Annotated in this window: 49 protein-coding genes (1 of these 49 running past the window's edge); 27 read left to right on the forward strand and 22 right to left on the reverse strand. The window is 71.3% G+C overall.

The features are described 5' to 3' along the window. On the forward strand, positions 1-481 hold the 3' portion of the coding sequence (locus ACFV6E_RS13770) for a TerD family protein (protein WP_385461591.1). The gene continues 1,556 nt to the left of window position 1, outside the view; only the last 481 of its 2,037 coding nucleotides appear in the window; its start codon lies beyond the left edge, outside the window; its stop codon occupies positions 479-481. Positions 482-537: 56 nt separating this feature from the next. On the opposite strand, the gene ACFV6E_RS13775 is transcribed toward ACFV6E_RS13770, so the two are convergent. After that, the gene (locus ACFV6E_RS13775) at positions 538-2,595 is read right to left on the reverse strand and encodes a M13 family metallopeptidase (protein WP_385461471.1); all 2,058 of its coding nucleotides are present in this window, start codon (positions 2,593-2,595) and stop codon (positions 538-540) included. 37 nt (positions 2,596-2,632) lie between these two features. Next, on the reverse strand, positions 2,633-4,759 hold the full coding sequence (locus ACFV6E_RS13780) for a GTP-binding protein (protein WP_385461474.1): 2,127 nt from the start codon (positions 4,757-4,759) through the stop codon (positions 2,633-2,635). A gap of 293 nt (positions 4,760-5,052) precedes the next feature. Here ACFV6E_RS13780 and ACFV6E_RS13785 point away from each other — a divergent pair, with 293 nt between their 5' ends. The 3 genes from ACFV6E_RS13785 to ACFV6E_RS13795 all read left to right on the forward strand — a co-directional run bounded on the left by ACFV6E_RS13785 (position 5,053) and on the right by ACFV6E_RS13795 (position 6,801). After that, positions 5,053-5,589 (forward strand): amidohydrolase family protein, encoded by a 537-nt coding sequence (locus ACFV6E_RS13785; protein ID WP_385461476.1) that lies wholly within the window; start codon positions 5,053-5,055, stop codon positions 5,587-5,589. 80 nt (positions 5,590-5,669) lie between these two features. Further along, positions 5,670-6,296 (forward strand): dihydrofolate reductase family protein, encoded by a 627-nt coding sequence (locus ACFV6E_RS13790; RefSeq protein WP_385461478.1) that lies wholly within the window; start codon positions 5,670-5,672, stop codon positions 6,294-6,296. A 331-nt stretch (positions 6,297-6,627) separates the two neighbouring features. Next, positions 6,628-6,801, forward strand: a complete 174-nt coding sequence (locus tag ACFV6E_RS13795) for a hypothetical protein (protein WP_385170173.1) — start codon at positions 6,628-6,630, stop codon at positions 6,799-6,801. A gap of 75 nt (positions 6,802-6,876) precedes the next feature. On the opposite strand, the gene ACFV6E_RS13800 is transcribed toward ACFV6E_RS13795, so the two are convergent. Further along, positions 6,877-7,230: a hypothetical protein gene (locus tag ACFV6E_RS13800; RefSeq protein ID WP_385461480.1), complete on the reverse strand. Its 354-nt coding sequence runs from the start codon at positions 7,228-7,230 to the stop codon at positions 6,877-6,879. Between the two features lie 116 nt (positions 7,231-7,346). Continuing rightward, entirely contained in the window at positions 7,347-7,664 is a 318-nt protein-coding gene (locus tag ACFV6E_RS13805; protein ID WP_385170167.1) for a hypothetical protein, read from the reverse strand. 96 nt (positions 7,665-7,760) lie between these two features. On the opposite strand from ACFV6E_RS13805, the gene ACFV6E_RS13810 reads away from it, so the two are divergent. Genes ACFV6E_RS13810 through ACFV6E_RS13820 form a run of 3 tightly spaced genes read left to right on the forward strand, consistent with a single transcriptional unit; the run spans position 7,761 to position 10,095 of the window. Continuing rightward, a complete protein-coding gene (locus tag ACFV6E_RS13810) occupies positions 7,761-8,618 on the forward strand; it encodes a LysR family transcriptional regulator (RefSeq protein WP_385461483.1) in 858 nt (285 codons plus the stop codon). A gap of 41 nt (positions 8,619-8,659) precedes the next feature. Continuing rightward, entirely contained in the window at positions 8,660-9,067 is a 408-nt protein-coding gene (locus ACFV6E_RS13815) for a hypothetical protein (RefSeq protein WP_385461486.1), read from the forward strand. A gap of 2 nt (positions 9,068-9,069) precedes the next feature. Next, positions 9,070-10,095 carry a WD40 repeat domain-containing protein gene (locus tag ACFV6E_RS13820; protein WP_385461489.1) on the forward strand — a complete coding sequence of 342 codons (1,026 nt, stop codon included), beginning with the start codon at positions 9,070-9,072 and terminating at the stop codon, positions 10,093-10,095. On the opposite strand, the gene ACFV6E_RS13825 is transcribed toward ACFV6E_RS13820, so the two are convergent. Together ACFV6E_RS13825 and ACFV6E_RS13830 are read right to left on the reverse strand one after the other, a co-directional pair. Beyond that, positions 10,089-11,855: a SpoIIE family protein phosphatase gene (locus ACFV6E_RS13825; RefSeq protein WP_385461491.1), complete on the reverse strand. Its 1,767-nt coding sequence runs from the start codon at positions 11,853-11,855 to the stop codon at positions 10,089-10,091. The genes ACFV6E_RS13820 and ACFV6E_RS13825 overlap by 7 nt on opposite strands. Positions 11,856-12,172: 317 nt before the next feature. After that, on the reverse strand, positions 12,173-13,186 hold the full coding sequence (locus ACFV6E_RS13830; protein WP_385461494.1) for a DUF6215 domain-containing protein: 1,014 nt from the start codon (positions 13,184-13,186) through the stop codon (positions 12,173-12,175). Positions 13,187-13,260: 74 nt separating this feature from the next. Between ACFV6E_RS13830 and ACFV6E_RS13835 the strand changes: the two genes are divergently transcribed. Then, the gene (locus tag ACFV6E_RS13835; protein ID WP_385169652.1) at positions 13,261-13,392 is read left to right on the forward strand and encodes a hypothetical protein; all 132 of its coding nucleotides are present in this window, start codon (positions 13,261-13,263) and stop codon (positions 13,390-13,392) included. A 45-nt stretch (positions 13,393-13,437) separates the two neighbouring features. Here the strand turns inward: ACFV6E_RS13835 and ACFV6E_RS13840 are convergent, their stop codons facing one another. Further along, positions 13,438-14,241, reverse strand: a complete 804-nt coding sequence (locus ACFV6E_RS13840) for an OBAP family protein (RefSeq protein ID WP_385169655.1) — start codon at positions 14,239-14,241, stop codon at positions 13,438-13,440. Positions 14,242-14,731: 490 nt separating this feature from the next. Between ACFV6E_RS13840 and ACFV6E_RS13845 the strand changes: the two genes are divergently transcribed. Further along, positions 14,732-15,250: a DinB family protein gene (locus ACFV6E_RS13845; RefSeq protein WP_385169658.1), complete on the forward strand. Its 519-nt coding sequence runs from the start codon at positions 14,732-14,734 to the stop codon at positions 15,248-15,250. A gap of 32 nt (positions 15,251-15,282) precedes the next feature. Here the strand turns inward: ACFV6E_RS13845 and ACFV6E_RS13850 are convergent, their stop codons facing one another. After that, entirely contained in the window at positions 15,283-16,320 is a 1,038-nt protein-coding gene (locus ACFV6E_RS13850; protein ID WP_385461497.1) for a LysR family transcriptional regulator, read from the reverse strand. A gap of 192 nt (positions 16,321-16,512) precedes the next feature. Between ACFV6E_RS13850 and ACFV6E_RS13855 the strand changes: the two genes are divergently transcribed. Both ACFV6E_RS13855 and ACFV6E_RS13860 read left to right on the forward strand, forming a co-directional pair. Further along, entirely contained in the window at positions 16,513-17,901 is a 1,389-nt protein-coding gene (locus tag ACFV6E_RS13855) for an MFS transporter (protein ID WP_385461500.1), read from the forward strand. A gap of 41 nt (positions 17,902-17,942) precedes the next feature. Continuing rightward, positions 17,943-19,589 (forward strand): amidohydrolase, encoded by a 1,647-nt coding sequence (locus ACFV6E_RS13860; protein ID WP_385169667.1) that lies wholly within the window; start codon positions 17,943-17,945, stop codon positions 19,587-19,589. Positions 19,590-19,601: 12 nt separating this feature from the next. Here ACFV6E_RS13860 and ACFV6E_RS13865 read toward each other — a convergent pair whose 3' ends face one another. After that, positions 19,602-20,084, reverse strand: a complete 483-nt coding sequence (locus ACFV6E_RS13865; protein ID WP_385461503.1) for a hypothetical protein — start codon at positions 20,082-20,084, stop codon at positions 19,602-19,604. A gap of 326 nt (positions 20,085-20,410) precedes the next feature. Between ACFV6E_RS13865 and ACFV6E_RS13870 the strand changes: the two genes are divergently transcribed. The 3 genes from ACFV6E_RS13870 to ACFV6E_RS13880 all read left to right on the forward strand — a co-directional run bounded on the left by ACFV6E_RS13870 (position 20,411) and on the right by ACFV6E_RS13880 (position 24,116). Next, the gene (locus ACFV6E_RS13870; RefSeq protein WP_385461506.1) at positions 20,411-22,393 is read left to right on the forward strand and encodes a DUF4157 domain-containing protein; all 1,983 of its coding nucleotides are present in this window, start codon (positions 20,411-20,413) and stop codon (positions 22,391-22,393) included. Positions 22,394-22,432: 39 nt separating this feature from the next. Continuing rightward, positions 22,433-23,188 (forward strand): alpha/beta hydrolase, encoded by a 756-nt coding sequence (locus tag ACFV6E_RS13875; protein WP_385461509.1) that lies wholly within the window; start codon positions 22,433-22,435, stop codon positions 23,186-23,188. A gap of 118 nt (positions 23,189-23,306) precedes the next feature. Beyond that, positions 23,307-24,116 carry an SAM-dependent methyltransferase gene (locus ACFV6E_RS13880; RefSeq protein WP_385169677.1) on the forward strand — a complete coding sequence of 270 codons (810 nt, stop codon included), beginning with the start codon at positions 23,307-23,309 and terminating at the stop codon, positions 24,114-24,116. 64 nt (positions 24,117-24,180) lie between these two features. Here ACFV6E_RS13880 and ACFV6E_RS13885 read toward each other — a convergent pair whose 3' ends face one another. Further along, positions 24,181-24,618 (reverse strand): hypothetical protein, encoded by a 438-nt coding sequence (locus tag ACFV6E_RS13885; protein WP_385169680.1) that lies wholly within the window; start codon positions 24,616-24,618, stop codon positions 24,181-24,183. 355 nt (positions 24,619-24,973) lie between these two features. Here ACFV6E_RS13885 and ACFV6E_RS13890 point away from each other — a divergent pair, with 355 nt between their 5' ends. Further along, complete coding sequence (locus ACFV6E_RS13890) at positions 24,974-25,624, forward strand: TetR/AcrR family transcriptional regulator (protein WP_385169683.1); 651 nt, start codon at positions 24,974-24,976, stop codon at positions 25,622-25,624. Between the two features lie 222 nt (positions 25,625-25,846). Beyond that, positions 25,847-26,656 (forward strand): hypothetical protein, encoded by an 810-nt coding sequence (locus tag ACFV6E_RS13895; RefSeq protein WP_385461512.1) that lies wholly within the window; start codon positions 25,847-25,849, stop codon positions 26,654-26,656. Between the two features lie 90 nt (positions 26,657-26,746). On the opposite strand, the gene ACFV6E_RS13900 is transcribed toward ACFV6E_RS13895, so the two are convergent. Continuing rightward, positions 26,747-27,634 carry a GNAT family N-acetyltransferase gene (locus ACFV6E_RS13900; RefSeq protein ID WP_385461515.1) on the reverse strand — a complete coding sequence of 296 codons (888 nt, stop codon included), beginning with the start codon at positions 27,632-27,634 and terminating at the stop codon, positions 26,747-26,749. A 177-nt stretch (positions 27,635-27,811) separates the two neighbouring features. Then, positions 27,812-28,591 carry an NAD(P)H-dependent oxidoreductase gene (locus ACFV6E_RS13905; RefSeq protein WP_385461518.1) on the reverse strand — a complete coding sequence of 260 codons (780 nt, stop codon included), beginning with the start codon at positions 28,589-28,591 and terminating at the stop codon, positions 27,812-27,814. Positions 28,592-28,751: 160 nt separating this feature from the next. On the opposite strand from ACFV6E_RS13905, the gene ACFV6E_RS13910 reads away from it, so the two are divergent. Further along, on the forward strand, positions 28,752-29,732 hold the full coding sequence (locus ACFV6E_RS13910) for a helix-turn-helix transcriptional regulator (protein ID WP_385461521.1): 981 nt from the start codon (positions 28,752-28,754) through the stop codon (positions 29,730-29,732). 134 nt (positions 29,733-29,866) lie between these two features. Here ACFV6E_RS13910 and ACFV6E_RS13915 read toward each other — a convergent pair whose 3' ends face one another. The 6 genes from ACFV6E_RS13915 to ACFV6E_RS13940 form a co-directional block, all read right to left on the reverse strand. Continuing rightward, positions 29,867-30,139, reverse strand: a complete 273-nt coding sequence (locus ACFV6E_RS13915; RefSeq protein ID WP_385461523.1) for a hypothetical protein — start codon at positions 30,137-30,139, stop codon at positions 29,867-29,869. A gap of 68 nt (positions 30,140-30,207) precedes the next feature. Beyond that, positions 30,208-31,206: a hypothetical protein gene (locus ACFV6E_RS13920; protein WP_385461526.1), complete on the reverse strand. Its 999-nt coding sequence runs from the start codon at positions 31,204-31,206 to the stop codon at positions 30,208-30,210. Further along, positions 31,203-32,462 (reverse strand): CHAT domain-containing protein, encoded by a 1,260-nt coding sequence (locus tag ACFV6E_RS13925; RefSeq protein ID WP_385169702.1) that lies wholly within the window; start codon positions 32,460-32,462, stop codon positions 31,203-31,205. The genes ACFV6E_RS13920 and ACFV6E_RS13925 overlap by 4 nt, the downstream gene beginning before the upstream one ends. A 5-nt stretch (positions 32,463-32,467) precedes the next feature. Then, the gene (fxsT, locus tag ACFV6E_RS13930) at positions 32,468-37,894 is read right to left on the reverse strand and encodes an FxSxx-COOH system tetratricopeptide repeat protein (protein WP_385461529.1); all 5,427 of its coding nucleotides are present in this window, start codon (positions 37,892-37,894) and stop codon (positions 32,468-32,470) included. 140 nt (positions 37,895-38,034) lie between these two features. Further along, positions 38,035-39,024, reverse strand: coding sequence for a hypothetical protein (locus tag ACFV6E_RS13935; protein WP_385461531.1), 990 nt, complete (start codon positions 39,022-39,024; stop codon positions 38,035-38,037). A gap of 29 nt (positions 39,025-39,053) precedes the next feature. After that, the gene (locus ACFV6E_RS13940; RefSeq protein ID WP_385461534.1) at positions 39,054-39,848 is read right to left on the reverse strand and encodes a hypothetical protein; all 795 of its coding nucleotides are present in this window, start codon (positions 39,846-39,848) and stop codon (positions 39,054-39,056) included. A gap of 220 nt (positions 39,849-40,068) precedes the next feature. Between ACFV6E_RS13940 and ACFV6E_RS13945 the strand changes: the two genes are divergently transcribed. Further along, the gene (locus ACFV6E_RS13945; RefSeq protein WP_385461537.1) at positions 40,069-41,133 is read left to right on the forward strand and encodes a helix-turn-helix domain-containing protein; all 1,065 of its coding nucleotides are present in this window, start codon (positions 40,069-40,071) and stop codon (positions 41,131-41,133) included. A gap of 39 nt (positions 41,134-41,172) precedes the next feature. Here ACFV6E_RS13945 and ACFV6E_RS13950 read toward each other — a convergent pair whose 3' ends face one another. Then, positions 41,173-41,865: a TetR/AcrR family transcriptional regulator gene (locus ACFV6E_RS13950; protein WP_385169714.1), complete on the reverse strand. Its 693-nt coding sequence runs from the start codon at positions 41,863-41,865 to the stop codon at positions 41,173-41,175. 58 nt (positions 41,866-41,923) lie between these two features. On the opposite strand from ACFV6E_RS13950, the gene ACFV6E_RS13955 reads away from it, so the two are divergent. The 4 genes from ACFV6E_RS13955 to ACFV6E_RS13970 all read left to right on the forward strand — a co-directional run bounded on the left by ACFV6E_RS13955 (position 41,924) and on the right by ACFV6E_RS13970 (position 45,432). Next, on the forward strand, positions 41,924-43,378 hold the full coding sequence (locus ACFV6E_RS13955) for an MFS transporter (protein ID WP_385461541.1): 1,455 nt from the start codon (positions 41,924-41,926) through the stop codon (positions 43,376-43,378). Beyond that, the gene (locus tag ACFV6E_RS13960) at positions 43,375-43,770 is read left to right on the forward strand and encodes a cupin (protein WP_385169719.1); all 396 of its coding nucleotides are present in this window, start codon (positions 43,375-43,377) and stop codon (positions 43,768-43,770) included. Before ACFV6E_RS13955 ends, ACFV6E_RS13960 begins: the two co-directional genes overlap by 4 nt. Continuing rightward, positions 43,767-44,111: a hypothetical protein gene (locus ACFV6E_RS13965; RefSeq protein ID WP_385461544.1), complete on the forward strand. Its 345-nt coding sequence runs from the start codon at positions 43,767-43,769 to the stop codon at positions 44,109-44,111. Before ACFV6E_RS13960 ends, ACFV6E_RS13965 begins: the two co-directional genes overlap by 4 nt. A 94-nt stretch (positions 44,112-44,205) precedes the next feature. Further along, complete coding sequence (locus tag ACFV6E_RS13970) at positions 44,206-45,432, forward strand: TetR/AcrR family transcriptional regulator (RefSeq protein WP_385461546.1); 1,227 nt, start codon at positions 44,206-44,208, stop codon at positions 45,430-45,432. Between the two features lie 77 nt (positions 45,433-45,509). Here ACFV6E_RS13970 and ACFV6E_RS13975 read toward each other — a convergent pair whose 3' ends face one another. Then, on the reverse strand, positions 45,510-46,718 hold the full coding sequence (locus tag ACFV6E_RS13975) for an oxygenase MpaB family protein (RefSeq protein ID WP_385461549.1): 1,209 nt from the start codon (positions 46,716-46,718) through the stop codon (positions 45,510-45,512). A 270-nt stretch (positions 46,719-46,988) separates the two neighbouring features. Between ACFV6E_RS13975 and ACFV6E_RS13980 the strand changes: the two genes are divergently transcribed. The 4 genes from ACFV6E_RS13980 to ACFV6E_RS13995 all read left to right on the forward strand — a co-directional run bounded on the left by ACFV6E_RS13980 (position 46,989) and on the right by ACFV6E_RS13995 (position 52,673). Continuing rightward, positions 46,989-48,617, forward strand: a complete 1,629-nt coding sequence (locus ACFV6E_RS13980) for a succinic semialdehyde dehydrogenase (RefSeq protein ID WP_385461552.1) — start codon at positions 46,989-46,991, stop codon at positions 48,615-48,617. An 82-nt stretch (positions 48,618-48,699) separates the two neighbouring features. After that, positions 48,700-49,752 carry an alcohol dehydrogenase catalytic domain-containing protein gene (locus ACFV6E_RS13985; protein ID WP_385461555.1) on the forward strand — a complete coding sequence of 351 codons (1,053 nt, stop codon included), beginning with the start codon at positions 48,700-48,702 and terminating at the stop codon, positions 49,750-49,752. Positions 49,753-49,802: 50 nt separating this feature from the next. Continuing rightward, entirely contained in the window at positions 49,803-50,966 is a 1,164-nt protein-coding gene (locus ACFV6E_RS13990; protein WP_385177552.1) for an acyl-CoA dehydrogenase family protein, read from the forward strand. A 123-nt stretch (positions 50,967-51,089) separates the two neighbouring features. Continuing rightward, positions 51,090-52,673 (forward strand): discoidin domain-containing protein, encoded by a 1,584-nt coding sequence (locus tag ACFV6E_RS13995; protein ID WP_385461558.1) that lies wholly within the window; start codon positions 51,090-51,092, stop codon positions 52,671-52,673. Between the two features lie 330 nt (positions 52,674-53,003). Here the strand turns inward: ACFV6E_RS13995 and murJ are convergent, their stop codons facing one another. Together murJ and ACFV6E_RS14005 are read right to left on the reverse strand one after the other, a co-directional pair. Further along, the gene (murJ, locus tag ACFV6E_RS14000; RefSeq protein WP_385461561.1) at positions 53,004-54,686 is read right to left on the reverse strand and encodes a murein biosynthesis integral membrane protein MurJ; all 1,683 of its coding nucleotides are present in this window, start codon (positions 54,684-54,686) and stop codon (positions 53,004-53,006) included. Between the two features lie 189 nt (positions 54,687-54,875). Continuing rightward, positions 54,876-55,337, reverse strand: coding sequence for a GNAT family N-acetyltransferase (locus ACFV6E_RS14005; RefSeq protein ID WP_385175367.1), 462 nt, complete (start codon positions 55,335-55,337; stop codon positions 54,876-54,878). Positions 55,338-55,476: 139 nt separating this feature from the next. On the opposite strand from ACFV6E_RS14005, the gene ACFV6E_RS14010 reads away from it, so the two are divergent. Further along, positions 55,477-56,484 carry a winged helix-turn-helix domain-containing protein gene (locus tag ACFV6E_RS14010; RefSeq protein WP_385461564.1) on the forward strand — a complete coding sequence of 336 codons (1,008 nt, stop codon included), beginning with the start codon at positions 55,477-55,479 and terminating at the stop codon, positions 56,482-56,484. Positions 56,485-56,555 lie beyond the last annotated feature (71 nt).

The raw sequence follows: 56,555 nt of genomic DNA on the forward strand, positions 1-56,555 counted from the left end.
CGACCAGCTCTGCCTGTACGGGAAGCTCCAAGCCGAGCTACGCATCGACGGCACCCCTGGTGTCCTCGCACTCAGTGCCGACCTGCGCACCGGCAAGCTGCGCACCGCCATCGACATCCCGGCGCCCGATCAGGGCTATCCCCTGAGCTGGGCCAAGCGACTCGTCCGACGCCTGGCCGAAGCACCGGCGGACCTCCACGTCGAAACGCTGGTCGACAGCGAGACGGGAGGCCCCCGCGCAACGCTGGAGCGGCTGCGCCCCGAGCCGGCGGACATGCTTCCGAAGGACAACGGCACCCACATCACCGGGTTCCGTCTGTCCCTGCGCAAGAGCATGGGAAGCGGTCGCGGCAACGCCGAGTCCGGCTTCATCCGCAGCGTCGACGACGCCGTACAACGCTTCTACACCACCGTCGTCGTCCACCTGGACAGCCCTGCGCCCCGCCGCGGACCGGGCAAGGATCCAGTGACCGCGGGATGACGGGCGGACACAGGCGGCGCCGCTGCCGCCTGTGTCCGGCTCGGCTCAACCGGTGGTCACCAGATGCGTACCCGGTCCGCGGGGTCCAGCCACAGGGCGTCCGTCTCGGTCGTGGCGAACGCTTCGTGGAACTCGTCCAGGTTGCGGACGATGTTCGCGCGGAACTCCGCCGGAGCGTGCGGGTCGATGGCGAGGCGGCGCTGCTGGTCCTCGAGGCGGCTCTTGAAGCGCCAGCAGTGCGCCCAGTTCATGAAGAGCGTGCGCGAACCGCCCGTCCCGGCCGCGGTCCGCGCCGCGTCCTCGCCCCCGCCGAGCGCGATGAGGTAGGCCTTGTGCGCGATGGTCAGTCCGCCGAGGTCGCCGATGTTCTCCCCGACCGTCAGCGCCCCGTTGACGAACTGTCCGGGCAGGTCACGCGGCGAGAACGCGTCGTACTGTGCGACCAGCGCCTTGACCTTGACCTGGAAGGCGTCCTTGTCGGACGGGGCCCACCAGTCGTTGAGGTTGCCCGCGCCGTCGTACTGCGCGCCCTGGTCGTCGAAGCCGTGCCCGACCTCGTGGCCGATCACCGCGCCGATGCCGCCGTAGTTCTCCGCGAGGTCGCCGTCAGGGGAGAAGAAGGGCTCCTGCAATATGGCGGCGGGGAAGCAGATCTCGTTCGTGCCCGGGTTGTAGTACGCGTTCACCGTCTGCGGCAGCATGAACCACTCGTCGCGGTCCACGGGCGAGCCGATCTTGCCGAGCTCCCGGTCCGTTTCGAAGGCGGCCGCCGCCTGCGCCTTGCCGAGCAGGTCGCCGTCGGTCACCCGCAGCGCGGAGTAGTCACGGAAGCGGTCCGGATAGCCGATCTTCGTACGGAACGTGGCCAGCTTCTCGTAGGCCCGCTCCTTGGTGGCCTCCGTCATCCAGTCCAGCCGCGAGATCGACTCCCGGTACGCCTTGAGCAGGTTGCCGACCAGTTCGTCCATCATCGCCTTGGAGGCCGGCGGGAAGTGGCGTGCGACGTAATCCTTGCCGACCGCCTCACCCATCGCGCCCTGGACGAACTCCACGGCCCGCTTCCACCGGGCCCGCAGCTCCGGGGTGCCGTTGAGGGTGCGGTCGTAGAACTCGAAGCCGGTCTGGACCATGTCGTCCGACAGGTACGGCGTGGCGGCGCGCAGGACCCGGGCCGTCGTCCAGTCGCGCCACTGCTCGATCGGCACCTCCTCGAGCAGCGCCGACAGATGCCTGAGATAGGACGGCTGCCGGACCAGGGTCTCGGCGATGGTCGCGTCCGAGCCGCCCAGCGCCGCGATGTACCCGTCCCAGTCGAAGGCCGGGGCGAGCGCGACCAGGTCGTCCCGCGAGGTGAGGTTGTAGGTCTTCTGCACGTCACGGGTCTCGGCCCGCTCCCAGTGGCCGGCGGCCAGCCGGGTCTCGATCCCGAGCACCGTCCCGGCGGCGGCCGCCGGGTCCTCGTGCCCCGCGAGCCCGAACATCTTGGTCAGGTACGCGACGTACTTCTGCCTCACCTCCGCGAACTTCTCCTCCCGGTAGTACGACTCGTCCGGGAGCCCGAGCCCGCCCTGCGTGACGTTGACGATGTACCGGTCCGAGTCACGGTCGTCGGCGTTCACATAGAGACCGAAGAGGCCCGAGCCGCCGGTGCGCTCGAAGGCGCCGAGGAACGCGGCCAGCTCCCGGGCATCCCGCAGCTCCGCGACCGCCCGCAACTGCGGCCGTACGGGATCGAGACCGGCGGCGGCCACGGCCGACTCGTCCATGAAGGCGGTGTACAGCGCGGCGATCTTGCGCGCCTCGTCGGCGGTGACGGCGTGGCCGCCGGCGTCACCGGCCTCCGTCTCCGGGGCTGTGCCGGCGTCCGTGGCCGCACCTGCGTCGGTAGCCGCACCCTCGTCCGAGGCCGTCGCGGCCTCCTCCGCGATGTTCTGGATGATCGCCTTGACCTGGACTTCGGCGGTCTCCACGAGCTGGACGAAGGATCCCCAGCTCGACCGGTCGGCCGGCGGCTCGGCCGTACGCAGCCACTGGTCGTTGACATGGCCGAACAGATCGTCCTGCGGTCGGATCTCGGAATTCATGCCCGCGCGGGCACCGTCAAGAATGCTCATCGGAACAGCCTAAGAGGTCGTTCCCCGTCAGCGGCTCTCACGCGTAGTGGTCCAGGGCCGACTCCAGGACGCCCTGACCGTGCGTGGTGCCGTGCAGAGCTGCCCGCAGGGTGCTGACCGCGGCCGTCCGTACCGTTCCGGTCACCACGGTGAGCCGGTCGCCGGTGCGCGGGGCGTCCGGCACCGCGCCGTGCCGGGCCAGCAGGCCCAGGACGGCGGAGAGGGTGTCCGCCGGGATCTCGACGGTGAAGCGGTCGACCGGCTCGCAGACCGTGGTGCCCGCTCGCCGGACGGCCTCCCGCACCACCTGCTCGGTCGTGTGCCGTACGTCGACGGCGCGCGGCCCGGCCGGGGGATAGCCGCTGTCGGTCACCGTGATCCGGAGATCCGTCACCGGCCAGCCGTGCGGGCCGGAGCTGAGCGGTTCGGCGATGTGGTCCGACAGCGCCGCCCGGAATCCGTCCATGGTGGCGTAGACGTGCAGCGGCAGCCCGGACCGCTCCGCCGCGATGACCAGCTCGACTCCGCTGCCGGGCGCGGCGGGCTCGACACGGACTCCGAGCGTGAAGCGGTGCAAGTGCCCGGGATCGCCCATGCGCAGCACCGCGCTCCCGGTGCTCGACGGCCGCTCGACGCACATGACGGTGGTGTCGCGGAAGTCGGTGTCGATGCCGAACTCGGTGGCCAGCGTCTGGGCCAGGACCTGCTGCTGCACCTCGCCGTAGATGCTGATGCGTACCGCGCCGCGGTCGGGCCGGATGGCGATCAGCGGATCGATGTCGGCCAGCTCGGTCAGCGCCCGGTGCAGATCGCCCTGCCGGGCGGGGTCGCGGGCGACCACTCGCGTCTCGAATCCCGGCGCGGGCAGCGCGGATTGCTCGGGTGGAGCGGACTGCGCGGACTGTGCGGACTCTGCGGTGCAGTCCGGCACGGGTGGCACCGTCTGCGCGGCGTGGTCCGGCACGGGCAGCGCTGTCCGCGCGGCCAGGTCCGGCACGCGTGGCGTCGACTGCGTGGCGGCCTCCGGCCAGGCGCCGCTACGGTTCCCGGTCCAGTCCCCGATGCAGTCCCCGATCCGGGCGCCGTCCAGGCCGCGGACCCGGGCGATCTGCCCCGCCACCGCCCGATCGCGCCGCACCGGCCCGCCGGGCTCGTAGACCTGGAGGTCCGTCACGGTCGCCGAGCGCCCGCCACCGAGTGGTACGCGGTCGCGTACCCGCAGCACCCCGGCGCGCATCCGCACCGTGCACTGGCGTCCGCCGCCGGAGGACCGCTCGACCTTGAAGATCTGCGCCGACAGCGGGGCGGCGGGGTCGCCGGCGGGTGGCGGGAGCAGCCGGACCACCGTCTCGATCAGCTGGCCGACTCCGACACCCGTACGCGCCGATCCGAACACGACCGGGTGGACGGTGCCGGAGCGCGTCAGCCGGCCCAGCGCCGTGTGCAGGTGCCGCCGGCCGACCGGCCGACGCTCAGTGATCCACTCCTCCAACAGCTCGTCGTCATGGGCCGCGAGCTGAGCGGTCATGTCCTCCGCCACCGCCGGATCGTCCCGGTCGAGCGGTAGGGCCTCGGCCTTCGCGGTGCCGGGCTCCCGCACCCGGCCGAGCGGGACGACCGCGGGACTCAGCCGGTACCGGATCTCGTCGAGGACCCTTGCGGGCGCGGCACCACGCCTGTCGATCTTGTTGATGAACATGGCCACCGGTACGCCCAATCGTCGCAGTGCCCGGTACAGCACGACGGTCTGGGCCTGCACACCCTCGACGGCGGACAGCACCAGGACCGCGCCGTCCAGAACCACCAGCGACCGGTCGACCTCGGCGATGAAGTCCGGGTGGCCGGGCGTGTCCACGAGGTTGACGGCGACGTCGCCGACACGGAAGGCCGCCACGGCGGAACGGATGGTGATGCCGCGCTGCCGCTCCAGGGCCAGGGTGTCGGTCTGGGTCGTACCCGCGTCCACCCGGCCGATCCGGTCGATGGCGCCACCGGCGTGCAGGAGCGCCTCGGTCAGGCTGGTCTTTCCGGCGTCCACATGGGCCAGGACGCCCAGGTTGAGCCGGCGTGGGGCGTCGGCTCCGGCTGCGGACGCGTCACGCCGTGCGGCGTCGCGTTGTGCGGCATCACGATGTGCTGCTGTCGCTGAGTTCGGATGTTCCATGGCTCCTCGTGTGCAGGTCGGCGGTTGCGGGGCACACGAGTTCGCGCATGGCGGTTTCCGTTCTCTTGGCAGTCAGCAGCTTGGCTGACGGCAGTCGGGACCTGTCGGTCGATCAGATCCGGGTTGGACATCCGGACACCGGGATACTTCAGCGGCCGCCGCCACGCTGTCAACGCGTTTTCGTTCGTGCTGGGTCCGTGAACGCGTCCTCGCACTCAGTCGCTCAGCCGGTCGGCCGCTCAGCCGGTCGACCTCGCCGTCACCCTGACCGGCCGGCTCCTGGAGGTGTCGACTTGAAACGCTCGCCCGTACCGTTACGCGTCGCAGCCGCGGCCCCTGCCGCTCTCGCCGTGCTCACCGCCTGCGGCGGCGGGGGTTCCGCCGCTTCGTCCGGCGGCACCGCACGTGACGAGGCCACGGCTGCGCTCGACCTCGCCGTACCTTCGGCCGTGTTCGCCCCCGAGGAAGAGGTGGCCACGTACGCGGTGGGGAAGGCGGGGCTGATCACCGAGGGAACGAAGCGCGGCCTGCCGCTGGGCCGGATCGCCGCGCTGACCGCCTGGAACCCGGCCCGGCGCTACGGGCTGCACACCAAGGGCCGCCTCGCACCGGGCTTCGACGCGGACCTCGCCCTGGTCGACCCCGGCCGTACCTGGACCGTACGCGCCGCGGAGTCGGAGTCGGCGCAGGAGTACACCCCGTTCGAGGGCTTCGAGTTGACCGCCCGAGTGACCGACACCTTCCTGCGGGGCCATCACGTCCTGCGCGCGGGCAAGGTCACCGGCGAACCGGCGGGCGACCATCTGCACCGCTCGGCCGCACCGGCCTGATCGGCTCCGCTGCGGGTCGCGATGAGTTTCGCGGCGTCCGGCAGTCGTACTGTCGAAGCCATTGCCGAGGAGGTCTTCCGATGCGCAGCGTGACCTATTCGATGAGCGTCTCACTCGACGGCTACATCGTCGGACCGGACGGCGGGTTCGACTGGTCGGAGCCCGACGAGGAGGTCTTCCGCTTCGCCACCGACGAGGTGCGAGGGCTCGGCGCCCACCTGATGGGACGACGGCTGTACGAGACGATGCTGTACTGGGAGACCGCCGAACAGGACCCGGAGCTCGGCGACTTGGAGCGCGAGTTCGCCGCGATCTGGAACCCGCTGCCGAAGGTCGTGTTCTCCAGCACGCTGTCGGCGGTACAGGGCAACGCGCGCCTCGCCTCCGGCGGCCTGGCTGAGGAGATCGAGCGGTTGCGGGCCGAGCCGGGGGAGGGGGACATCGCGATCGGCGGCGCGACCCTCGCCGCCGAGGCGGCCACGTTGGATCTGATCGACGAGTACCGCGTCAGGGTTTACCCGGTGCTCGTCGGCGGAGGCATCCCCTTCTTCCCCCGACACGAACGCCGAGTGGACCTCGAACTCGTGGAAACCCGCACCTTCAGCTCGAAGATCGTCCACCTCTGCTATCGGATGGCGCGTCAGGGCCGGTCGCGACAGTTTCTCGGCCGGGGCCGGGGCCGGGGTGGCGAAGAGGGGAATCCGTAAAGGGAGCCGCTGGACGGCGAAATGCGGACATGGACGGGGGCAGTCGAGGCCAGGTGCGTCCATCCCGCCATCGCCGCCCTGTGCGGACGAGCGGCACGGCAGGATCTGCCTCTGCTCGGATGCGTCGACCCCTGCGACGACACGGTGTTCAACCGGTCGCAGCTCAAAGTCCTCGTGCCGGAGCTCCGGGCCTTGGCGTCTCAGAGCCCTGCTCGTCACCGCGACCCTGACGGCCGCGGTGGGTGCCGTGCCCGCCTCCGCGAACGCCACCGCCGCCCGGTCCTGCGCACCCATCAGCGTCCTGTACGTGAGCTTCTAGGACGGTACTCCCGTGCATTCGACGCCCGCCGGCAGTTCCCCGGTCATCGCCACCATCCTCGACCACTACCGTGCGGTCGACGCGTCCTGCATCAGCAATGCCGGCCTCCAGTGGTGGCGTATCGGGGTGGGCTCCGGGAACGGCTATGTGTACGGCTATATGTACGGCGGCTACCGGATCGGCTGACGGGCGGCCACGGGCGGTGTGTCCGTCGGCACACCGCCCGGTCGCCGTCAAGTCCTGGCGCCCTGGTGCACCGCCTCAGCGGAACTCGTGGATCACCTCGATCTCGCCGACGATGTGGGCGTTGAAGTCGTCGAGCTCCTCGGCCGGGACCCAGAGCTCGAGGATCGTCCGCCCGCCCGCCTGCTGGACGGGGTAGCGGCGTACGAAGTCCGACTCGACCTCGAAACGGGTGACGAAACCGGCGCCGTCGTGCTTCACGTTCCAGTCCCGCGCGATCCTGATCGCGTAGTCCTCGTCTAGAACCGGGTAGAAGATCGGCTGCTCGGGGAGCCGGGGCGGCCACGCACGCCGGCCCAGCTCCCGGACCAGTTCCAATTCTTTGGGACCGGTGGGGCGCCACAGGGTCGTCGTCGCCGGCCGGCTGGTCATGTGCATCGCGCTCTGATCGCTCTCCGAACGTGGGCCGCCGACTGGTACGGCGGGCCAGGAAAGCGGACGGTACCGGCACGGCGGACCCGGCGGCCACGCGGTTTCGTGAGGGGTGCTCAGGCCAGCGGCTCGTGGTTGACCCAGATCGCCTTGTACGGGTGGCGGCTCTGCCAGCGCTTGATGAGGTCGGCCGTGCCGGGCATGGTGAAGGTGGCGTTCAGGGCGTCGAGGTCGGCGAGGCGGAGCTGGACGACGGCGCTGGCGACGGCCACCGGGGCGTGGTCGTCCCCCGGGACGCGGATGTGGTGGCGGGCCGCGAACGACTCGACCGGTCCGAAGCCCATGACGAGCTCCTCGAGTTCCTTGAGGTACTGGTCCAGCTCATGTGCGGGAATCGGAGTGTCGAACGCGACGATCATCGTGTGGTCAATCATGACCTCAGTGAACAGGCACTTCGCCGCACGCGTCCAAGATCCATCGGTTCTCGATCAATGCCTGCCAGGAATGGATCGGACGGTAGCCTTCACGGTATGGCCGAGCTGGAGACCCGCGAGCTGGAGTACTTCGTCGCCGTCGCCGAGGAACTGCACTTCGGTCGCGCCGCGGCCCGTCTGACGATCGCGCAGCCCGCCCTGTCCAAGGCGATCCGGCGCCTGGAATCCCGGATCGGAGTGCGGCTGCTCGAGCGCTCCAGCAGGAGCGTCGCGCTCACCCCCGCCGGAGAGGCACTTCTGCACCACGGCAGGTACGCGCTCGACGCCGTCGGCGCGGCTGCCGAGCAGGCCCGCCGCGCCTGCGACCAGCAGGGCCGTCTACGTCTGGTGATCAAGCCCGGCGGTGACGCGAACCTCCTGTCCGGCATCCTGGCCGCCTACGCCGGCCGGCCCGACGCCCGCCAGGTGGACATCCTCTTCGGCGGAGCCACCGACCGCGCCGACCACGTCCGCGACGGCCGCGCCGATGTCGCCCTGCTGTACCGGCCGTTCGACGACATGACCGGCCTCGACCACGAGACCCTGACGGTCGAGGGACGTGTCGCGATCCTGCCGCCGGACCACCGGCTCGCCGCCCGCTCGGAGGTCACCCTCGCCGACCTCGCGCAGGAGACGCTGCCACGCTGGAAAGGCGTCCGCTGGACCGGAGCGCCCGAGGCCAGGCAGGGTCCCGAGGTCACGGACGCGGCCGAAGTCCTGCACATGATCAGGCTCGGCCGTACCATCGCGATCCTGCCCCGCTCGCTCGCCCGGCCCGTCCACCCCGACCTGGTCTACCTGCCCGTGACCGACGCCCCCAACAGCGAACTCGTCCTCGCCTGGGCGCACGACGACCGCCGCCGCCTGATCGCCTCCTTCGTCGCCGCCGCCACGGACGCGGCGGCAGCCGCATAGAGCGACATGGAACCGCCCGCAATCCGAATCGGGGGAGATCCGTGGACCGTCGTCCGGTGAAGCTCGTCCTGGACGTCCTGCTCATGCTGCTCGGAGCGCTGCTGGGGATGGCGGCCAACTACGCCACCAGTGAGACGGATCATGTCCCGTGGCCACTGCGCCTGTTGCGCGAATGGTCGGTGCCCCTGGTCGTCATCGTGCTCCTGCTGCTCGTCGCGGGACAGGTCTGGCTGCACTTCCTGGAGCGACCCGCCGCGATCAGGCGGACGTGGACGTCCTCGCAGCCGCCGTACCCCGGCCTCGAGGCGTTCACCGAGGACGACGCCGGCGTGTTCTTCGGCCGCGACCGGGAGATCAGGGACCTCGTCGGCAGACTCAACCCGTCCGCCCCGGCCCGTGCGCACCGGTTCGTAGCGCTGATCGGTCCCTCCGGACGTGTGCCGAGCTGACCGTGCTGACCGGACACGAGCTGCCGGTGTGGGGTCTGGTCTGGTCACCCGGTCCCCGGCAGCGGCTCGCCGGCGCATCGGACGACGGCACGGTCCACGTCTGGTCCCTGACCGCCGACGGGCGGTTCCTGACGCCCGGCGGGCGCAGTATCGAACTGACCGGCCACCGGGCCGGTGTCTCTGCAGTCGCCTGGTCGCCCGACGGCCGCCGTCTCGTGTCGGTGTCGGAAGACCGCACGGCCCTGATCCGGGACATCGCCGAAGCGGAGGAAACGGTACGGGCGGGGGAGGCGCCGCAGGCCCGGAAGCTCACCGCGCCCGCACCGCTGAACTGCGTGGCATGGTCCCCGGACGGCCGCCGCATCGCCGCCGGGGACGACGACCGCGCCGCTCGTCTCTGGGACGTGGACACAGGTGAGGAAACATCGCTGACCGGCCACACCGACGTCGTCAACGGCATCGCCTGGCACGGCCACCGCATCGCCACCTTCTCCCGCGACCGGAGGGTGGCCCTGTGGGACGCCGTCCCGACCGGCAGCCAAGTCGGCACCCTGCTCGGCCATGGCGACTCGGTCCAGAACGTCTCCTGGTCACCCGACGGCACTCGCCTCGCCACCGCATCCCAGGACGGTACGGCCGTCGTCTGGGACGTCGATCGGAACTCCGCGGTGGCCACGCTGGAGCACGAAGGCCCTCTGTCCGACCTGGCCTGGTCACCCGACGGGCGCCACCTGGCCACCGTGTCGTGGGACCGTACCGTACGCCTCTGGGACCCGGACGACGGCCGCGAGCTGGCCGTCGTCGGGGTCCATGACGACCAGGTCAACGGGCTGGCATGGCATCCGGACGGCTCACGCCTGGCCACCGTCTCCCGCGACCGCGGCGTAAGGATCTGGGAGCCCACCACCGACATGGAAGCTCTGCTCAGGCGCGCTCGTGCCCGGGTCTTCCGCCGCCTCACCGACACGGAACGCCGCAGCTTCCTGCTGCCGACGGCAACCCGGGCGGGAGCCGGTACCGGTCACTGATATTCCGCTCGGCCGGCCGCGGGGAAGGGTGCGTCCCCGGCGTCGGGGATCCTGAGCGCCAGCAGGGCGACATCGTCGTCGTTGTCGTGGGGGCGGACCTGCTTCAGCAGCGTGTCGCAGAAGGAGTCCAGCGGGCGGTGGGCGAGGGCTGCGGCGTGGCGGCGTAGCTGGTTGAGGCCGTGGTCGATGGGATGCTGGGGCGTTTCGACGAGGCCGTCGGTGTAGAACAGGACGGTGGCCCGGGGCGGCACGACGGTGTGGGCGTCGGGCCGGGGCCTGGTGGCGCCGGTGCCGAGGAGGATGCCGTGGGCGTCGGCGAGGTAGCGGGCCTGCCCGTCGTGGGTGATCAGCAGCGGGGGAGGGTGACCGGCGTTCGTCCAGTGCAGACGCCACCGTCCCTCGGCGTCGAGGTCGAGTTTGGCCATGATCATGGTGGCCATGGGGACCTCGGCGATGTGCTTGACGGCCTCGTCGAGCTGGGTGACGACCTCGCTGGGCGTGGCGTCGGGCCGGGACCAGGCGAAGGCTCTGAGCATGTTGCGGAGCTGCGCCATACCGGCCGCGGCGTCGAGATCGTGTCCGACGACGTCACCGATGGCCAGGGCGTGGACGTGGTCGGTCAGCGCGAAGGCGTCGTACCAGTCACCGCCCACGGAGGAGGCGTCCGGCGAGGGCACGTAGCGTGCCGTCATCTCGGTCCCGGGCACGGTGGGGAGCTGGGGCAGCAGATGACGCTGCATGGTTTCGGCGACCTTGCGCTGGCGCTGGTAGAGGCGGGCGTTGTCCAGGGCCAGGCCCGCCCGGCGGGTGATGTCCTCCAGGAGCGGCAGGTCGGCGCCGGTGAACGCGTCGGGGCGCAGGGAGCGGCCCAGGGTCAGCGCTCCGAGCACATCGCGCAGGCCCCGGATGGGCGCGATGGCGGCGGAGTGCATGCCGGTCGTCACGAACAGCCGCCGCTGTTCGACCGCGATACCCGAATCGGGCGGGCCCTGATAGGTGGCGGGCCCGGCCAGGGAGGAAGCGGCGCCCCGCAACGCTCTCGACAGAGGCATCGGGGACTCCGCGGGCACCGGCGGCATGGGGCCCTGCAACCCCTCGCGCTGGGCCAGCACGCCGTCTGTGTGCTCCACCACCAGGGCACGCCGTACCTCGTCCCGCTCGGTGATCAGGTCGATCACCGCCCAGTCCGCGAGCCGGGGCACGGCCAGGGCCGCCAGCCGGTGCAGCGCCTCCTCCACGTCCAGGGTGGAGGTGAGCTGGGTGGTCGTCTCCGCCAGCAGGGCCAGGCGGTCCAGCTCCGTCAGGGGTGACAGGTGTCCGCCGTCGCCGTGCGACGGGGCCTGGCGGGCGTCGTAGAGCAGCACGAGGGCGCCCGCCTCCGCCTCCGACGCGATCGCGTACGGGGAGACCAGCCAGGACAGCCGGCGGACGGTGCCGTCGTCCCGTGCGAACCAGTCGTCCTCGCCGTGCCCGGTGCTGCCCGTGAGCAGCACTTTCCTCAGCTCGCAGCGCGTACGGGGCAGTGCCTGCCCGTGACTGTCACGGTGCAACAGGTCATGCGCGTCCTCTCCCACGAGGTCCTTGAGATGCCTGCCGAGCAGGACCTGTGCCGCCGTGTTCGCCGTGAGGACGAGCCCGTCGTTGTCGACCAGCACGGCGGCGGCCCGAAGGTTCTCCAGCGGTTCGTGCCGCAGGGCTTCGTACGACGCGTGCCGTACGTGCTCGGGGGTGCCTTCTGGGCCGGTGTCGGTGGCGTTCATGTCAGTCCTCGAAGAGGTGGCCTGTTACGTGTCGATGAGACGGAGACCAAGACACTAGGTGATCAGCCGTCGCCCTCGTGCCACGGCGCACGCGCCCCGGGCTGCCGACAGCAACGCCTGTGTGACCGTGTGCGGTGAAATCAACGCCGAACCTCATGACCGGGGCCGAGCCCTGTGACCGGGACTGTATCCAACACCGTCACAGTGCCACGCTGCGCAGGCGGAAAACGGCGAGAGCTCGTTTTTCTCGCGGCCGAGGACTTCTCGGCGTGTCGCCGAGGACTACTCGGCGTGTCAGCGAGCGGCGGACGGCCGGCTCACAGACTGTCGATCGTCGGGAAGACCTTCTCGGCGATGTCGAGGAGGACCTGGTCGTCCGGGAGGGTTCCGGACGTGCTCCAGACGGTTATCTCGCAGTAGCCGCCCCGGTCGTCGTGGTCGAGGGCCACGGACAGTGTCCTCGCCAGGGGGCCTTCTTCGACCGGTCCGCCGGACGCGCCGCCGCCGAGATCGATCTCCAGCTTCATGGTGTGGTCCGAGGAGAGGACCGCGGGCCGACCGAGCACCGTGAGCGTCCTGACGTCCCGCTCGTCCCCGTACTTCATCAGCTTCACGTACTGGGCGGTCGACAGCTCGTTGTACGTGGCCGAAGCGTGCACGGTGTACGTGTCGAACGTGACCTCGGCCTCCGGCTGCGCGATCTTCCCATCGGTCAGGGGAGCGGTGTTGCTGGTGGCGGAAGCGCCGGTCGCGGTCTCTTCGGGCGTTCCGAGAAGCTCGGCCAGGTCCGGCCGGTTGAGCGCCTCGCACAGCTCCGCACCGGTCACGGGCCGGGGCTTCTTCCGGTAGACCGACGGCAGCTCGTCCTGTTCTCCGCTCGGACACGAGACGGTGTGCGCGGTGCTGTCGTCGGACGGCATCAGGCGCGGGGCCAGCCAGAACACGGCCGCGAGCCCTCCGACCAGGGCCACGGCGGCGAGGGCCTGACCCCACGCGTTGGGCTCTTTTTCGGAGGTGCGTGCCGGGTCCGGGCTCGGCTGCGGCTCGGTGGCGGCGGGCTCGGTGGCGGCGGGCGCGGCTTCGGCGGGTTCGGCTGTCGGTCCATCCGCGGAGGCCGTGGAAGTCCGGTTCCGGCGGGCACGCAGGGCCTTGACCACCGTGTGGACGCGTACGGCGGTGCCCACGAGGAACACCAAGCCGATGACGGCCGCGACTCCCTCGTGATCGCGGATGGCGAGATACATGATGCGTACGCCGAAAACGGACCCGACCGCAATGAGCAGGGGCTCGCGCACCCAGAACGGCAGGAGACGCATGACGAAACCGAGCATGCGGTGATCACATCAGGACCAGACCAAGTTCGCCGTGGTGGAAGCCACAATTCCGGGCACATGTGCGCGCGTGCGTGCCCGTGCGTGCCCACGCGGGGCTTGCCGAGCCCGTCGTCGGCATCGGCGTGGCGGACTTCGGCCCCACCGCCGCGGACTACGAGCGGCGGTGGGGCGTCAAGACCGAGCGGGCAGGCCAGGACGGCTGACCGCCGGGGCCGACGGGCCTGAAGCCCGGAGGTCCGCGGCGACGGTCAGCGCTTGAAGTCCATTTCCTCGATGCGCGTCTGCACCGTCCGGCCGCTTTCCCAGGCGTTGGCGCCCGCCGCCACCTCGGGCGTGGCGATGTCCGCCCGATTCTGCCGCTTGTGGGAGGTGGAGATGCCGAGTCGCTCGTCCCGGGCCCGGATCATCTCGTCCGAGGCCTGCCCGTCCTCGGTGAAGCCCATCATCAGTTGCGGAATCCCGTAGGGGAAGTCGTCACGGTCGTACTGCCAGGTGTGGAACGTCTTCCCGTAGGTCGTCACGAGGTCCTCGAAGTAGGCGTGTTCGGCCAGGTCGGGGATGCCCGGAGCGGTGAGGGTGCCGGATTTCACCTCGTAGTGGTGGCTGTGCCACAGGCGCTTCTCGTCCTCGGGCAGGGCACGGAAACGCTCCTCGCCGACGATGTACTCGATGCCGATCAGCCGGGCGTCGGCCGCGTTGCGGTCGAAGATCACGCACTGGTGCAGGTCGTGCTGGAGATGGATGCAGAAGTGCGTGGCCTCGACCTGCCGGCCCATGTCGTCGGCGTACATGTGGAAGCCGTTGAGATAGGTGCTCATCGCGTCGATCGGGTACTTCGGCTGCATCGCGCCGGCCGCCAGATCCAGCGCGCGGTGCTTGAGCGGGTGCCCCTTGCCGACCTTGCCGACCTTGCCGATCGTGGCCGCCTTGCGGCCGAACAGCAGGCCCGCAGCGGCCGTCGCTCCGGCAACGGCGCCGACGCCCGCGCCGATGACCGCGGCCCGCCCCCGCCCGGAACCGAGGGTGCGGTACGTGCCATGTATGAGTGCCATGGGCGACGGGTGCCCGACGCCCGCGGACCGTAACGGCCTGAGTCGGTCAGCCGCCCGACGGGCCTCGGGCCCTCAACGGGGGGCGCGGATTGATGACCTCTTCGGTACGGGCGCGGGCGGCGACACCTGACACGCGAAGGCACGCGAAGGCGCGTGAGTCACGGAAGGCGCGCGGGGTCACGAGAAGGCGCGCGGGCACGTGAAGGCACGGGGGCACGTGAGGCACGGGGGCACGTGAAGGCACCCACCACGACGGGGGATGCATGGTGGGTGCCGCGGCCAGTGTGGCACGTATGCCGACAGGACGAGCGCCTTCCGCGTACCGTGGCGCGTCCGAATGCGAGGAGGGACACGAGCGGCACGCCCGAGGCCGTCGCCCCGCCCCTCGTACCACCGGCATACGCCATGCCGAACGCGGCGAACAGACCGGCCCGCGGCAGGCGGAATACCAAGTGGATCACCGCGCCCGCTCTGGATTAGCGTCCGCCGCATGACGACCGGTACGCCCGAGCCTTCCGACACCCTGACCGACCCGCGCGAGCTCCTGTTCGCCTATCTCGACTACTACCGCGACGCGCTGCTGCGGAAGCTCGACGGCATGTCCGAGCAGGACCTGCGCACCAGCAGGCTCGCCTCCGGCTGGACTCCGCTCGCCCTGCTCAAACACCTCGCGTTCGTGGAACGGCGGTGGCTGCGCTGGGGGTTCGCCGCCGAGCAGGTGGATCCTGTCTGGGGCGAGACCGACCCCGAAACAGGGAAGTGGACCGTCTCCGCGGACGAATCGACGCAGGAGATCAGAAACCTCTTCCTGGACGAATGCGCGCGCTCCCGCGCGATCGCGGCCGGCGCCGGGCTCCACGAAGCGGCCCGGAGCGGCGGCGGCTTCAACCCTCCGGACCACCGTCCCACCCTGAGCTGGATCCTGTTCCACATGCTCCAGGAGTACGCGCGACACGTCGGCCAGCTCGACGTGGTCCGCGAACTCGCCGACGGCGCCACCGGCGAATAACCGACCGGTCAACCGATCCACCGATTCACCGGTCAGAACGGGCTGTGGGGGCGGCTGCCGGGCTTTCTCCCGCCGTCGTTGGCCGTGAGCCAGCTCGACAGTTCCTGGACGGCCGCGTCGATCTCGTCGTGCGCGTAGTGGTCGGGGTCCCAGCCGGCGTACAGGGAGATGGCCAGGGGATGGCCGCCCTGGCCGGTCAGGGCGCGGGCGCACAGGTCGAACTGCGGGTGGTCGACGACGACGCAGACGCCGTGGCCCGCGGCCGCCAGGGCCTGGGCCATGGCCTCGGACTGCGGCTCGAAGGCGGGCCGGAGCGGGGTGCCCTGCTCGTACAGGGCGGTGTCGAGGGTGCGCCGCACGGCGCTGGCGCGGCTGCTGACGATGACCGGGTGGTCGAGCAGGCTCGCCAGTTCCAGGTCGCCGGGGCCCTCCTGGGCCAAGGGATGGGCGGCGGGTATCTGCGCGCTGATCCGACGGCCGCCGAGACGCCGCGCGGCCATGCCGCCCGGCGGCGGGCTGGTCGAGATGCCGATGTCGACGTCCCCGGCCCGCAACCGCTCGTACACCTGGTCCGGCTCACAGCCCCGGGCGTCGGCGAAGGGGCCGCCCAGCTCGGCGACGAACGGGGCCACGAGGTGCGTGATGGTGGAGTTGGGGCAGGCCACGCGGAAGTGCAGCGGGCTCTGCCCTGAGACGGCCTGAAGCAGCTCCGTGCCCCGGGCGGCGCGCAGGGTGAGGTCCCTGGCGACGGGCACGAAGCGGCGTCCGGCCGCCGTGAGCTGGACCCCCGCGCCGGTACGGCGGAGCAGCTCCGCACCCAGTTCGCGTTCGAGGGAGCGCAACTGCCGGGAGATCGAGGGCTGGGCGACGTGCACGCGCGCGGCGGCGGCCGTCATGGAGCCGGTGTCGACCACCGCCAGGAAATACCGCAGGACCCGCAGTTCCATCGTGCCTCGTGCCTCCGTTGTATCGCCGCCGAGCCGCCGAGCCGCCGAGCCGCCGAGCCGCCGAGCCGCCGAGCCGCCGAGCCGCCGAGCCGCCGAGCCGCCGAGCCGCCGAGCCGCCGTCATGCCTCCGAGGCATCGCTGTGCAGCTTAGAAGGTACTGGACCGTATGGCCGGTGAGCCACGAAACTATGGCCGACCGGACAACACCGTTCGAACGGGCACCCGCAGCGTCGCGGTCAGCGCAGGGCGTTTCGCCGCCCCGCACCGCACGCAGGTCGAATCCGCCGGCACCGCCGCTCACTCCCGGAGTCAGCCATGCCCCAAGCCACATCCGCCACCACCGGCCGCAAGGCCAGACGTGCCACCACCGCGTCCTTCATCGGGACCGCGGTCGAGTGGTACGACTTCTACATCTACGGCACCGCCACCGCCTTGGTGTTCGGCAAGCTGTTCTTCCCCACCGCCAGCCCCGCCGCCGGCACCCTCGCGGCCTTCGCCACCTTCTGGGTCGGCTTCCTGGCCCGCCCCCTGGGCGGACTGATCTTCGGTCACATCGGCGACCGGGTGGGACGCAAGAACGTCCTCGTCGCCACCCTGGTCCTGATGGGATCCGCCACCACCCTCATCGGCGTGCTGCCCACCCATGCGTCCATCGGCGTCGCCGCGCCGATCCTGCTCGTCCTGCTCCGTGCCGTCCAGGGCATCGCGGTCGGCGGCGAATGGGGCGGCGCCGTGCTCATGGCCACCGAGAACACCGAGCACAAGCGCCGCGGCCTGGCCGGCATGTGGGTCCAGCAGGGCTCGCCCGCCGGGTCCATCCTGGCCACCCTCGTCTTCATCGCCGTGGGTCACCTGCCCGACGACGCGTTCCTGTCGTGGGGCTGGCGCATCCCGTTCCTGCTCTCCGCCGTGCTGGTGGCCGTCGGTCTGGTCATCCGGCTGAAGGTCTCGGAGTCCACCGACTTCCAGGCGGCCAAGGAGCAGGCGGCCAAGGAGCAGGCGGACACGGGGCAGACAGCCGGCGGGCAGGAGGACGTCGCCCCGAAGATCCCCGTGGTCGAACTGTTCCGCACCTCCTGGCCGCTGGTCCTGCTCGGCGTGGGCGCCAGCGCGATGGGTATTTCGTCCGCCTACTTCACCAACACCTTCGTACTGTCCTGGGCCACGAGCGACCTGGGCGTGCACCGGCAGACCATGCTCGACATCCTGCTGGTCCTCGCGATCCTGCAGTTCCTGTGGCAGCCGCTCGCGGCGCTGCTGGCCCAGCACGTGGGTACCGTCCGGCTGATGGCGGGCGCCCTGATCGCCAACATCGTCGTCGCGGTACCGATGTTCCTGCTGATCGCCACCCGTGACAGCACGCTGATCGGCGTGGGCCTGGCCCTGGGGGTGCTCACCGGGTGCAGTTACTACGCGCTGCTGGCCGGTTTCCTGTCCCAGGCGTTCCCGGTCAGGGTCCGCTACACCGGCGTCTCGCTGGCCTACCAGCTGTGCAGCACCGTCATCGGCGGCTCCACCCCGCTGGTCGCCCAGTGGCTGCTCACCCGGGGCGGCGGCCACTGGCCGGTCGTCGGCTACTACATCGCGCTCCTGCTGCTGACCACCGTCTGCGTGCTGGCCCTGGCCCGGCGGCGTCCCGGCGCCCGCGACGACGCCCCGGGGACCGGCGCCCGAGAGCCGGAGAGCCTGCCCACCGTCGCGTGAGCCGGCCGCCCGCACGAACCATTCTCCCTAGGACTTGAGCCATGCACTTGGACGCACTCTTCACCAACGGCCGCTTCACCACGCTCGACCCGGACCGTCCCACCGCCCACACCCTCGGGGTGTTCGGGGGCCGCATCGTCGGCCTCGACGACGAGGTCGCCGGATGTACCGCCGACCAAGTCCACGACCTGCGGGGCGCCCCGGCCGTACCCGGCTTCAACGACGCCCACCAGCACCTGAGCATGCGCGGTCGCCGCATCCTCCAGCTCGACCTGCACGCCCGGACCGTCCCCACCCTCGACGCCCTCTACGCCGCGGTGCGCGAACGGGCCGCCCGGCTCGGGCCCGACGAATGGCTCTTCGGCGCGGGTTACGACCAGAACAAGATCGGCGCCCATCCGACGGCCGAGGCCCTGGACGAGGCGGCGCAGGGGCGTCCCGTATGGCTGGAGCACGTCTCCTGCCACATGGGCGTGGCCAACACCGCGGCCTTCGCCCGGGCCGGCTACACCGGCCGGCTCGGCGTGCCCGACCTCGACGGCGGCCACGTCGAGCGCGACGCGGACGGCAGGGCGGTCGGCCTGCTCCAGGAGACCGCCCAGCACCTGGTGACCCAGGCCTTCAGGCCCACCCCCGTGGACTCGATCGTCGCCGCCATCAAGGCCGGCAACGACCAGGGGGTGACCGAGGGCATCACCAGCCTCACCGAACCGGGCATCGCCGCCGCCGCACACGTCGGGCACGGCCCGGCCGATCTGCACGCCTTCCACCGTGCCGTGCAGCAAGGCGCGCTCAGCATCCGTACCACGGTCATGCCCTACATGACCGTCCTGCACGACATGGGGGCCGTCGGCGACGGGGCCACCTGGTTCGGACTCGACCTCGGCCTGCGCAGCGGATTCGGCGACGACCGGCTGAAGATCGGGGCCACCAAGATCGCCACGGACGGCTCCCTCATCGGCCGCTCGGCCCACATGTGCTGCGGCTACCACGACGAACCGGACAACGTCGGCTTCCTCCAGTTCGACGAGGACTGGCTGCACCGTACGATCGCGGAGGCGCACCGGTGCGGCTGGCAGATCGCCGCCCATGCCATCGGGGACGCCGCCATCGACGTGGTCCTGGACGCCTTCGAAGCGGCGCAGGCCGCTCATCCGCGCCGGAACGCGCGCCACCGCATCGAGCACTTCGCCGTCGCCTCCGACCAGCAGGTCCGCCGTCTGGTGGCGGGCGGCGTCGTCCCCGTGCCGCAGGGGCGCTTCGTCTCCGAGATCGGCGACGGCATGATCACCGCGCTGGGTCCCGAGCGCGCCGAGCTCTGCTACCGCATGCGCAGCCTGCTGGACGCCGGAGCCGTCCTGCCCGGCAGCAGCGACGCCCCGGTCGCGCACGGCAGCCCGCTGCTCGGCATCCACGACATGGTCAACCGCCGCACCGCCGGCGGCGCCCCACTGGCCCCCGCCGAGGCGGTCACCCCCGAACAGGCCCTGTACGCCTACACGGTGGGCTCCGCCTACGCCGAACACGCCGAGGACCGCAAGGGCCGCCTCTCCCGCGGCATGCTGGCGGACTTCGCGGTCCTCTCCGACGACCTGCTGACCGTCGGCCCGCAACGGATCAACACCCTGACCGTCGGCGCCACGGTGATCGGCGGCCGGGTCGTCCACGACACCGGCGCCCTCGGCTGACCCGGTGCGGGGTCAGGCGTCCAGGGTCTGGACGTACCGGGCGGCGACGTCCACGAAGTCGTCGTGCGCGACCACGGCGGCCAGGCGGGCGGCGTCATAGGCGTCGGGGTCGCCGTCCTGGACGTGCATGTCGAACGTCATGGTGCCCATGTGGTCGGCGGCGGCCCGGACATCGGGGTCGGTGATCCGCAGGCGCAGGGACATGAGTGGCGCGGCCACCGCGCCGCGGGTCTCCTCGGTGCGGACGCGCAGTTCCCGGTAGCGGTCGTCATCGCCGCGGACCGCGGCGTCGCCGCGGCGCGCCATCATGCTGCGGTGCGCGCTCACGGCTCCCGCCAACGCGGTGATGGCGGCCAGGTGTTCGCGGCGCAGATCGGCGCGGCGGGCCTCACGCCCCGCGCGGGCGGAGGCGCGCTCCTGGAGCCGGGCGGTGATGACAGAGCCGAGCAGGGTGCCGAGGACGGCGATGACGGCGGTCGCGATGGCGATGCCCACGTGCTGATCTCCTTCTGCGGCCGGGACTGAGGCTGAGGTCGAGGCGACGGCGATTGTCGCGCACCGGGATGCGCCGCCGGGCTCCGCGTCATGCGGCCCGTCACCCCGCCCGGCAGCTCTGCCCTCACAACTACCCCTGCGGACATTGCTGTTTCCGGGGCCGAGCGGATAGGAGGGAGGAGTCTTCGCTGAACAAGGGGGAAAGAATGCCTGTTCGGAAAGAGAACAGTTCGAGCTCCGGCCGCCGCGGCGGACGTCCCGCGTCCCCGGCGCCCGCTGCCCGGCACCCGCTCAGCGCTCTCCAACAGGCCGCCGGGAACGCCGCGGTGACCCTCGCCATCCAGCGCGCACGGGACGAGCAGAGCCATGAGGAGCAGCAGGGCGGAACCAAGGCGGACGGGGACGGGGAACGGGCGGTGCCGGTCCAGCGGCGGTCGTCGGTACTCGACGCCCTCGGCACCTCCGGCCGCCCGCTGGAACCCCGCGTCCTCCAGCGGGCCGAGCAGGCGTACGACATGGACTTCGGGCACGTGCGCGTGCACAACGACACGGTCGCCCAGCGCTCGGCCGGTGAACTCGGGGCCCTGGCCTACACGACCGGCTCCCACATCGTGCTCGGCGAGGATCGCGTCAGCGACGAGGTGATGTACGAAGAGGTCGACCACGTGCGCCAGCAAGCGCTGGGGCCGGTGCCGGGCACCCTCAACGGCAAGGGGGAGAAGGTCTCGCACCCGGACGACCCGTTCGAGAAGAGCGCCGGCGCGAACGGCCGGAAGCTGGCCCGTGGCGCTGCTCCCGACCTCTCCCTACCCGGGTCCTCCTTACCCGCCGGGGCGGTGCAGCGCAGCGTGGACGGCGACGTACCCGTCCAGCGGATGCGCCAGCCCGGCACCGCGACCACGGGCGAGCCCTCGACCGTGGGCGGCGAGCCCTCGGCCACGACCGAGCCCCCGGCCGCGGCCCGCCTGGCGCGGCTGCTCGTCGGCGAGGACCACGAGGGCGGCGAGGTCACGGACAAGGCGGTGCGGCGTGCCATCCACCGGCGTGTGCGAGGTGGCCCGAGCCTCTCGGACGACGAGCTTCAGGCGATCGAGACAGTGGCGTCCGAGAACCCCAGGTGGCTGAGGTCCGTCGGGCTCTGCACCCGCGCCGAGGCGGAGGCGTACATGAGCGCGGGAGATTTCCGCGACTTCCTGGAGCAGCCGGAGGGCGAACGCCTCCTCATGGCCACCTTGCGCTGGCACCAGGCGGTCGAGGCTCACAGCAAGGGGGAGGAGCAGGTCAAACCGCGCCGGACGGACTACCAGCTCGGCCGCCATATGGCCATGCACGCCGACGACACCCCGCAACCCGTGAAGGACCGGCTCACGCAGGAGCGGAACGACCAAATCTTCTCGACCTTCACCGCCACGCTCATGCCTCCCGGTATCGACGACAATGCACGGGACGCCGCCAAGCACCGAGCGCGGGTCGCACGCGGAACCGAGCTGCTGACCAAGATCTTCCTGATCCTGAAGGAGGGACTGAAGGTCTTCAACCCGGCGGAGGGCATCCACGAGGACTTCAAGGACGACGTCGCCCACGCTCTGGCCTACGGCGGCCGCGTCAACATCCGTATTCCGCAACTGGCCGACGGCCAGCACGGTTACGAACTGCCCCAGTGGCTCCACATCACCAAGGAGGACCGGAAGTTCTGGGAGCCCGCGTCGACCCCCGAGAAGCCGGTGTACCGGCGCGGTTTCGGCACGCACCACATGCAGATCGGCGACAACCAGAAGAACGGGACGCGGGGCACCTTCGTGGAGAAGGGCGAGATCGGGGCCACCGTACGGAACTGGCTGGACCCCCACAGCCACCTCTACGGACTGCCCCTCGCCATCGGCGGCATGGGGAACAAGGACTACCACGACGACACCATCCTCCCGAACGAGTCGTACGGGCACGCGTTCGTGGGCTACAAGCCCCCGACCCGCAAGCGCGACGGGGCCTTGCAGATCGGCATCGAGACCGCCGGGCCGGGCGGCAGGACGCCCGACGGCTACGCACACGGCCTGACGAGCAGCGAGAAGAACAACAACCCCGTGAGCCAGATCGGCGGCCACAAGGACGACAAGCCCGGCGCCGACGCCCCGCTCAGCGCGAGCCAGCGCTATGTCGACCTCCAGGAATTCGGTGACTGGGTCCAGAGGCTGAAGGCCATGGAGAACGAGTGGACCACCGCACTGGCCGCGGCGAAGACGGACGAGGAACGCCAGGCCCTGTACAGGGGACTGTTCGGTAAGCGCACCAACTTGGACGGAAGTCAGTGAGTGACGAGAGCGCCCATGCCGTGTGAGTGAAGGGGGAGCATGCTCATCGACTTCACGCACGATCACGACGGTGAACGGCTCAGCGGTGCCTACGGCGGTGCCTCTTCCGGCGTGACCGCCGTGGTGCTGCACGGTGCGGGCAACAGCAGCGCGCAGCGACTCCTTCCGCTGGTGGAGGAGTTCGTGGCCCACGACTGCCGAGGGGTCGCCTTCGACTTCGCCGGCCACGGCGAAAGCACCGGGAAGCTCAGCGAGTCGAGCCTGCGGCAACGGTTCGAGCAGGCAGTCGCGGTGATCGACGCGTACGCGGGCGCGGACGGGCCGCTGGTCCTGGTGGGGTTCAGCATGAGCGGGCAGACGGTGTCCGATCTCGTGACGCACTACGGGGACCGCGTGGCGGCGCTGGGCCTGTGCGCCCCCGCCGTGTACGCGGCCGAGGCGTGGGACGTGCCCTTCGGGGAGGGCGATGGGCGGTTCAGCGAGATCATCCGGCGGCCGGAGAGCTGGCGGAAGGCGCCCGCGCTCCAGGTGCTGCGGGCCTACGAGGGCCGGGCGGTGCTCGCCGTTCCGGGCACGGACGCGGTGATCCCGCCCGCGGTGACCGAGGCCGTACAGGACGCGCTGGCTGCCCGCTCCCGGTACACACGTCTCGAACTCCCGGACGCGCAGCACAGCCTGGGCCTGTGGTTCCGTGATCACGACGAGGACCGGCGGCAGTTGGCGGAGGCACTGCTGACCGGCCTCGACGAGAAAGCCGTTCTTCCGCCATCAGGGGCCCGGGCCGCCGGCCGGTGAGGCGGAAGGGGCACCACACCGCCGCTCATCCCGACCGCCGACCCGCCAACTTGCCCGCCCACCACCGGAGATACATTCGATCTCGCCGGTATCCACTCCCTGAAGCGACGAGGCCGTCATGACGCAAGACCCCCACGGGCCGGAACTCAATATCGACACGTCCAAGCCGCACCCGGCCCGGATGTACGACTACTACCTGGGCGGCAAGGACAACTACCCGGTCGACGCGGAGGCCGCCGAGCGCGTCCTGCAAGGGCTCCCGCACGGCCGCGGACCCGCCCTGGCCAACCGGGCGTTCATGCAGCGCGCCGTCCGCTTCCTCGCCGCGGAGGCAGGAGTACGGCAGTTCCTCGACATCGGCACCGGCATCCCCACCAGCCCGAACCTGCACGAGGTCGCGCAGAGCACGGAACCGTCGGCCCGCGTGGTCTACGCCGACAACGACCCGATCGTCCTCGTCCACGCCCAGGCCCTGCTCCGCAGCGCCCCGGAAGGCTCCACCGACTACGTCCAGGCCGACGCCCGCGACCCCGACGCCATCATCGAGGCAGCGGCCCGCACCCTGGACCTGTCCCGGCCCGTCGGACTGTCCCTGATCGCCCTGCTGCACTTCCTGCCCGACGACCACGCCTACGACAGCGTCAACCGGCTGATCGCGGCCCTCGCACCCGGCAGTTACCTCGTGCTGTCCCACACCACCGCCGACTTCGACCCGGAGAGCACGGCCCGCGCGCTCCAGGTCTACCGCGACCGTGGCGTCTTCCTCACCGTCCGCAGCCACACCGAGATCAGCCGGTTCTTCACCGGCCTCGAACTCGTCGACCCGGGCCTGGTCCCCGGCGTCCAGTGGCGGCCCGATCCTTCCCCGACCCCGCCCACCACCGGGCCCACGGACCTGTTCTACGCCGGCGTCGCCCGCAAGCCGTGAGACGGTGACGGGCGCGCCCGGGCGCGCCCTCATCGCCAGGTCCCCCGTAGCGTGCGAACCCCGTTCAGGCGCAGATGAGTTCCTTCACCGCCTGGAAGGCCTCGTACTCCTGGCGCTGCTCGACCGGCAGCTGGTAGAAGCCCGCCGTGATCTTCGGTACGGAGGGGATGACGGTCAGGCGGAACTTCTCGCCGTTCGTGGTCGACACGTGGAACCGGCCCTGGAGGTCCCGCTTCTTCACCGCGCCCCGGTTGGCGTCGGTGATGGTGACCGGGGTGCCCGGGGTCACCCGTCCGTCGTTCTCCTCGACGGGCACGATGACCAGCTCGGTGCCGCCGGGCCGGAAGCCCACCGCGTAGTTGTAGACGGTGGTGGAGCGGAACACGATGTAGTTCCGCTGCTTCATGTCCGAGGCGTAGACCTTGGTGTAGCTCGCCCCGTCCGGGACGGCGGCGTCGAAGGCTTCGTGCAGCGCCGACTTGAGCTGTTCCTTGCTGACCATGGTGCGGATTCCTCCTCCGGGAACCGATGGGCCCGAGTGCCCTGGACGACGTCGGGCAAGGGGGACCCCGGTCCCGCGAGTGCGGTGACCGGCCCGAGGCTCGACGGAGGTTGACTGTACAGCTAGCCAACCAAAACGCCTAACTCCAACTACGGTCGGGACAGAGCTTGTTGATTCGCCGGAGAGGCGTGGTCGGCGTCACCTACGGACCGTCGGTCGACCGACGTCCGACGACGGCGGCGGACCGTCGGCCGACCGTCGGCCGACCGTCCCTGAGCGGCGGCGACAATGGTGGTCATGCCGGACCCGGCCGGTCCGGCCGCACGAGCGGTCGCACGGAAAGAGGAGGAGCCGAGTGTCGCCACGATCGGCAGAGGCCAACGAGGAACTGAGGGCGCAGTCGCGCGAGCGCATCCTCGCGGCAGCCCTGGAGGTCTTCGCCGAGAAGGGCTACCACGACGCCACCATCTCGGACATCACCACCCGTGCCGGGGTCTCACGCGGCCTGCTGACCTACTACTTCCCCGGCAAGCAGAGCCTGGTCGACGAACTGCTCGACCGCTATCTCGACCAGGTCGCCGCGCTCGTCCAGGCCACCGGCACCCCGGACGAGCGCCTCGCCGCCATCATCGACGGCTCGGTGGCCGCCGCTGCCGCCACGGTCCCTCTCCAGCGGCTCACGCTCAGCCTGGTCGTCGGCCCCGCGACCCATCCGCAGTACGCGGCGGCCGAGGCCCGCGCGGAGAAGCGGGTCTCGGCCGTCGAGGACTCGTTGCGTGCCCTTTTCGCGGAACGGGGCGCACCCGACCCGGCGTTGGAGGAGGTCCTGCTGCGCAGCGTCCTCGAGGGCGTGATCTTCAAGACGGCGGTCTACGGCACCCAGTACCCCTCGGAAGCCGTACGCCGCCGCCTGTACGCCCTCTACGACCTCCCCGCCCCGCACGCCGATCTTGTGCCGCCGGCCCCCCGCCCGGACCGGATGCGCGCGGCGGACGCGGGCTCCTGAGCGACGGCGGACGGCCGGTTCCCGGCCCGGACGGTCACCCGGGGCATGTGCTCGGCCGCGGCACCTGTCGGTTGCCGCGGCCAAGGCCGGGGCGATCCGTGCCGGTGGTCCGCTCGGCCGGGAGGCGCGGGTCAGGCGATCGAAGGGCCCACGGTCATGGCGACGATGACGCTGCCGTCGCTGGTGCCCACCTCGTAGGAACCCTTGCCGTGGTACTTCCTGGTGTCGCGGGCGAGAAAGGCGTCGGCGCCGGCCAGGTCGTACCTCGCGGCCGGCGGGCAGGCCCTCTGCGCGCTCCTCCTCGCGCTCCAGGCTTTCCTCGGGCACGTTCCCGCCGCCGGTGTGCTGGGGCTGGTCGCCTTGCAGTCCTGCTTCGTGGCGGGCGGTGCCCCGGCCTCGCGCACTTTCCTGCCCCACCTTCTGCCCGCCCGTCAACTCGCCGCAGGACCGGCACTGAGACGCATCGCGTTCCAGGGCGCCATGCCGCTCGGCCCCGCGCTGGGCGGGCTGATCGTGGGCGGTACGGGAGTCGGCGCCTGCTACCTGATCGACGCCGCTGTGTTCGGCGCCGCGTCTTACGGTGCCGCCGGCTTGCCGCAGACGAAATCCGAGGGCGAGCCCGCACGGCCCGGCCTGCGAGGGGTGCTGGACGGTCTGGCCTTTCTCGGCCGGACGCCCGTGATCCGCGGGGCGCTGCTGACGGACCCGGCCACGACGGGCTTGGCGCTCCTCGCCGTAGCCGGCGCCGCCGACACCGTCTCCGTCGTGTCCCGGAGCACCGTCGTCCAACTGCACACCCCGCCGGAACTGCTCGGCCGCGTCAGCGCGGCGGAACAGATCGTCGGGCAGGCCGGACCCGACATCGGCAACATGCGCGGCGGCCTCGTCGTGGCCGCCTCTTCGGGAGCGGCGGCTCTTGTCAGCGGTGGTCTGCTCTGCCTCGGCGCCGTGTCCGTGGTGGGCGCGGCCACGGCTGACCTGCGCGGCACCTCCGCGTCTGCCTCACCTCGGACAGCTTCGGCTGCTCCCTGACTCCCTGCACACCTGCCGTTACTGCGTGAGCCGTCTCGTGGTCCGCTTTACCATTTCCGCCATGACGACGGATGTCCTCGCCGGAGATCTTCAGCCCGGCGACCTCTTGGCCGGTGCGTCGGAGGAGAAGTCGTACACCGCGAAGTCGGTGACCGGGCGATAGCCGATCCGCTGGTAGAGGCCGTTGCTCGTGGGGTTGGCCAGGTCGGCGAAGATCAGTACCTCGGCCGCGCCTGCGGCCAGCGCGGCCCGGCTCGCCTCGACCGTCGCGGCACCCCCGTAACCACGGCCGCGCAGGGGAGCCGGGGTGTACACGGGTGTCACCCGGATCTGGCCGGCGACGACCGGGGTCACACCCGCCATGGAAACGGGTGTGCCGTCCGGGGTCTCCCAGAACGTGATGCGTCCGGCGGCGATGCGCGTGTCCGCCCAAGAGCCGTCGTCCGCAAAGGAGGTTCCTCCCATGTCGGTGACGAACTCGCGGTGCCAGAGCACCAGTCGCTCGCGGTCCTCCTCGCCCGCGACTCGCCCCCGGCCGGCGGGGAAGGGCTCGGGTGGCGTGAGCCTGCCCAGTCGGTACAGACGTTCCCGTGCGTGCAGTGCCGGTACCGCGCCCGTGTGCCGCTGCCAGGCCCCGGCGAAGGCGGTGGCGGTGTCGTGGTCCGCGTTGACGCCCGGGAGCGGACGACCGAGGCCGGCCAGGCGGGCGGCGAGGCCGTCGGCCTCTGCGGGGGTGAGGGGGGTGAGGACCAGGCGGCGCGGCGGCGTACGGAAGAAGGCCGCGCGGACCTCCCCCGCCCGCTCCAGCAGGCCGACAACCGGGGCGTCGGAGCCGTACGCGGCTGACCCGCGCGTACGCAGTGCCTCGGTCACCGTCAGCGCGACGGTGTGCAGGGCGGGACGCGAGCGCAGGAAGCCTCCGGCGCGAGCGAGGAAGTCGCCGAGGTCTTCGGTGAGGTGCCAGTCGTCCGGACTCATGCCCCATGATCCCTCGCACTGCCGGCGTGCGCGCCTGGTTTTCCGCCGGCCGAGGCCGGGCGGGGCTGGGCGAGGCGACAGGGCCCGGCCTGCCGAGCCAGGGGGCGGTGTGGTGGCCCAGGAGTGAGCCTGGGCCACCGCACCGCACCGCACCGCCCCGCCCCGATCCGTCCGTGCTCAGCCGCGCCTGTGCAGCCCGAAGCCCGCACGGCCCGCGGGCTCCAGCCCCTCCTTCAGATGCAGCGAGGGAATCTCGTAGTCACCGAAGTTCTGCCGCCGGAACGGGATCGGCTCGGTCGACTCCAGGGTGAGCAGCCGCTGCTCCCATGCCTTGGCGACGTCCGGGTACTCCTCGGCGGTCAACCGGTCGGCGCCGTACAGCACGAACGGCGGCAGCACGTCCATGCCCGGGTAGTAGAGGATGCCGTGCTGGATCGGGAACAGCAGGTCGTCGATGGGTCCGTTGATACCGCGGGCGGCGTAGTGCGATTCCGGGCCGCCCGCGGTCACCGACAGCAGAGCCCGTTTGCCCGCGAGGGTGCCTTCGCCGAAGCGCTCGCCGTACTTGGTGTCACTGTGCTCACCGACGCCGTACGCGAAGTGGTAGGTGAACACCCGGTCCACCCAGCCCTTGAGGATCGCGGGCATCGAGTACCACCACAACGGGAACTGGAGGATGACGGTGTCGGCCCACAGCAGTTTGTCCTGCTCGGCCAGGATGTCCGGGGTGAGTGTCCCGGCGTCGAAGGCCCGGCCCGAGTCGGCGGCGACCTTCATTGGGTGCGAGGCGTGGGGACCGTGGTCCGCGGCGTCCACGGACGCCTTCCAGTTCATCGCGTACAGGTCGCTCACCCGTACCTCGTGCCCGTCGCTCTCCAGCGTGGACACCGCCAGGTCCTTCAGCGAGCCGTTCAGCGAGTCCGGCTCCGGGTGGGCGTGAACGATGAGCGTCTTCATCGGCGTTTCCTTCGGGATGGATCGGATTGCATCGGATGGGATGCTCCCGATCCTGGGCGCCGCGGCCCACGGCGTTCAGGGGCGCCTTTTCCACCGGTCCGGACTTCCTGGTAATGGCAGGACCACCCTTGTCGTCCGGCACCCGGCTCATACTGGGGGCATGGACGATCTCGCGGGTTTCCTGAAGACCCGGCGCTCCCGGGTCGACCCGGGAGCCGTCGGCATCCCTGTCGGCAGCCGCCGCCGGGTCGAAGGACTGCGCCGCGAAGAGGTCGCGCATCTGTCCGGAGTCAGTGTCGACTACTACGTCCGTCTCGAGCAGGGGCGCGCGACCCAGCCCTCCGAGCAGGTCCTCGACGCACTCGCCCGCGTCCTCGGCCTCGACGAGACCGAACGCGGACACCTCCACCGGCTCGCCCGGCAGCGCCGCCCGCGCGTGAAGACACCGGGCGGGCGTGTACGACCGGAGCTGCTGCGCCTCCTCGACCTGGTCGTCGGCGCACCCGCGCTGATCATGGATCACCGCCTGAACGTCCTCGCCGCCAACCGTCTCGCCGCTCTCCTGCACGGCCGGCCGGCACCGGGCCTGAACATCGCCCGGCACATCTTCCTGGAGGAAGCCGAACGCGGCCTGTACGCGGACTGGGAGTCGTGCACCCTGGACGTGGTCGGACACCTGCGCCTGGCCGCCGGGGAATACCCCGACGACCCCGGCCTGGCCTCGCTCATCGGCGAGCTGGCGATGGGCAGCGAGCGCTTCCGCCGTCTCTGGGCCCGTGCGGACGTACGCGCCCGTGCGCACGGGCGCAAGGCGTACCGGCATCCGCTGGTCGGACTGCTGGAACTGCACCAGGAGAACTTCGCGCTGCCCGACCGGTCGGGCAGGGAGCTGCTGGTGCTGTCCGCGGCCGCCGGCAGCCCCTCCGAGGACAAGCTGCGCCTTCTCGCGGGCCTGGGCGCGGACACCGGCGACGCGCATCCCGAATCCGGACGGGGACCCGGACTCGGACCCGAACCCGGATCCGGGCTTTCGCCAGGGCGCCTTCGCGGCGGTACGGCGCCTCGCGCGGCCGGGCTGCCCGAAGGCGGGTCGGATCGCCAGCGGCAGCCACACCTCCGGGCCGCCGAACACTACGACTGATTCACCGACGCGTGCCTGTCCCGGGGCGTCCGTCCGGCACTCGTGCTGTCCGGCCACGACGCCATCGAGCTGATGTGACACCTGCGGCTGCGCGGACTGCGCACGCCACAGGACATGGCGCTGCTTGCCTCCGCTCAGGCCGGCAGGACGTCCGCGCCCGCCGTCACGGGTACGACCTTCCCGTCCGACGGTGCCTCGGCCTTCACCTCCGTGCCGAAGCCCGGCAGCGTCATCGTCGTCATGGCCTTCACACCGCCGAAGCAGGACAGCCGGACCTGGACGGCGCGTCCCTGCTTCGTCTCGTCCGTCATGCGGAGCGTCGCGGTGGCATGGTCGACCGTGCCACGGTAGTGCAGTGCGGGGGTGCCGTTCACCTGCTCCTCGCCCTCGTCCGAGACCTGCCGCATCGCACGCGGCGCAGCGCCGGGTTCGCAGGGCATGTCCGCCGTGCGGTCGGGGCTCAGGCTGTCCGCCCTCAGCGGGAGCGTTCGGCGAGGGTGAGCAGTAGGTGTGACGACTCCGGGTGGAGGTAGTCCGAGTGGGCGCCTGTGGGGTTGAGCCTGGCGCCCTTGAAGAGCCAGTCGGCGTTGACGTTCACCAGCCTGTGGTCCAGATCGGGTTGGGAGTAGACGGCGTCGGTCGGGAGCAGCTTCGCCGCGAAGGGCTCGACCGGGGCGGCCCCGGCGCCGGTGTGGCCGATGCCCGGGGCTTTCTCGGCGCGCAGATGCCAGTAGCCCGTCGCGCGGTCCCAGCGGGAGTGGGTGAGGGCGATCGGACCGCGCAGCGGGGCACCGGGGTGGTCGTCCGTCGGGAAGAGGGTCTCGAAGTGGGTCGTGAAGGCGTCACGTGAGGCCGCCATCTGAAAGATCAGCATGCTGTCGACCGTGAACGGGCGGCGCGGGTCGTGCGGGGTGGACCAGCCCAGCACCGGCGGGGGCTCGGCCGCTCGCTGTACCGCCTCGCAGAGGAAGCGGCCCCCGAAGGAGTGGCCCATCAGATGCAGGTACTGGCCGGTGCGGCCCGCCAGGACCGGTGATGCCTGGGGGTCGCCGCGCGTGCCGTCCAGGTAGCCCAGCAGATGGCCTATGACGTAGGGGGCGTGGCCCTTGCCTTCCGCGCTCATCGCATGAGCGCGGTCGCGGATGCGCTCGTAACCTCCCTTGAGTCTGGAGCGGCTCGACGACGGCCAGCGCACCACCACGGACCACGGGCGGTAACCCCTCTTCAGTCCGGGGTAACGCTCGGGGTTCGCCTCGTACAACTGCCGTGCCTGGGTCAGGAGTGTGACCGCGACCTTCGTCGCCCGTGCGGGCGGCGTCTGCCAGCCGTGGACCCAGACGTGGATGTCCGTGGCCCACGTCGGCAGAGGGATGGTACGGGCCAGGTGATCGGCGACGCGGTTCACCGGGACGGGGACGCCGTCCGGTGTCCTCAGGCGCCCCTGTTCGTCGAGGTCGATCTCCGCGGGTTTCATGAAGCCAGGTCCAGGCGGCTGTTGATGCCGCAGTTGAGGGAGTAGGCGAGGGCGAGCGGGTTGCGGTAGTCGCGGGCGAACCTGCGTACCAGTGACTGGCCTATCTCGCCCGCGGTGCGGTTGCCCGTCAGATACTGGTCGAGGAACGCGTACGCGTATTCGGTCGCGAAGATCTGCGGCATCCTGATCTGCGGGGCGAGGATGCCGGCCGCGCCGAGGTCGATCAGTTGCTGCCCGAGGTGTTCGAGCCGCCCGGGGTCGGTCGCCTCGGCCGTCTGGCAGGCGTTCATCAGGACGAAGGGGCGGAAGCGGGCCTGGGGGCTGCGGACGTAGGAGCGGCGTTTACGGAAGACCAGGGGGCCGTCTATGTTCTCGCTGTCGGACAGCTGCACGGCCAGGAACTGACTCGACGCTCCGCCGTTCACGAAACGGCCGTGGCACCAGAAGTACATCACGTCCTCGTGCAGCACGGCGCGGGAGAACGCTTCCAGCAGTTCTCTGCCCTCGGTGCGCACGACCAGGTGGGAGCGCTCCTTCAGGAGCCGGCAGACTTCCTCGGCCCGGCCCACCTTGTCCAGTGACTTGTCCTTGTTGAGGCTGGTGGTGGCCCGGTCGCGGTGGCCCAGCGAGGCATGCGGCCATGGGTAACCGGTGTTGGTCTGCTCGACCTGGTGGCGGTGGCCCAGGAACGCTTCCCACGGGTCCGCGCACTGAGTCGGGTCGACGGCCAGCATGGGCCAGGGCATCTGCCACTCGGAGACGAAGCTGACCCGCAGAGTGCGCTGTCCGGCGAGGACCTTCAGCAGGAATGCGCGGAACTGGCAGAGGTCGTAGCCCGTTCCGTCGAGCATCATGTCGAGCGCGTGCCATCCTTCTTCGGCCAGCGTCTGCGCCAGTTTGTCGGTCTCGTGGTGCATCTGCGTCAGGTCGGCGAAGTCCGCGTAGGGATGCCCGCCCACCGCCTGCCCCGGAGCGGGATCGTCGTCGCGGTGGTCGACCACCTTGTCGTGCCAGATGGTGCGCAGTCGTTTGGCGTAATCGAGCAGTTTCTCCGGGGTGATCTCCAGGTCGGCGCTGTGCCAGGGGTTTGCGAGGGGCTGCTCCGGGTCCTGGAAGTGAGCGTGGATCCGCAGGCCTCGCGGGCCGTTGCTGCGCAGCTCCACCCGCAGCTCCGGTGGTTCACCCCGCGGGGACAGGGTCTGCGTGCCGCCGCCGGAAGGGTCACTCAGGACCTCGAAGTCTTGTTGCCGCGCCATCCGGATCAGGCCTCCCTCGTGGCGTCCCCGACGCCGAACGTCGTCCGCAGATCCTGCAGAACCAGTCCGGACGCGTGGTCGTAGAGCGTGAACCGCACCTCGTGGTCGCCCGGTTGCCCGGCGGTGAACGTGAAGCGTGCCGGGCTGCCGCCGGGAACGTACTCCGCCAGCGCCGGGTCCACCGAGGCGGCCGTCCGGCAGGCGGGGGCGATCACGATACGGTCCGGGGGCGCGACGCCCGGCTCCCTGACCAGGTCCACATCGATCGGCAGGGGCCGGCCGGCGGTGGGTTCGTCGTCGGTCGGCAGCGTCAGCCGGACCCGCCAGGCGGGGCGTGCGGAGTGCAGGCGGCGACGCAGCTCCACCGTTTCCGGGTGGTCCGGGCCGAAGACACGCTCCCAGCGGGCGATCACGTCGTCGTGGGCCGGAGCGTCGGGGGCGCCCGTTTCCAGGCAGGTCAGGACAAGGGTGGCGAGGCTTTCCAGGGTGTGGGGGTGGTCGGCGCCGAACAGGTGCCCGCGGGCGGCCGTGACCGCCTTCAGCAGCCGGATCGCCATGGCGTTCTCGCCCGCGTGGGCGAGGGTGTCGGCGAGTTGGACGGCGTGGCTGGGGTGGGGGTCCTCGTAGTTCCGGGAGAAGAGCTCGACGACCATGGCCGCGCGCAGGTCGTCGTCGCCGGTGTCCGGGTCGGCGCCGACCGCGCGCTCGTGGGCGGCGACGACACCTTCGACGGTGTCCGGCAGCGGCAGTCCCGACGCCGGGAACAGGGCTTGCCCGCGCAGCAGTCCGGTCAGGACGTCCAGGGCCTGCCGGGGGTGTCCCGCCTGGGACAGGGCGTGCGCCAGGACCGGCAGGTGGCGCAGCACGATCCGGTGTCCCGTGCCGTGGAGGCGGGTGCAGTCGTCGATCAGTTCGCGGGCCATGTCCACCGCGTGGCCGGCGGAGCCGGTGTCGGCCGTCACCCAGGCCAGGGCGCCGCGCACCCGGAAGGTCTTGGGGTGGTCCTCGTGAAGCGCGGCTTCACAGCGGCTGAGGATGTCTTCCAGACTCAGCGCGGCCTGGCGGTAGTCCCCCAGCCTCTGGTGGGCGAGTGCCAGGTCGACGCGGCAGCTCAGGGACTCGGGGTGGTCCGGGCCGCGCTCCTTGTCGCTGTCGTCGACCAGCGTGAGCAGTTCGCGTACCGCCCCTCGCCGGTCACCGGCCATGGCACGCTGCCGGGCCAGTTGGCCGCGTGCTTCCAGGACCGATCTGTGCAGTGGGCCCTGTATCCGGATCCGGTCGACCACCAGTGCTTCCTGGAGCGACAGGGCCTGCGCGATGTCACCCGCCTGCTCGTGTGCCGCGATGACGCGGCGGCGTCCGTCGAGGGCTGTGGTGTCGTCCGGTCCCACTGTCCTGACCAGGTCGTCCACCAGCTCGGTCGCGGTGTGCAGGGCCCGGCGGGCGGTGCAGGGGCCCAGCAGGGTCCAGGCGATGTCGTCCCGCAGGTCGAGCGTGTCGGGGTGGTCGGCGCCCAGCACGCGTCGGTGTTCGGTCAACAGGGCGGCCTGGTCCCGCAGTGCTCCCGCACGGTCTCCGGCGGACTCCCGCCAGCAGGCCGTGATGGCTCGTTGGCGCAGGACGTCGGGGTGGTCGGCGCCCTGGATGCCGCTGCGGTCGTCCGCCAGCTCCCGGCCGAGGGCGATGGCCCGCTCGTAGTCGAGCCGGTCGCGCAAGGTGAAGATCAGCAAGGTTCTCGCGGCGAGTGTTTCGGAGTGGTCCGGTCCGTGGAAGCGCCTGCTCGCCTCCACCAGCTCCTCGTGTCCGATCACCGCCCGCTGGTACTGGCACGACTGCCGCCACGCCTCCACCAGCTGCATCTGCGTGTTGATGGTGGTGACGTGGTCGCGGCCCCGTACCCGGCAGGTGTCGGCGAGGAGCTGTTCGGCGAGGACCGCGGCCCGGAGGTGGTTGCCCGCCGCGTTGTGCTGGGCGACCACGCTGTAGCGCAGCGACAGAACGGCGGGATGGTCCGGCCCGTCGACGTCGATGCGGTCGGCGAGCACGGCCTCCAGAGTGCTCAGGGCGGCCCGGTGCCGCCCGGCCGCCTGCTGGACCAGGGCGAGGCCCCGGCGGGAGCGCAGCGTGCGCGAGTGCGTGGCGCCCTGCTTCTGCGTCCAGCGGGCGATGGCCTCTTTGTACCGGGCGACGGCCCGGTCGTACTGTTCGGCCGCCGAGTGGGCGTTCGCCAGGTTCTCCAGCGTGAGCAACGTGTCCGGAGCATCCTCCCCGAGCAGCCGACGGCGGTCGGCGAGCAACTCGGTGAATCCGCGGACCGCGCCCTCGTGGTCGTTGTCGTCCAGCCGGGCGAGCGTCAGAGCGCCGCGCGCGTCCAGAGTGCCCGGAGCGTCCGGCCCGAAGAGCCGGGTGTGGTCCTCGACCAGCTTCTCGTACGCGGTGATCGATTTCTTGTACTCCCCGGCGGACCGGTGGACCCAGGCCCGCCAGCTGCGGACGTTGAGCGTGTCGGAGTGGTCCGCACCGTTCACGCGCGCGTAGTCGTCGATCAGCAGGTCGAAGATGCCACCGGCCCGGTCGTTCCGCCCGGCCGCGCGGTGGACGATGCCCGTCCGCAGCCGCGCGGAGAGGGTTTCGGGATGGTCGGGGCCGCGCAGCCGGGCCCAGTCCTCGGCGAGTGGCTCGTACAGCGCGAGGGCCTGGGCGTGGCGGCCCTCCTCCCCGAACACCCAGGCCAGGTCGAGCCGGACACCGAGGACTCGTGGGTGATCGGTCCCGAGGAACCGCTCCATGTCCGCGCGCAGGGTGGTGAGTATGTCGACCGCCCGGCTGTGGTTGCCTGCCCACTGCAAGGTGTGCGCGAGGATCGAGCGGGTGCGGAAGACGGCCGGGTGTTCGCGTCCGAGGGCCTCGGCGCGGTCGGTCAGGACGTGCTCGAGAAGTTCGACGGCGGTCCGGTGCTCGGCCGCCGCACGGTGGGCGAAGGCCAGGTTTGCCCGCGCCGTGAGGGTGGCCGGGTGCAACGCGCCCTGTATGCGGGTGCGGTGCGCGACCAGTCGCTCGCGTTCGCCGATGGACCTCTGGTGGTCACCCGCGAGCTGACAGGTGAAGGCCAGCGCACCGCGCGCCCGCAAGGTCTCGTGATGGTCCTCGCCCCTGACCCGGGTGAGGTCGGCGATCACTTCCGTGTACGCCGTGACCGCGGCGGCGTGGTCCGACCGGTTGCGGTGGGCCACCGCGATGTCGTCGCGGTAGTCGATGGTGGCGGGATGGTCCGGACCCTGCGCCCGCGCGCTGTCCGCGGCGAGCGCCTCGGCGTGCCGCAGCGCGGCGTCCGGGCTCACCGCCTCGGAGATCGACCACCCCAGCGCCTGGCGGCTGCGCAGGGTGTCCGGGTGATCGGCGCCCTGGACCCTCGTCCGGGCGGTCACCACCTCCTCGTACAGCTCGACCGCCTTGCGTGGGTCGCCCGCCGTGCGGTACGCGGCGGCCAGCCATCCCACGCTCGTCAGCGTCTCGGGGTGATCCGCCCCGTGCTCCCGCCGCCGGTCGCGGACCGCCTGCTCGTACAGTTCCAGCGCCGTACCGTGCTCGCCGGCCTCCAGCAGGGCGTACGCCAGACCTGTCCGGCTGGCCAGGGTGTCCCGGTGCGAGGGGCCCAGGACACGCTCCCGGTCGGCGAGAACCGCCCGGAACTCGGCCACGGCCGCCTGGTGGCGGCCCGCCCACTGGAGAGCGTAGGCGAGCCGGTCGCGGCTTCTGAGCGTGTCCTTGTGGTCCTCGCCCTGAACGTGCCGCCGCTGTTCCACGGCGGCTGTCAACTCTGCGACGGCCTGCACGACTTCGCCCGCCTTACGGCGCGCGTACGCCAGTTGCTCGCGCGCCGTGAGCGTTTCCACCGCGTCTGCTCCGCAGATGCGGACCCGGTCGGTGTAGACGCTTCTGCAGAGTGTCACCGCATGCGCCGGGTCGTCCGCCTTGGCGTGCAGACCGGCCAGCCGGTCACGGTCGGTGAGTGTGACGGAGGCGGTCGCACCGTACAACCGGGTGCTGCCGTCGACGACCATCTCCATCAACGGGATGGCCAGGAACGGCTGTTCACGGGCGATCAGTTCGCCGGCGCTTCTGCGGTACATCGCGACCGTCGCCGCGTCCGCCTGGTCGGCCGGCCCGGTCGCCGCGAGTGCCTGGACGTGCGGCAGCAGCCGGCGTGTGGCGTCGTCGTCCGGGTGATCGGCGAGGAAGGCGGCCAGGGCACGTTCGGCCAGTGCGCGGGCGTCGGGGGCACCGGTGTCCTGGAGGGTACGGCGGACCAGACGGTGCAGGGTCGGGCCCTCGGCGCCGGGGGAGAGGAGGTGGTAGGCGGCCAGGGCGGCCAGGGAGCCGTCGATGTCGGAGAGGTGGGCGCCGAGACGGCTGACGACCTCGGGCGGTACGGGCTCGGGGGCGTACCAGGCCAGCGTGTGCAGGAGGGGCGCGGCCGACGGGTGGGCAGAGGTGATCGAGGCCAGGCTGGTGTGCCAGATCCGGGTGATCGTCGGACCGGTGTCGTCGGCGAGGACCAGGGCGGGGCTGAGGTCCAGCAGGTTCCGGTAGGCGGCGAAACCGACGCCCGTCTCCCGTACGTAGGCGCCCGCCTGGGCCAGGGCGAGCGGCAGGTTGCCGAGGTCCGTGGCGAGTCGGGCGGCGTCCGTGGAGGCGGTGCGGGAGGTCGTGCGGTGCAGCAGGCGGACCGCGTCGTCATGGGCGAGGACGTCCAGGTCGAGGAGAGCGGTGCCCTCGGGCCAGCCGGACCGGCAGCGGCTGGTGACCAGTTGGTGGCCGTGGGAGGGCAGCCGGCCCAGGAACGGGATCAGGCGCTCCGGGTGCTCGACGTTGTCGTAGACAACGAGCCAGTCCCGGTGTTCCGCCAGCCAGGTCAGCGCCCACTCGGTGCGCTCCTTGGTGGTGGCGGTGTGGGCCCACGACGGGTGCAGGCGCAGCGCGAGGTCGGCGAAGCCGGACGCGGTCTGTGCCGGGGTTTCGGCGACGATCCACCAGACCAACTGGTAGCGGTCCCTGTGGTGGTGCGCGTGGCGCAGGGCGAGAGCGGTCTTGCCGATGCCGCCGAGCCCGCTGACCGTCGCGGTCTGCGTGACGACGCCACTGCCGGAGCGCAGGTGGTCGTCGAGCAGTTGCAGATCCTGGGCGCGGCCGACGAAGGGCTGCTCGGGGAGGGTGGGGAGGTTGTCCAGTGGAGCGGGGAGCGTGAGGCGGGCGGCGGCGGCCCTCGCCTCGGGCGGCAGGACGGTCGTGGGGCGTTCGAGGTGGGGATTGCCTTCCGGGTGGAAACCTCTGTTGTCCTGCCCGGGAACGGCCGGATCGCCGTGTGGAATGGTGTTCTCCCGCTCCGGAACGGCGGCTTCCGTGGCCCGTAATTCGCCTGCGACCGTCATGCTTCCCCCGAACCATGCGCCTTCTGCGTCGACTGTACTGACAACAAGGGCGAGTTGTCAGGGGTTGCGACATCCCGGGGCGCTCGCCGCCCGTCGGCCGAATCCAAGAGGTCCGTCCAGGCCGTGCAAGCTTCGACGGGTCACGCGTTCTGGGTCTGCTGGGCGCGGGCCGCGACCATTGTGGCGAGCTGTTCGAACTCCGCGTTCCATTCCGGGGCATCGGGTACCGGGTGGTACTCCACTCGGGCGAGTACCGTGCCGACGCGGAACTGCGCGTCGGCTGTCGTCTCGTCGAGATCGACGTTGTAGTGGGTGATCGCGGCGCGCTGATCGCCGAGTTCCGGGAAGGAGATCTCCGTCGCCTTGTCGTTGTCGGCGACATTCGCCCGCAGTTCCTCGAAACCCTTGGCGGTCAGTGCCTGGCTGGAGCAGGACCACACCGTGAATTCGGCCCATACCGTCCGCGTGCTGCCGTCGTTCCAGTTGTTCGTGGCGAAGCGCGCCTGGGCTGCTGAGCACCCGTTGTCCGTGCCGGCTGCGACGGACCCGGATCTGCTCCAGCCGGACGGCATGCTCGTCAGGTCGGGCACGACCTGCTTGACCTCGCTGACGTTCAGGGCTCGTACGGCATGGCGGGCGCCGTCGCCCTGCGACGACTCGGGGGAGTCGTCGACCACGAGGAGTTCCACGCCCCCGTACACGGCCATCGCGACCAGGGCCAGCAGCGAAGCGACCACCAGGGCGATGGTCATCCGTCCGCCTCGGGTGTTGTTGACGGTCAACGGGCCGAAGGCGATGGGACTGCGCGACACCCGGCTGCCGGTGATCAGCAGGCTGCCCGTGGCGCCGGCACCCGGTGCGGTCAGGTGCAGCTGCAGTTGACGCCGCAGGTCCGCGTCCGCCTCGATCTCCTCCCGCACCGCAGACCGGGCCATGTCCTGCGCGGCCGGGTCCTCGGCCGCGTGATGCAGCGTGTTCAGGGCCACCCGTCCCCGGTCCGTGGCCGCCAGCCGAGCGCGCAGGACATCGGCGACGGCGGTTCCGGCGCCCTGGCCGACCGCGCCCGCCGCGCCGGTCGCCGTCGCGGTCATGACCGCGACGGCCATGGCCGCCAGTTCGGCAGTCTCCATATGTGCCCCCGTTTCGATATTCGGCGCTCTCACCGCGACCGCTCCACGTCGATGAGGAGATGAGCGCGCGCAGTGGCGAACAACTCGCGTTGCCGTGCCGGTGTCTTCCCGCGAGCGGCGGCGTCGACGAGCAGTTGGTACACCTGCCCCTCCTCGCCCGCGACGAAGACCTCCAGGCGGGTACGCGCCTCGCTCTGCCCCGTCCAGTGGTAGCCGATCTCCAGCCACAGGGCGTCGCGGTCGTTCTGGCGGGTCCTGTGGGTGACGACGGCGAGATCGGCCATCGAGGATTCCGCGGAGCGGCGGTACCAGGCGAGTTGACCGGCGGCCGCCTTCTGGGCGGTCGAGCCGTAGGTGGTGTCCCGCTTGACGCTCATGTCGAACGTGTCGTCCGGCGAACGCCAGGTGCTCTGGATGTCACCGGCCGGTCTGCGGACCCAGCCGTCCGGGACGGCGAAGGCGGCGGTCAGGCCCGGCTCGTCGACCCGATGCCAGCCCTTCGGTACCGCTTTCCGCGGCGCCGGGGACGAAGCGGCGGGCGTGGATGCGCCATGACCGCCGGAAACCGCTTCGGGCAGCGACGAAGACGATGCGGGCTCCGAGGCCGATGCGGATGCCGATGTCAGCGCCGACGCCGGTGTCGACGGGGCCGGGCTACCGGCACCGGCGTTACCAGCGACGCTCCGACCGGCGGCGGAACCGCCCGTGAAAGGGACCCCGAACAGGGCCAGCAGCAGGCCCACGACAGCGGTAGCGGCCGAGACCAGGGCCGCCAGTTCCCCGATCCGCCGCCCCGGCGAGGCGTCCCCGTCCGGACCGCTCATTCCCCGTCCCCCTTGCAGCACCGGTGTGCACAGGTGACAACTGTGCGGCCCGGCAGGGCCTTCGGTCCTCCGCAGAGCGCGCACGCTTTCTTGGCGATGCGTGCAACCGAGGGCGCATGCATCCGAAGGCGCGCCCGGAAAGGCCGACGGCACGCTCACCTCCCGGCCCGTGAGAGGGGAGGATGGTGAGGTGTTCATCTGCGGCGGGGGCGGAGGAGCGATGCAGGAGAGACAACCGGTGGAGAACGTCGGACAACCGGTGAGGAAGGCCGGGCAGCCGGTGGAGAAGGTCGCATCTCCGCGCGGCTCGGCGAATGTGATGTCGGTCTCCACCGACAGTGTCAGCGGGCTCGAGGGATTCGGCTGGTGGGGCGACATGGTCGGCCGGACCGTCATGCCGGTGACGATCACCAGCCCCTACTCCCACCGTTTCACCGGCAGGGCGACCACGTTGGACCTCGTGCACACGGAGGTCTCCGGCTTCGCGTTCTCGCCCATGTCGGCGCGGCGCACACACGCCCACATCCGGATGTCCGACCCGGAGACATACTTCCTCTTCCTCGTCCACGGCAGCCCGGTGGCGCTCGAGCAGTCCCGCAACGAGATCCTGCTCCAAGCCGGGGACATGGCGATCTTCGACACCTCGCGGCCTCTGTCCTGCGAGTTCGTGGACCAGGAGCGTGCCTCACGGGTGACCTTGATGCGTCTGCCCCGCGGCGCCGTCCCGCTTCCCGGTGACAGGACCGACAGCCTGGTGGCCACCCGGTTACCCGCGCGGACGGGCTCGGGCGCGCTGCTCATCTCATACCTGACCGCGCTGCGTGTGAACGCGGCTCAGTACACCGCACCGGAGTTGCAGCGTCTCGGTGCCACCGGGCTGGAGCTGGCGGCCACCTTTCTCGCCACCCGCCTCGACCTCCACCGGAGCCTGCCGGTGGAGACCCGGCAGGCCGTGCTCCTGGCCCGTATCGACGCCTTCATCGACGACCGTCTGGGCGAGCCGGACCTGAGTCCGGCGACGATAGCCGCTCACCATCACATCTCGATCCGCACCCTGCACGCGCTGTTCCGGCAGCGGCCCGAGACCGTCGCGGCCACCATCCGACGCCGCCGGCTCGAACACTGCAGAGCCGATCTCGCCGACCCGCTGCTGCGGCGCCGGACCATCGGCGACATCGCCGGCCGCTGGGGCTACCGCCACCCGGCAGACTTCAGCCGGGCCTTCCGGCACGTCTACGGCATGCCACCGCGCGATTTCCGGCGGGAGTGCCGATCAAGCGACTGACCCGGGTTGTCGAGTTCGTACGTCCGAGGCTGTCGGCGGTCAGGCCTGCGACGGCTCCCCGTGCGCGGTGGTGAGCAGGAGACCGTCCACCAGCGCCCGGAGGCCGTCCAGGTAGGTGTCCTCGGCGGTCAGCGGCGCCCACCGGTCCGCGACCTGCGCCAGGCGGGGCAGCTCACGCGGGTCGAGGTCGGCGAAGACCTGCTCCCGGTATGTGGTCCGGTCGTCGTCCGCGCGCCGCCGGGCCGCTGTCGTCCTCACCACGATCTCTCCGGCGGTGTAGTACCAGATCGCACGGTAGCCGTGCACGGCCCGGTCGGGGGAGAGGCCGCATTCGACCAGGCCGTCGACGATTCGCTCGACGAACCACAGCGCGCTCGTCGACATCAGGTCGTCGGCGGTCAGCACCTCCACGATCCAGGGGCAGGCGGCGAGCACCTCGTGGACGGCGGTGGCGGCCACGACGATCCGCTCGCGCGGGTGGGCGGGCAGTTCGGGCCGGCGCAGGGTCCGGGCGGCGTAGTCGTCCAGCAGGAGGACGAGCAGCTCCTCCTTGTCGCGGACGTGGTGGTAGAGCGCCATCGGCGTGCTGCCGACCTCCGTGGCCAGCCGGCGCATGGTCAGCCGGTCCACGCCCGCCTCCTCCACGATCCGGCGGGCTGTCCCGATGATCTCCTCGCGGGAGATACGAGGAGGTCGGCCCGGGGTTCTGCGCGATGCGGACGGTTGCGGCATGCCCCCCATCATCCCTCAGGTGTCGACAACGGCGAACCCTGGCGCTAGATTTCTATACATGTATAGAAACTCTGGAGACAGACCCGGAGTGGTGCTGGCGGCAGCCGCCGTCGCCCAGTTCGTCGTCGCCCTGGACATGGCCGTGGTCAACGTCGCGTTGCCCGCGATCCGTACGGCGCTGGACTTCGCGCCACTGGACCTGTCGTGGGTCGTGCACGTGTACGCGCTCACGTTCGGCGGGTTCCTGCTGCTGGGAGGCCGCGGCTGCGATCTGTACGGCAGGCGCCGGATGTTCGTGCTGGGGCTGGCCGTCTTCGCGGTGTGCTCGCTGGCGGGCGGGCTGGCCCAGGAGCCCTGGCAACTCGTCGCCGCACGCGCCGGGCAGGGCGTCGGCGCCGCAGCGGCAGCGCCCGCCGCGCTGGCGATGCTCACCACCACGTTCACCGAAGGCCCCCGGCGCGTACGGGCGCTGGGGGTGTGGAGCGCGGTGAACGCCGCGGGCGGCGCGCTCGGAGTACTCGCAGGCGGAGTGCTGACCGAGTACGCGGGCTGGCGCTGGACCATGCTGATCAACCTGCCCATCGTCGCGATCGCTCTCGCACTGGTCCTCGCGGGGGTGCCCGCCGGGGAGCCGTCCGAGCGGCGCGAGCGGCTGGACGCGCTGGGCGCCGTCCTGGCGACGGCCGGAGTAGGGCTGCTGGTGCTCGGGGGCGTCCGCACCGACACCCTGGGCTGGGGCTCGCCGGTCACGTGGGCGACGCTCGCCGCCGCGGCCGTGCTGCTCGCCGCCTTCGTACTCGCCGAGACGAAGGTTGCCGCACCCCTTCTCCGCCTCGGACTGCTGCGCAGCCGCTGGGTCGCCGGCGCGAACGTGCTGGTCTTCCTGGCCGCGGCCGGGCAGTTCGCGGCGTTCTACTTCGTGTCCCTGTACATGCAGCAGGTCCTGGGCATGGGCGCCGCGGCGACCGGCGTCGCGTTCCTGCCGTTCTCCCTCGGCCTGGTCGCGGGAACCGTCGTCGCGACCCGCGTCACCGCGTCCCGTACTCCTCGCACAGCCCTTGTGCCCGGCGCTCTGCTGGCCGCCGCGGGCCTGGCCTGGTTCGCCCTGATCAGCCCCGGCGGCAGTTTCCTCGCCGACGTACTCGGCCCGTCCCTCGTCACCAGTGTCGGCGCCGGGCTCGTGCTGGCTCCGGTCGCCGCCGCCGCGACGACCGGCGTCGCGCCACGTGAGGCCGGTATGGCGTCCGGACTGATGAACAGCTCCCGCCAGCTCGGCGGTTCCATCGGCCTGGCCGCACTGGCCACCGTCGCCGCGCACCGCACCGGCACGTCCGCCGACCCCGCCGCGCTCAACGACGGCTACGCCTGGGGCCTGGCCGTCGCCGCCGCCGTCTTCGTGCTCGCGGCAGTCGTGGCGATCGGCGTGCTGCCGCGCCGCCGGGCCTTCACCCCTGCCAAGCAATCCCCACAATCCCCCCTCGCAGAGAACCAGTTGGAAGGAACTCCGTCATGACGACCACCACCGTCGACCTGTTCGCCTCGGCACTGCACTTCCGCCCCGACGGCGGCGTACGAGCCGTCGAACGGCAGATGACGGGCGGCGACACCGGCGCCTGGCAGGTCGCCACGTTCCACGTGGAGACCGACGCCGACGTGCACGCCGACCACTGGGAGATGCACCCGGAGGCCGAGGAAGCGGTGTGCTGTCTGACCGGCGGGGTCCGCATCTACTTCCGTCCCGACACGCCCGACGGCGCCGAGGACATGGTGCGACTGAGCGCGGGCGCCGCCGTGATCGTCCCCCGCGGCCGCTGGCACCGCCTGGAACTGGACGCCCCCAGCGACCTGATGTCGATCACCCTCCGCGACGGCACCCGCCTGGAGAAGCGCACCCGCGCTCATTGACCGGCAAGGTCCTGGGGCGCGTCGGCATCGAGCGTCTCCCGCAGCGGGAAAGCCATCAGGCTCATCCCCACCGGGACCGTCCCGGGCGTGCGCGGCGGGCGTGCGGCGTCGTGGAGTTCGGCTACGCACCGACCGGGCTCGCCCTCCTCCTGGGCGCGGCCCTGGTGGCCACCCTCGACCACAGGGTCCAGCTCCTCGCGGCCGGTGCGCTCGGCCTGACGACAGCCGTGCTGCTCGCCGTCACCGGCCGTCCCCGCGCCGTACCGCCCGCCGGACCGGACGCGCCCGGGAAAACGGCCCCGCCCGATGCCGCCATCCCGCCTCCCTACCAGCGCGAGTGACCGGTGTCCCAAGCGCCACAGTGGGTGCTGGCCGTGGATCGTCCTGTGATTCACTGACGCGCATGGCTCTGTCCCGACGTCCTCCTGCCCGCTGGTGAACGCCGCCCCGATCGCGGCCGCTCGACCGCGCAACCGCAGGCAGCTCATCCTCGAGGCGGCCGGCCGGGTGTTCAGCGAGCGCGGCTACCACGCGGCGTCCATGGAGGAGATCGCCGCCGGGGTGGGGATCAGCGCGGCGGCCCTGTACCGGCACTTCCCCAACAAGTACGCGCTGTTCGCCGAGTGCGCGAACGTCATGGTGGACCGGCTCGCCGCGGTCCTCGGCGAGGTGTCGTCCGAGGCCGGTCCAGCGGAGGTGCTGGGCGCCGTGACCCGGGTCGCCGTGGCCCACCGGGCGTCGGGTGGCCTCTACCGTTGGGAGGCCCGTTACCTCGATCACGAGGACCGGCGGCTCCTGCGCGTGAAGTTCGCGCGCGTCGTCGGCCGGGTGACCGAGGCCGTGCGGCGCAGCCACCCGGCGGACGAGGCCGTACGACAGGACCGCCCGTCGCCCGGAGGCGTACGCCAGGACTGCCCCTCGCCCGACGCGGAGCTGCGTGCCGCGGCGGCGCTCGGCGCGATCGGGTCCATCACGACGCATCACGTCTCCATCGCCCAGCGCCGGGCCGAGGAAGTGCTGTTGGCGTCCGCCCTGCGGGTGATCGCGACCGATCCGGCGGCGACCGTGGGCCGCGCCCACTCCGTGGAACTGCCCGCCCAGCCGGTGCCGCGCACCCGGCGTGCGGAGATCCTTGCCGCCGCCGTCCCGCTCTTCGCGCGGGACGGGTTCGCCAAGGTGACGAACGGGCAGATCGCGGAGGCGGTCGGCCTGGTCCCGTCCGCCCTCTACCGCCACTACCCCAACAAGAGGGACATCCTGGTGGCGGCGTGTCTCCAGGCGGCCGGACTGCTCGCGCAGGCGGTCGACCGGAGCCTCGAGGGGGTGACCGACCCGCACGACGCCGTGGTCGCGCTGGCGGCGGCGTACGTGGCCTACAGCTTCGAGCACACGGCGCTCACCAGCGTTGCCGAGGCCGAGGTCGTCGGGCTGCCGGCCGATCTCCAGGAGCCGCTGATCCGTGCGCAGCGCGACCACATCGCCGTATGGGAGCAGCAACTGCGCCTGCTGCGGCCGGAGTTGGCTCCTCGGTCGGCGCGCGTCCTGGTGCACGCCGGGTTCGGCGTGGTGGTCGAGGCCGGTCGCAGACTGCGCTGGCGGGACACCCCCGAGCACCGCAGCGCCGTCACCGCTCTGGTCGTCGGCGCGTTGGGACTGGGGTGAGGTGACCTGAGGTCGGACGCCCCACGACCCGCCGGGGCGGTGGGTCGCGGGGCGTCACACGCAACGCGTCCGCCGGCTCAGGCGTCGGGCCGGTTCCCGGTGGGGAGGGTGATCGGGGTCTGGGTCGCCGAGGTGCCGTTGTTGAGGAACAGCATGGCGATGCCGCGCACGAACTGGTCGAACAGGTAGAGCCCGTCCGGCACGATGGGGGACAGCCCCTCGCGGAACGCGACGTACGTCGGCCAGGCGGCCTGGATCAGCGGCCGTGAGATCCAGTCGTGGGGCAGGCCGAGCCAGTCGGCGTACTTGTCGCTGATCAGGTAACGGACCATCTCGCTGATGAACCCGGTGGTCAGCCCCAGGGTGGGGTCCTCGACGTAGCCGAGCAGCGTGTCGGCCAGATTGATGCCCTCGGTCGTGGGGGCGACGACCGGCCACAGCATCTGAGCGGCCTGCGCCTGCGCGTCCGCCCAGCTGGCGGGGATGAACTCGCGCTGCACGCCCAGCAGATGGAGGGCGACCTGCCAGGCGTGCAGGTCGGCCGCCTGCTCCTGGGCGGACAGCTTGATGCCCCACTTCTTCATGTTGTTCTGCGCGACGGTGGCCACGGAGTGGAAGGTGACCAGGATGTCGCCGTTGCTGATCGGCTTCGGCTGATCGGCGGTCGCCATGAAGCGCTTCGACGTCACCAGCAGGTTGCGGACCGTCGAGTGCACCAGGCGCGTCTTGTTGGCGGAGACGAGGAAGTGTCCCGTCGGCTGCCAGGCGGTCGGACTGTGCAGGTCGTAGCCGAACGTGAAGGTCTTGGCCGCACGGGACTTCATGTCGGCGCCGCCGGCGGACCAGTAGACCGCCCTGGCCTCCCGCGGGATCACGGTGCTCAGGATTCCGCTGCCGAGGCTCTCGGAGACGAACAGATAGCTGTTGAGGCGCTTGTAGAGCTTCTCGGACGCGGCGAGCAGTGTGGTGTCGGCCCATGACGGCAGCCGGTTCGTCTGTGTCAGGTGGTCGGTCAGGTAGCCCGGCATGCCGGACGGCAGGGGGTCGCTGTTGTCGACCCATGACTCCCAGGCCTTGTTGACGGCCGGGATCGAGCCGTCGGCGAGCAGCCGGGCCGCCACGTCGTCCGTGTCCGGGTCCCAGACCGAGTACGGGTCGGTGACCGCGTCGGTCCCGGCGATCGAGCCCTTGGACGACCAGGACCAGGCGCTGGGAGCGCTCGCCACGCTCGCGAGCCCCAGCACGGCACCGATCGACAGAGCGCGCCTTCTGGTGAGATTCTCCATTTAATTACCGACCTTCCCCGGGTGCGCTGTTTCGCCTTGATTGCGCGCCTGGTACGCGGAGTGAGATGCGGTCACGTGCTTGTTGCCGCTTGTGATTTTCGATTAACATATTGATGCGTTCGGTCGTCGGCAAGACCTCTGCACGGTCCACGGTTCACAAACCGCGGCCGTCTCTCCCGCATCACGCGGCGACGGTGCGACCGGGCGAGGCCCGCCGCACCCGACCCGCATCCGTCCGGCATCCCCTAGGAGCCACATGAACGGAGCCACATGAGCACGGAGCATGACCAGGCCGAGACACCGGTGCCGTCGGCGCAGGCCGGCTCGCGACCCGCCTGGGTGTCCGACGAACAGCTCGGGCGGTGGTGCGCGTGGGTGCACCGCGACCGGACCGGCCAGGGGAGGGGCAGCACGGTCGGACCGACGACCGCGCTCGCGCCGTGGGACCTGTCACCGGTCGCACCCGTCCCCGCCTGCACCCCGCAGGACGTCGAGTCCGCGGCCTCCGTGGCCCGGGCCGCCCAGCGGGAGTGGGCGCGGACGCCGCTCGCGCACCGGGCCGAAACCGTGCTCGCCTTCCACGACCTGCTCCTCCAGCGGCAGGACCAGGTGCTCGACCTGATCCAGTGGGAGACGGGCAAGGCCCGGTACCACGCCTGGCAGGAGGTGGCGCAGGTCGCGACGATCGCCCGGCACTACGCGCGCCGAGCACCCCGCTACCTGGCCACCCGCCGGGTACGCGGCATGATCCCCGGCCTGACCAAGGTCAAGGAGGTGCGGGTGCCGAAGGGCGTGGTCGGCATCGTCTCCCCGTGGAACTACCCCCTCTACCTGGGGGTCGGCGACGTCCTCCCGGCGCTGCTCGCCGGCAACGCCGTCGTCTCCAAGGCCGACTCCCAGACGGCACTGACCCTGCTGTGGACCCGCGCGCTGCTGGACGAGGCCGGCCTGCCCGCCGACCTGTGGCGCATCGTCGCCGGAGACGGGGGAGTGGTCGGAACGGCGGTGGTCGACACCGCCGACTTCGTCTGCTTCACCGGATCGACCGCCACCGGCCGCACCGTCGCCGAACGCGCCGCGCGCCGGCTGGTGGGCGCGTCGCTCGAACTCGGCGGCAAGAACCCGCTGATCGTGCGCGAGGACGCCGACATCCCCGCCGCGGCGGCCGGCACGGTCGTGGCCGCCTTCGCCAACACCGGGCAGATGTGCATCCACATCGAACGCGTCTACGTGCACGAGAAGGTGTACGACGTCTTCCGCGACGAACTCGTCCGGGCCACGCGGGCGCTGCGGCTCGGACGGTCCTACGACTACGCGGCGGACCTCGGATCGCTGGTCTCGCCCGCGCAGCTCGCCGCGGTCGAGGCCCACGTCGGCGACGCGGTGGCCAAGGGGGCGAAAGTGCTCACGGGAGGCCGGGCCAGGCCCGACATCGGCCCGCTGTTCCACGAGCCGACGATCCTCGAAGGCGTCACGCCCGAGATGGACGTCTGCGAGCGGGAGACGTTCGGCCCGGTCCTCTCGCTGTACCCCTGCGCCACGGACGAGGAGGCGCTGCGGCTGGCCAACCAGGGGAGCTACGGCCTGTCGGCGTCGATCTGGTCCAAGGACACCCGCGCGGCAGCCCGTATGGCCGGGCTCGTCCGCTCCGGATCGGTCAACATCAACGACGGTGCCGCCGCCGCGGCCGGCAGCATCGAGGCCGGGATGGGCGGCATGGGCGACAGCGGACTCGGCCGCCGCCACGGGGCCGAGGGCATCCGCAAGTACACCGAGAGCCAGACGGTCGCCGTGCAGCGCCTGATGCCGCTCGGCCCGTCGCCGGAACAAGGGGCGGAGAGCTTCGTCCGCCGCACCAACGGCCGGCTGTCCCTGCTGCGACGACTGCGCGTGCGATGAGCGGGGGCCTCTTCCGCTCCGGCCACCAGGGGCGCGTACAGCGAGGGCACGTACACCGGGGGCACGTACCCCGGGGGCGCGCATGAAAATCTCCGCGTTGCTCTCGCGCGGCTCCGCGGCCGGTGAGCTCGTCGAAGCCGAGCTGGACGACCCGCGGTCCGACGAGGTGGTCGTCCGCATCGAAGCGGTCGGGGTGTGCCACACGGACCTCCTCACCCGTAGGAGACTCGGAGAGGGGCCGGCCGTCCTCGGTCATGAGGGCTGCGGCACCGTCGCACACCTGGGTGCGGCCGTCGACGGGCTCACGGTCGGAGACCGGGTCGTGATCTCCTTCGCCTCGTGCGGAGGGTGCGCCCAGTGCCGGGCCGGCTTCCCCGGCTACTGCGCCTGGGCGAGCGCGCTCAACGGTTCGGGACGGCGGCTCGACGGTTCGCCGACCATACGCGTCCGTGACGAGCCGGTCTTCGGAGCCTTCTTCGGCCAGTCGTCCTTCGCCACGGCCGCGTTGACCGATGCCCGCTCCTGCGTACCCGTCGGCGACGTGCCGCCGGCGGTCGCGGCACCCCTGGGGTGCGGTTTCCTGACCGGCGCGGGCGCCGTGCTCAACGTACTGCGCCCCCGGAACGGCGACCGCCTGCTGGTCGTCGGCGCCGGCGGCGTGGGCGCCGCCGCGGCGCTGACCGCTCTGTCCGAAGGCGTCGAGGTCGTCGTGGCGGAGCCGGTCGAGGCGCGCCGCGCACTTCTCGCCCGGTGCGGCGCCACGGCCGTCGCCGCGCTGGACGAACCGGTTCCGCCGGTGACCCACGCACTCGACACCACGGGACGGCCCGAGTCGATCGCCCGCGCGCTCACCCTGCTCCAGCCGCGCGGCGCACTGGCACTGGTCGGCCTCGGAGCCGCCGAAATACCCCTCGACGTACGCTCCTTGATGCTACGAGGGCTCCAGGTACGTGGCTGCGTCGAAGGCGATGCCGTCCCCTCGGTCCTCGTCCCCGAACTGATCCGGCGCTTCCGCGACGGCCGCCTGCCGCTCGACCGCCTGGTGACCACCTACGCCCTGGCCGACTTCGACCGGGCGGTGGCCGACCAGCGGGACGGCCGGACGCTGAAGCCGGTCCTCCTGCCCGGGACATGACCGCGTACACACCCAGAGTCTTCACGATCACGACCTTGAACGGAGCCCTGATGACCGATGTGATCTCCGCCGAGCGGTCGCTCTACGAGGCCGAGCACGAGCTGCTGCGCAAGACGGCCCGCGCCTTCGCCGACAAGCACGCCGCGCCGCACGCCGAACGCTGGCGGACCGAGGGCAAGGTCGACCGCGAACTCTTCCGGGAGGCTGCCCGATCGGGGATCCTCGGCTTCAACATCCCCGAGGAGTACGGCGGCGCCGGGGTGACCGACTACCGCTTCAACGCGGTGATCGGCGAGGAGTTCTCCCGCCACCCCGCCTCCGACGGGCTCGCCTCGCTGACCCTGTCCAACGACATCGTCGTGCCCTACTTCACCGACCTGACCGACGACGAGCAGAAGGCCCGCTGGCTGCCCGGCATCGCCGCCGGGGAGCTCGTCGTCGCGGTCGCGATGACGGAGCCCGGAACCGGCAGCGACCTGGCCGGCATCGCCACCACCGCCGTCCGCGACGGCGACGACTACGTGGTCAACGGCAGCAAGGTCTTCATCTCCAACGGCCAGAACGCCGACCTGATCGTCACCGCCGTCCGCACCGGACCGGACCGCCACGGCGGGATCAGCCTGCTGGTCGTCGAGGCGGACCGCCCCGGCTTCGCGCGCGGGCGCAACCTGGACAAGGTCGGCCTGCACGCGCAGGACACCAGCGAGCTGTTCTTCCAGGACGTCCGGGTGCCGGCCGCCAACCTGCTCGGTGAGGAAGGCACGGGCTTCGCGTCCCTGATACGCAATCTCCCCCAGGAGCGGATCTCGATCGCGGCCAACGCCGTGGCGTCCGTCGAGGGCGTGCTGGAACGCACCCTGGGATACGTCAAGGAACGCAAGGCGTTCGGCCGGTCGATCGGCTCCTTCCAGAACACCCGCTTCGAACTGGCCGACATGGTGACCACCGCCCGGGTGGGGCGCGCCTACCTGGACGACCTGCTCGCCCGGCACTCCCGCGGCGAACTCACCGCGGTGGACGCCGCGGCGGCGAAGTTCTGGGCCACCGAGCGCTACGTCGACATCGTCGGCCGCTGCTTCCAACTCCACGGCGCCTACGGCTACATGCTCGAATACCGCATCGCCCACGACTACCTGGACTCGCGCATCACCACGATCTACGGCGGCACCACCGAGATCATGAAGGAGATCGTCGGCCGGGACCTGGGGCTGTAGGGCTCCGCCGAACTGCGGTGAACTCCCGTTGTCAGAGCGGGTTGCTAGCGTCTTGGACGATCTCCCGGCCCCTCGGCCGTGGGACCCTTCGCAGCAGCCGTACAGTCATGAGGAGACCCGTACATGGAACCCGTTCTCGTCGATTTCGCCACCCGTCCGGCCGAGTTGGCGAACGCCGTCGTTCGCCAGCACCGGTGCGTGATCGCCTCTTCGTACGTCGCCGTGGCGGCCGGCGGGTATCTCAAGGTGAGCTTCACGGTGGAGGACGAGGAGGACGTCGCCCCGGAGGCCGCGCTGCGTGTCACCGTGCTCGGCGCGGCCGTCCCCGTGGACCTCTCGCTCAACGACGAGGTGCTGACGGAGGGACTGTCACTGCCCGACGACGGCGACCCCGGTGGCGTACGCGAGTACGTGATGACCATGCCGGGCAAGGCCCTTCGGCAGGGCGTGAACGTCCTGCGGATACGCAACGCAGGCACCGCCGACCTGGGCGGCGACAGCCTGCTGCGGGTGCGTACGGTCGCGGTGGAGGCCGCTGAGGATGCCGGGCGGGCCGCTGCGGAACACGTCCGCGCCGCGGACGAGGGACGAGGGACCGTCCGGACCTTCGCCACCGAGCGGCGCACCCTCGACGCGCCCGTCTGGGAGCCGGGGCCGCGGCTGCTGCTCCGCCTCGGCCAGGAAGGGGAGGAGCTTCCCGCCCGGCTGTCGTGGCGTGCGACCGACGGCGCGGAATCGGCTGTCGCGTTCCGCGGCGACCTGTCCGGCTTTCAGGGCCATTTCCGGACCGCCGACGGCGCCATCGGCGAGCTGCGGGGCACGCTCACCGAGCGCCGTGCAGTGGAGGACGTCACCGCCGAGGCCGTCGGGCAGTACTTCGCGGCCGAGGAAGAGCACGACGGCATGTGGCGTGCCGCCGGTCAGCTGTGTCTGCTGCTCGACGACGACGGCGCGCCGGTGGAGCGGGTGACCTGGAGCGACCGCAAGGGCGACGCGACCTCCCTCACCCTGCGGACCGCCGTCACGGGCGAGTCCGGTCCGGCGGCGGATGGCGAGCGGCGGGACGTCACCGGCGAGGTGTCCAGAGTGGAGGCCAGCGACGAGTTCAGGGAGTGGGGCGAGGTCGCCGCCAATCTGCTGCTCAAGGACAACGACAAATGGCTCGCCCACCGGAACCGCGCCGATCTGGAATTCGTCTTCGGCGGTCCCTTCGCCGTCACCGCCTACACGCTGACCTCCGCCAACGACTTCCCCGACCGTGACCCGTCGGACTGGACGCTGGAGGGCTCACGCGACGGCAAGACCTGGAAGCGCCTGGACGCGCGGCAGAACGAGCGCTTCGGCGGGCGCTTCGACACCAGGGAGTTCTCCTTTGCCAACGCGGTGGCCTACCGGCACTACCGACTGTCCATCTCCGCCAACTCCGGAGGCCATGAGACGCAGCTGTGCCGGGTGCGCTTCTTCGACGGCGGTGACACGCCTCCGCAGCCCGGCGTCTGCGACTTCATCGGCTACCGCCAGCGCGCCGGAGCGGAACCCGTGGGCTACCGGGGCACGATCGTCCCCGGTCCGGCGCTCGGGCCGGAGGACCAGGAGGGCGCGGAAGCAGCGGAGCCGTTGCTCGCGGGCGACTTCACCGACACCGCCCGGCGCCTCCAGGACGCCGCACGCCTCCTGGACCGGCTGACCCGGAACCTGCGCTCCTGACGTGCGCGGCCGTACGCCCGGCCCGTCCACGGCCGGGCGTACGGCCCCGCCGAATCGGCAGCGTCGCAGTCATGACGAGACGGGGTGACCGATACACACCGTCTCTCCGCCGAAGGGGAGGTGTGTGACCGGGTTGGCCAGCAGCCAGGTGCCCTCTGCCCTCCGGAACGTGTCCTCGTAGTGGCCGACGTTCGCGGGGAGCACCGGGGGCACCATGCCGCCGGTGTAGCCGTCGACCCGGTAGGCGGCGAAGTAGGAGGCGGCGGTGGCCTCCGCCGCGGAAACCAGGCTGCTCGCAGCCGGTCCGCTCCTCCCACCGGCTGCCCGTACTCACCGCATGCCGGGCAGGCGGCGCAGTTCGTCGATCCGCATCAGGCGGGCGAGGAGGAGGTATCCCACGGCCGTCGCCAGTGCTCCGGCGGCCAGGGCGGCGGCCGTGGGCCCGGTTCCGCTGCCCAGCCCCGTGCACGCGCGCGCCGCGGCCCAGCCCAGCCCGGCGGCCGGGCCCGCGGCGCAGAACAGCTTGACGTAGGTACGGCGCAGGCCGCCGTCGTCGATGCGGCCCCCGAGCCTCCTGCGGAGCAGATACGCGGTGAGGCCGAGGCCTGCCACGTAGGAGAGGGTGTAGGCCCCGGCCATGCCCACCACCGCCCAGCGAGCGGACAGCAGCACATGACAGACCGTGGCCAGCGCGATGTTCACACCCGCGATCCAGGCCGCCATGAAGAACGGCGTACGTGTGTCCTCGAACGCGTAGAAGCCGCGCAGCAGCAGGTACTGGGCGGAGAACGGGACGAGCCCCAGCCCGAACGCTTGCAGCATGTACCCCAGCGGGCGGGCCGAGGCGGCGTCGGCCGCTCCGTGGGCGAACAGCAGCGAGGAGATCTGCGGGCCCAGGGCGACGAAGAGGAAGGCGGCGGGCACGATGACCACCCCGCTGATCCGCAGCGCCCGGGACAGATCCGCGCGCAGCTCCTGGATGCGTCCCTCGGCGACGGCCCGGCTCATGCGCGGCAGCAGCGCCGTCACCAGGGACACGGTCACGATCGACTGCGGCAGCATCCAGATGGTCTGCGCGTAGGTGTAGGCCGAGTAGCCCGCACCGGCCCGGGGCAGTTCCTGGTCGGCGGCGTTGGCGTAGTTCGTGACCACGGTCAGGGCGACCTGGTTGGCCAGGACGAACAGCAGCGTCCACTTCGCCGCGTGGACGCTCTTGCCCAGTCCGGTGCCCCGCCAGTCGAAGCGCGGCCGGAACCGGAAGCCCGCCGCCCGCGCGAACGGGATCAGCGCCAGCGCCTGTACGGCGATACCGGCCGTCGTCCCGATACCCAGCAGCCGCACCTGGCCGGCGGTGATGTCCTCGACCCGGTCGGGCACCGTCATCAGCCCCAGGTAGGCCCCGAACATGCCGACCAGCACGACGTTGTTCAGCACCGGCGTCCACATCATCGCGCCGAACTTCTCGCGGGCGTTCAGGACCTGCCCATAGATGCTGAACAGCCCGTAGAAGAAGATCTGCGGCAGCAGGAACCGGGCGAACGTCACCGTCAGCTCGAACGCCTCGTGACTGTCCGGGGTGTCCCGCATGTACAGGCCCACGATCTGCGGCGCCGCCCACACCGCGAGCGCCGTGCCCACGCCCAGCACGCACACCACGAGCGTGACCAACCGCTGCTCGTACGCCCGGCCGCCATCGGGCTGCGTCGTCCTGGCCCGGACCAGCTGCGGTACCAGCACGGCGTTGAGCGCGCCACCGATCAGCAGGGTGTACAGGCTCGTTGGCACGGTGTTCGCCGTGTTGTACGTACTGGCCAACAGCCCCGTGCCCAGCGCCGCCGCCTGGAGCACCTGACGGATCAGCCCCGTCGCCCGTGACACCACCGTGCCGACAGCCATCAGCAAGGACGAACGAACCAGGCCGCCCTTGTCCTTCTTCCGCCGGACGGCATGCCGCCCCCTCATGTGCTGCTCCGGCGGCATGGTCTGCGCCGCGGAGTCCGCCCCCTCCACCATGGCGACAACCTATGTCTTCGAGGCCCCGCGGTCCCAATCCGCCGACACGAACCGGGACTTGACGCCGTACGTCAGCCGGTCATCCCGGGTACGCGGCGGACACCGCGGCCGTGCTGAGGTGAAGAGCGGATGAACGCCGAGGGCTCCCGAGGGCTTGAGGGAAGCGGTGATCAGTGACCGCCGGGCCGGTCAGGGACGGGAGGCGACGAGCGGCAGATCCCGGTGGAAGACGGCCATGGTCCGGCCGGGGCCGTTGTAGTCCTCGACGGTCTCCGTGTCGAAGCCGAGGCCGCGGTGGAAGGCGATGGAGCCGGAGTTCCCGGTCGACGTGATCGCCTTCAGTCGCCGCGCGCCCTGACGCTCCGCCGCTTCGGCGAACGCCGTGTACAGGCGACGGCCGAGACCGGTGCCGCGGGCGTCGTCCCGCGTGGCGATCAGATGCACGTAACCGGTCCCGTCCGGGGTGACGAACCCGAAGACGTACCCGCGGATCCCGTCCTCCGCCCGGGCGACCAGGCAGGTGGGACCGAACTCCTGCACCAGCGCCAGGAGATGCAGCGACCGAAGATCGCGTTCGCCCCAGTAGCGCGGGTGATCGGTCAGGACCTGGTGGAAGTCGGCCACTTCGGCCGGTGCGATGTGCATCTCCATGGCGGCGATCATGCCAGGGGCCCGCACACCTCGTGCCTGCCTCGGTGCCCTCCGCGGTGAAGTCCTCACGTCTGCCGCGGCCGTTCTTCGGCGTGTTCCGGTCTGGCCCGGACAACGTTGACTGCGGACCATCGCTGCCATGCCCATGCGTATCCACTTCACCGCCGAGGACATGGCCCGCACCCGTCTCGCGCCCGGGCCCCTTCCCCTGGTGGAACTGAACCTGGCACTGCGGGTCCTCCAGGACGGCTCGCATCCGCTGCGCTTCGACGCCTGGCGCCGGCACGCCCGCACGCGCCTCGCCCCGCGGACGCGTCAACTCCTCGACCTGGCCCCGGCGGCGGGATGGTCCACGGACATCTTCATCCCCACTGCGCCCGGGCCCTCGGGGGAGGCGCTGGAGGCGGTACGCGCCACCCCGACCGGTTACCTGCGCCAAGATCTCGAGGAGTGGGCGCACCTCCAGCGCCGGGTGCCCTCCTGGACAAGCCGCATCCCCGAGGAACCGGCCCTGTTCCAGCACCTGGTCGACACCCTGACCCACGCCCACGACCAGGTCATCGCTCCCTGCTGGCCGCAGATCGAGCAGCTCGCCCGCACCGATCGCAGCCTGCGCCTGCGCCACCTGGCCGACCACGGCATGGAGGGACTGCTGAGCCGGCTGCACCCACAGCGCCTGCGATGGAGAGCGCCCGTCCTGGAGGCGACGACGGCCGCAGGCCACAGCGGCGACATCCACCTGGGGGGACGGGGCCTGCTCCTGGTCCCCTCGCTGTTCCGGCCCTCCCACCCGATCATCAACGCCGGCGCCGAGCCCCAGCCGTGGCTGACCTTCCCCGTTCTCGGAGACAACCGGCCCGCCCTCCCCCCGGCGGCCACCGCCGCCGCGCTTACCACCGTGCCCCACTCACTGAGCGCCCTGCTGGGCCGGACCCGCGCCACCGTGCTCGCCGCGATAGCGGACCACCCCGGCTGCACCACCACCCAACTCGCCCGGCGCACCGGTACAGCCCTCGCCAGCGCGAGCGAACACGCCACTGTTCTGCGTACCGCCGGACTCACCACCGTCACCCGCCACCGCAACACCGTTCTGCACACCCTCACCGCGGCCGGCGAAACCCTCCTCAACGCCTCCTCCGGCGCCTGAGAGCCGGGAAGTGGTGCTGGCGTCCCCCCGAACCCCCAGCACCACCGCTTCCCCGGTCCGGACGCCGTCGG

Source organism: Streptomyces sp. NPDC059785 (assembly GCF_042732375.1).
Taxonomy (GTDB): domain Bacteria; phylum Actinomycetota; class Actinomycetes; order Streptomycetales; family Streptomycetaceae; genus Streptomyces.

Bases quoted from the DNA above. Each gene is read 5' to 3' on its own strand.
- ACFV6E_RS13775 (WP_385461471.1), bottom strand. From the start codon at position 2,595: ATGAGCATTCTTGACGGTGCCCGCGCGGGCATGAATTCCGAGATCCGA.
- ACFV6E_RS13780 (WP_385461474.1), bottom strand. From the start codon at position 4,759: ATGGAACATCCGAACTCAGCGACAGCAGCACATCGTGATGCCGCACAA.
- ACFV6E_RS13790 (WP_385461478.1), top strand. From the start codon at position 5,670: ATGCGCAGCGTGACCTATTCGATGAGCGTCTCACTCGACGGCTACATC.
- ACFV6E_RS13800 (WP_385461480.1), bottom strand. From the start codon at position 7,230: ATGACCAGCCGGCCGGCGACGACGACCCTGTGGCGCCCCACCGGTCCC.
- ACFV6E_RS13805 (WP_385170167.1), bottom strand. From the start codon at position 7,664: ATGATTGACCACACGATGATCGTCGCGTTCGACACTCCGATTCCCGCA.
- ACFV6E_RS13810 (WP_385461483.1), top strand. From the start codon at position 7,761: ATGGCCGAGCTGGAGACCCGCGAGCTGGAGTACTTCGTCGCCGTCGCC.
- ACFV6E_RS13825 (WP_385461491.1), bottom strand. From the start codon at position 11,855: ATGAACGCCACCGACACCGGCCCAGAAGGCACCCCCGAGCACGTACGG.
- ACFV6E_RS13830 (WP_385461494.1), bottom strand. From the start codon at position 13,186: ATGCTCGGTTTCGTCATGCGTCTCCTGCCGTTCTGGGTGCGCGAGCCC.
- ACFV6E_RS13840 (WP_385169655.1), bottom strand. From the start codon at position 14,241: ATGGCACTCATACATGGCACGTACCGCACCCTCGGTTCCGGGCGGGGG.
- ACFV6E_RS13845 (WP_385169658.1), top strand. From the start codon at position 14,732: ATGACGACCGGTACGCCCGAGCCTTCCGACACCCTGACCGACCCGCGC.
- ACFV6E_RS13850 (WP_385461497.1), bottom strand. From the start codon at position 16,320: ATGACGGCGGCTCGGCGGCTCGGCGGCTCGGCGGCTCGGCGGCTCGGC.
- ACFV6E_RS13855 (WP_385461500.1), top strand. From the start codon at position 16,513: ATGCCCCAAGCCACATCCGCCACCACCGGCCGCAAGGCCAGACGTGCC.
- ACFV6E_RS13860 (WP_385169667.1), top strand. From the start codon at position 17,943: ATGCACTTGGACGCACTCTTCACCAACGGCCGCTTCACCACGCTCGAC.
- ACFV6E_RS13875 (WP_385461509.1), top strand. From the start codon at position 22,433: ATGCTCATCGACTTCACGCACGATCACGACGGTGAACGGCTCAGCGGT.
- ACFV6E_RS13880 (WP_385169677.1), top strand. From the start codon at position 23,307: ATGACGCAAGACCCCCACGGGCCGGAACTCAATATCGACACGTCCAAG.
- ACFV6E_RS13885 (WP_385169680.1), bottom strand. From the start codon at position 24,618: ATGGTCAGCAAGGAACAGCTCAAGTCGGCGCTGCACGAAGCCTTCGAC.
- ACFV6E_RS13900 (WP_385461515.1), bottom strand. From the start codon at position 27,634: ATGAGTCCGGACGACTGGCACCTCACCGAAGACCTCGGCGACTTCCTC.
- ACFV6E_RS13905 (WP_385461518.1), bottom strand. From the start codon at position 28,591: ATGAAGACGCTCATCGTTCACGCCCACCCGGAGCCGGACTCGCTGAAC.
- ACFV6E_RS13910 (WP_385461521.1), top strand. From the start codon at position 28,752: ATGGACGATCTCGCGGGTTTCCTGAAGACCCGGCGCTCCCGGGTCGAC.
- ACFV6E_RS13915 (WP_385461523.1), bottom strand. From the start codon at position 30,139: ATGCGGCAGGTCTCGGACGAGGGCGAGGAGCAGGTGAACGGCACCCCC.
- ACFV6E_RS13920 (WP_385461526.1), bottom strand. From the start codon at position 31,206: ATGAAACCCGCGGAGATCGACCTCGACGAACAGGGGCGCCTGAGGACA.
- ACFV6E_RS13925 (WP_385169702.1), bottom strand. From the start codon at position 32,462: ATGGCGCGGCAACAAGACTTCGAGGTCCTGAGTGACCCTTCCGGCGGC.
- fxsT (WP_385461529.1), bottom strand. From the start codon at position 37,894: ATGACGGTCGCAGGCGAATTACGGGCCACGGAAGCCGCCGTTCCGGAG.
- ACFV6E_RS13935 (WP_385461531.1), bottom strand. From the start codon at position 39,024: ATGGAGACTGCCGAACTGGCGGCCATGGCCGTCGCGGTCATGACCGCG.
- ACFV6E_RS13940 (WP_385461534.1), bottom strand. From the start codon at position 39,848: ATGAGCGGTCCGGACGGGGACGCCTCGCCGGGGCGGCGGATCGGGGAA.
- ACFV6E_RS13945 (WP_385461537.1), top strand. From the start codon at position 40,069: ATGCAGGAGAGACAACCGGTGGAGAACGTCGGACAACCGGTGAGGAAG.
- ACFV6E_RS13950 (WP_385169714.1), bottom strand. From the start codon at position 41,865: ATGCCGCAACCGTCCGCATCGCGCAGAACCCCGGGCCGACCTCCTCGT.
- ACFV6E_RS13955 (WP_385461541.1), top strand. From the start codon at position 41,924: ATGTATAGAAACTCTGGAGACAGACCCGGAGTGGTGCTGGCGGCAGCC.
- ACFV6E_RS13960 (WP_385169719.1), top strand. From the start codon at position 43,375: ATGACGACCACCACCGTCGACCTGTTCGCCTCGGCACTGCACTTCCGC.
- ACFV6E_RS13975 (WP_385461549.1), bottom strand. From the start codon at position 46,718: ATGGAGAATCTCACCAGAAGGCGCGCTCTGTCGATCGGTGCCGTGCTG.
- ACFV6E_RS13980 (WP_385461552.1), top strand. From the start codon at position 46,989: ATGAGCACGGAGCATGACCAGGCCGAGACACCGGTGCCGTCGGCGCAG.
- ACFV6E_RS13985 (WP_385461555.1), top strand. From the start codon at position 48,700: ATGAAAATCTCCGCGTTGCTCTCGCGCGGCTCCGCGGCCGGTGAGCTC.
- ACFV6E_RS13990 (WP_385177552.1), top strand. From the start codon at position 49,803: ATGACCGATGTGATCTCCGCCGAGCGGTCGCTCTACGAGGCCGAGCAC.
- ACFV6E_RS13995 (WP_385461558.1), top strand. From the start codon at position 51,090: ATGGAACCCGTTCTCGTCGATTTCGCCACCCGTCCGGCCGAGTTGGCG.
- murJ (WP_385461561.1), bottom strand. From the start codon at position 54,686: ATGGTGGAGGGGGCGGACTCCGCGGCGCAGACCATGCCGCCGGAGCAG.
- ACFV6E_RS14005 (WP_385175367.1), bottom strand. From the start codon at position 55,337: ATGGAGATGCACATCGCACCGGCCGAAGTGGCCGACTTCCACCAGGTC.
- ACFV6E_RS14010 (WP_385461564.1), top strand. From the start codon at position 55,477: ATGCCCATGCGTATCCACTTCACCGCCGAGGACATGGCCCGCACCCGT.